49 protein-coding genes, 1 tRNA gene, 1 other RNA gene and 1 pseudogene (1 of these 52 running past the window's edge) are annotated in these 57,671 nt (G+C 59.3%); 16 read left to right on the forward strand and 36 right to left on the reverse strand.

Going from position 1 to position 57,671, the window contains the following annotated elements:
- The 4 genes and pseudogenes from AD930_RS05225 to hrcA all read right to left on the reverse strand — a co-directional run.
- Positions 1-376, reverse strand: a pseudogene (locus AD930_RS05225) (hypothetical protein); the annotation flags it as partial.
- Positions 377-662: 286 nt separating this feature from the next.
- Positions 663-1,794 (reverse strand): peptide chain release factor 2 gene (gene prfB, locus AD930_RS05230; RefSeq protein ID WP_156476867.1). Its coding sequence is split into 2 segments (ribosomal slippage): positions 663-1,724 and positions 1,726-1,794, totalling 1,131 coding nucleotides; the frame shifts between segments, so codons are not numbered across the junction.
- 51 nt (positions 1,795-1,845) lie between these two features.
- On the reverse strand, positions 1,846-4,614 hold the full coding sequence (locus AD930_RS05235) for a penicillin-binding protein 1A (RefSeq protein ID WP_061505390.1): 2,769 nt from the start codon (positions 4,612-4,614) through the stop codon (positions 1,846-1,848).
- A 79-nt stretch (positions 4,615-4,693) separates the two neighbouring features.
- Positions 4,694-5,767: a heat-inducible transcriptional repressor HrcA gene (gene hrcA, locus AD930_RS05240; RefSeq protein ID WP_043550431.1), complete on the reverse strand. Its 1,074-nt coding sequence runs from the start codon at positions 5,765-5,767 to the stop codon at positions 4,694-4,696.
- Positions 5,768-5,917: 150 nt separating this feature from the next.
- Here hrcA and rph point away from each other — a divergent pair, with 150 nt between their 5' ends.
- The 3 genes from rph to mtnK all read left to right on the forward strand — a co-directional run bounded on the left by rph (position 5,918) and on the right by mtnK (position 8,593).
- Entirely contained in the window at positions 5,918-6,646 is a 729-nt protein-coding gene (gene rph, locus AD930_RS05245) for a ribonuclease PH (protein WP_043550430.1), read from the forward strand.
- Position 6,647: 1 nt separating this feature from the next.
- Positions 6,648-7,247 (forward strand): RdgB/HAM1 family non-canonical purine NTP pyrophosphatase, encoded by a 600-nt coding sequence (gene rdgB / locus AD930_RS05250; protein ID WP_061491487.1) that lies wholly within the window; start codon positions 6,648-6,650, stop codon positions 7,245-7,247.
- A 104-nt stretch (positions 7,248-7,351) separates the two neighbouring features.
- Positions 7,352-8,593, forward strand: a complete 1,242-nt coding sequence (gene mtnK / locus AD930_RS05255) for an S-methyl-5-thioribose kinase (protein ID WP_061505391.1) — start codon at positions 7,352-7,354, stop codon at positions 8,591-8,593.
- 83 nt (positions 8,594-8,676) lie between these two features.
- On the opposite strand, the gene AD930_RS05260 is transcribed toward mtnK, so the two are convergent.
- The 4 genes from AD930_RS05260 to aroA all read right to left on the reverse strand — a co-directional run bounded on the left by AD930_RS05260 (position 8,677) and on the right by aroA (position 14,318).
- Complete coding sequence (locus AD930_RS05260; protein WP_061505448.1) at positions 8,677-9,939, reverse strand: L-dopachrome tautomerase-related protein; 1,263 nt, start codon at positions 9,937-9,939, stop codon at positions 8,677-8,679.
- Between the two features lie 380 nt (positions 9,940-10,319).
- Positions 10,320-12,032, reverse strand: coding sequence for a 30S ribosomal protein S1 (gene rpsA / locus AD930_RS05265; RefSeq protein ID WP_043550426.1), 1,713 nt, complete (start codon positions 12,030-12,032; stop codon positions 10,320-10,322).
- Positions 12,033-12,312: 280 nt separating this feature from the next.
- Positions 12,313-12,966 (reverse strand): (d)CMP kinase, encoded by a 654-nt coding sequence (gene cmk, locus AD930_RS05270; protein WP_061505392.1) that lies wholly within the window; start codon positions 12,964-12,966, stop codon positions 12,313-12,315.
- On the reverse strand, positions 12,963-14,318 hold the full coding sequence (gene aroA / locus AD930_RS05275; protein ID WP_208598575.1) for a 3-phosphoshikimate 1-carboxyvinyltransferase: 1,356 nt from the start codon (positions 14,316-14,318) through the stop codon (positions 12,963-12,965). The genes cmk and aroA overlap by 4 nt, the downstream gene beginning before the upstream one ends.
- A gap of 236 nt (positions 14,319-14,554) precedes the next feature.
- Between aroA and AD930_RS05280 the strand changes: the two genes are divergently transcribed.
- On the forward strand, positions 14,555-14,884 hold the full coding sequence (locus tag AD930_RS05280; RefSeq protein ID WP_043550423.1) for a TIGR02300 family protein: 330 nt from the start codon (positions 14,555-14,557) through the stop codon (positions 14,882-14,884).
- Between the two features lie 109 nt (positions 14,885-14,993).
- On the opposite strand, the gene folB is transcribed toward AD930_RS05280, so the two are convergent.
- The 6 genes from folB to ffs all read right to left on the reverse strand — a co-directional run bounded on the left by folB (position 14,994) and on the right by ffs (position 19,375).
- Positions 14,994-15,386 carry a dihydroneopterin aldolase gene (folB, locus tag AD930_RS05285; RefSeq protein WP_043550422.1) on the reverse strand — a complete coding sequence of 131 codons (393 nt, stop codon included), beginning with the start codon at positions 15,384-15,386 and terminating at the stop codon, positions 14,994-14,996.
- A 5-nt stretch (positions 15,387-15,391) separates the two neighbouring features.
- Positions 15,392-16,192, reverse strand: a complete 801-nt coding sequence (locus AD930_RS05290) for an SDR family oxidoreductase (RefSeq protein ID WP_082781721.1) — start codon at positions 16,190-16,192, stop codon at positions 15,392-15,394.
- Between the two features lie 23 nt (positions 16,193-16,215).
- Positions 16,216-16,812: a recombination mediator RecR gene (gene recR / locus AD930_RS05295; RefSeq protein WP_043550421.1), complete on the reverse strand. Its 597-nt coding sequence runs from the start codon at positions 16,810-16,812 to the stop codon at positions 16,216-16,218.
- Positions 16,813-16,828: 16 nt separating this feature from the next.
- The gene (locus AD930_RS05300) at positions 16,829-17,152 is read right to left on the reverse strand and encodes a YbaB/EbfC family nucleoid-associated protein (RefSeq protein WP_043550420.1); all 324 of its coding nucleotides are present in this window, start codon (positions 17,150-17,152) and stop codon (positions 16,829-16,831) included.
- A 46-nt stretch (positions 17,153-17,198) separates the two neighbouring features.
- Complete coding sequence (locus tag AD930_RS05305) at positions 17,199-19,220, reverse strand: DNA polymerase III subunit gamma/tau (protein ID WP_061505394.1); 2,022 nt, start codon at positions 19,218-19,220, stop codon at positions 17,199-17,201.
- 57 nt (positions 19,221-19,277) lie between these two features.
- Positions 19,278-19,375, reverse strand: an RNA gene (gene ffs, locus AD930_RS05310) — signal recognition particle sRNA small type.
- Positions 19,376-19,503: 128 nt separating this feature from the next.
- Here ffs and AD930_RS05315 point away from each other — a divergent pair.
- From AD930_RS05315 to AD930_RS05335, 4 genes are all read left to right on the forward strand, one after another.
- Positions 19,504-19,944: a hypothetical protein gene (locus tag AD930_RS05315; RefSeq protein WP_244150501.1), complete on the forward strand. Its 441-nt coding sequence runs from the start codon at positions 19,504-19,506 to the stop codon at positions 19,942-19,944.
- Between the two features lie 110 nt (positions 19,945-20,054).
- Positions 20,055-21,029 (forward strand): BadF/BadG/BcrA/BcrD ATPase family protein, encoded by a 975-nt coding sequence (locus AD930_RS05320; RefSeq protein WP_061505396.1) that lies wholly within the window; start codon positions 20,055-20,057, stop codon positions 21,027-21,029.
- A gap of 343 nt (positions 21,030-21,372) precedes the next feature.
- Positions 21,373-22,434, forward strand: a complete 1,062-nt coding sequence (gene nagA, locus AD930_RS05330) for an N-acetylglucosamine-6-phosphate deacetylase (protein WP_373320448.1) — start codon at positions 21,373-21,375, stop codon at positions 22,432-22,434.
- Between the two features lie 138 nt (positions 22,435-22,572).
- Positions 22,573-23,526, forward strand: coding sequence for an aldo/keto reductase (locus tag AD930_RS05335; protein WP_061505399.1), 954 nt, complete (start codon positions 22,573-22,575; stop codon positions 23,524-23,526).
- Positions 23,527-23,640: 114 nt separating this feature from the next.
- On the opposite strand, the gene mdoH is transcribed toward AD930_RS05335, so the two are convergent.
- From mdoH to AD930_RS05350, 3 genes are all read right to left on the reverse strand, one after another.
- Positions 23,641-25,806, reverse strand: a complete 2,166-nt coding sequence (mdoH, locus tag AD930_RS05340; protein ID WP_061505400.1) for a glucans biosynthesis glucosyltransferase MdoH — start codon at positions 25,804-25,806, stop codon at positions 23,641-23,643.
- Positions 25,782-27,329 (reverse strand): glucan biosynthesis protein, encoded by a 1,548-nt coding sequence (locus AD930_RS05345; protein WP_197056210.1) that lies wholly within the window; start codon positions 27,327-27,329, stop codon positions 25,782-25,784. The genes mdoH and AD930_RS05345 overlap by 25 nt, the downstream gene beginning before the upstream one ends.
- Positions 27,330-27,414: 85 nt before the next feature.
- Positions 27,415-27,765, reverse strand: coding sequence for a winged helix-turn-helix domain-containing protein (locus AD930_RS05350; RefSeq protein ID WP_043550411.1), 351 nt, complete (start codon positions 27,763-27,765; stop codon positions 27,415-27,417).
- A gap of 92 nt (positions 27,766-27,857) precedes the next feature.
- Here AD930_RS05350 and AD930_RS05355 point away from each other — a divergent pair, with 92 nt between their 5' ends.
- On the forward strand, positions 27,858-28,382 hold the full coding sequence (locus AD930_RS05355; protein ID WP_061505450.1) for a GNAT family N-acetyltransferase: 525 nt from the start codon (positions 27,858-27,860) through the stop codon (positions 28,380-28,382).
- Positions 28,383-28,385: 3 nt separating this feature from the next.
- On the opposite strand, the gene recA is transcribed toward AD930_RS05355, so the two are convergent.
- The gene (gene recA, locus AD930_RS05360; RefSeq protein ID WP_231558193.1) at positions 28,386-29,411 is read right to left on the reverse strand and encodes a recombinase RecA; all 1,026 of its coding nucleotides are present in this window, start codon (positions 29,409-29,411) and stop codon (positions 28,386-28,388) included.
- Positions 29,412-29,639: 228 nt separating this feature from the next.
- Complete coding sequence (locus tag AD930_RS05365; RefSeq protein WP_244150502.1) at positions 29,640-31,019, reverse strand: gamma-glutamyltransferase; 1,380 nt, start codon at positions 31,017-31,019, stop codon at positions 29,640-29,642.
- Between the two features lie 206 nt (positions 31,020-31,225).
- On the opposite strand from AD930_RS05365, the gene AD930_RS05370 reads away from it, so the two are divergent.
- Positions 31,226-32,002, forward strand: coding sequence for a DsbA family protein (locus AD930_RS05370; protein WP_082781718.1), 777 nt, complete (start codon positions 31,226-31,228; stop codon positions 32,000-32,002).
- Between the two features lie 57 nt (positions 32,003-32,059).
- On the opposite strand, the gene hemA is transcribed toward AD930_RS05370, so the two are convergent.
- Together hemA and AD930_RS05380 are read right to left on the reverse strand one after the other, a co-directional pair.
- Positions 32,060-33,322, reverse strand: coding sequence for a 5-aminolevulinate synthase (gene hemA, locus AD930_RS05375; RefSeq protein ID WP_043550407.1), 1,263 nt, complete (start codon positions 33,320-33,322; stop codon positions 32,060-32,062).
- Positions 33,323-33,413: 91 nt separating this feature from the next.
- Entirely contained in the window at positions 33,414-33,890 is a 477-nt protein-coding gene (locus tag AD930_RS05380; RefSeq protein ID WP_061491875.1) for a hypothetical protein, read from the reverse strand.
- A gap of 193 nt (positions 33,891-34,083) precedes the next feature.
- Here AD930_RS05380 and AD930_RS05385 point away from each other — a divergent pair, with 193 nt between their 5' ends.
- The 3 genes from AD930_RS05385 to AD930_RS05395 are packed head-to-tail and all read left to right on the forward strand — an operon-like array spanning position 34,084 to position 38,332.
- Entirely contained in the window at positions 34,084-36,063 is a 1,980-nt protein-coding gene (locus AD930_RS05385) for a transketolase-like TK C-terminal-containing protein (RefSeq protein WP_061505452.1), read from the forward strand.
- Positions 36,064-36,089: 26 nt separating this feature from the next.
- On the forward strand, positions 36,090-37,109 hold the full coding sequence (gene gap / locus AD930_RS05390) for a type I glyceraldehyde-3-phosphate dehydrogenase (protein WP_043550404.1): 1,020 nt from the start codon (positions 36,090-36,092) through the stop codon (positions 37,107-37,109).
- A complete protein-coding gene (locus AD930_RS05395) occupies positions 37,109-38,332 on the forward strand; it encodes a phosphoglycerate kinase (protein ID WP_061501362.1) in 1,224 nt (407 codons plus the stop codon). The genes gap and AD930_RS05395 overlap by 1 nt, the downstream gene beginning before the upstream one ends.
- Before the next feature lie 54 nt (positions 38,333-38,386).
- On the opposite strand, the gene AD930_RS05400 is transcribed toward AD930_RS05395, so the two are convergent.
- The 9 genes from AD930_RS05400 to AD930_RS05440 form a co-directional block, all read right to left on the reverse strand.
- Positions 38,387-39,334: a DMT family transporter gene (locus AD930_RS05400; protein ID WP_061505402.1), complete on the reverse strand. Its 948-nt coding sequence runs from the start codon at positions 39,332-39,334 to the stop codon at positions 38,387-38,389.
- A gap of 7 nt (positions 39,335-39,341) precedes the next feature.
- Positions 39,342-40,004, reverse strand: coding sequence for a fused DSP-PTPase phosphatase/NAD kinase-like protein (locus tag AD930_RS05405; protein ID WP_043550401.1), 663 nt, complete (start codon positions 40,002-40,004; stop codon positions 39,342-39,344).
- An 81-nt stretch (positions 40,005-40,085) separates the two neighbouring features.
- Positions 40,086-40,598, reverse strand: a complete 513-nt coding sequence (locus AD930_RS05410; protein ID WP_306308819.1) for a GNAT family N-acetyltransferase — start codon at positions 40,596-40,598, stop codon at positions 40,086-40,088.
- Between the two features lie 51 nt (positions 40,599-40,649).
- Positions 40,650-42,071 (reverse strand): hypothetical protein, encoded by a 1,422-nt coding sequence (locus AD930_RS05415; protein WP_156476868.1) that lies wholly within the window; start codon positions 42,069-42,071, stop codon positions 40,650-40,652.
- Between the two features lie 330 nt (positions 42,072-42,401).
- Positions 42,402-43,184, reverse strand: a complete 783-nt coding sequence (locus tag AD930_RS05420) for a succinate dehydrogenase iron-sulfur subunit (RefSeq protein ID WP_043550400.1) — start codon at positions 43,182-43,184, stop codon at positions 42,402-42,404.
- Positions 43,185-43,220: 36 nt separating this feature from the next.
- Positions 43,221-45,032 carry a succinate dehydrogenase flavoprotein subunit gene (gene sdhA, locus AD930_RS05425; RefSeq protein WP_043550399.1) on the reverse strand — a complete coding sequence of 604 codons (1,812 nt, stop codon included), beginning with the start codon at positions 45,030-45,032 and terminating at the stop codon, positions 43,221-43,223.
- A gap of 98 nt (positions 45,033-45,130) precedes the next feature.
- Complete coding sequence (sdhD, locus tag AD930_RS05430; protein WP_043550398.1) at positions 45,131-45,544, reverse strand: succinate dehydrogenase, hydrophobic membrane anchor protein; 414 nt, start codon at positions 45,542-45,544, stop codon at positions 45,131-45,133.
- Position 45,545: 1 nt separating this feature from the next.
- Positions 45,546-46,019 (reverse strand): succinate dehydrogenase, cytochrome b556 subunit, encoded by a 474-nt coding sequence (sdhC, locus tag AD930_RS05435; RefSeq protein ID WP_061501373.1) that lies wholly within the window; start codon positions 46,017-46,019, stop codon positions 45,546-45,548.
- Between the two features lie 140 nt (positions 46,020-46,159).
- On the reverse strand, positions 46,160-47,182 hold the full coding sequence (locus AD930_RS05440; RefSeq protein WP_043550396.1) for an aspartate-semialdehyde dehydrogenase: 1,023 nt from the start codon (positions 47,180-47,182) through the stop codon (positions 46,160-46,162).
- Positions 47,183-47,296: 114 nt separating this feature from the next.
- Here AD930_RS05440 and zwf point away from each other — a divergent pair, with 114 nt between their 5' ends.
- The 3 genes from zwf (at position 47,297) to AD930_RS05455 (ending at position 51,518) form a co-directional block, all read left to right on the forward strand.
- A complete protein-coding gene (gene zwf / locus AD930_RS05445) occupies positions 47,297-48,850 on the forward strand; it encodes a glucose-6-phosphate dehydrogenase (protein ID WP_061505405.1) in 1,554 nt (517 codons plus the stop codon).
- 215 nt (positions 48,851-49,065) lie between these two features.
- Entirely contained in the window at positions 49,066-50,094 is a 1,029-nt protein-coding gene (gene adhP / locus AD930_RS05450; protein WP_061505406.1) for an alcohol dehydrogenase AdhP, read from the forward strand.
- 32 nt (positions 50,095-50,126) lie between these two features.
- Entirely contained in the window at positions 50,127-51,518 is a 1,392-nt protein-coding gene (locus tag AD930_RS05455; RefSeq protein WP_061505407.1) for an NAD-dependent succinate-semialdehyde dehydrogenase, read from the forward strand.
- Positions 51,519-51,619: 101 nt separating this feature from the next.
- Here AD930_RS05455 and AD930_RS05460 read toward each other — a convergent pair whose 3' ends face one another.
- From AD930_RS05460 to xseA, 6 genes are all read right to left on the reverse strand, one after another.
- Entirely contained in the window at positions 51,620-52,450 is an 831-nt protein-coding gene (locus tag AD930_RS05460; protein ID WP_061505408.1) for a creatininase family protein, read from the reverse strand.
- Between the two features lie 9 nt (positions 52,451-52,459).
- A complete protein-coding gene (locus tag AD930_RS05465; protein WP_061505453.1) occupies positions 52,460-54,424 on the reverse strand; it encodes a CocE/NonD family hydrolase in 1,965 nt (654 codons plus the stop codon).
- A gap of 258 nt (positions 54,425-54,682) precedes the next feature.
- Positions 54,683-55,870: a phosphoserine transaminase gene (locus AD930_RS05470; protein WP_061505409.1), complete on the reverse strand. Its 1,188-nt coding sequence runs from the start codon at positions 55,868-55,870 to the stop codon at positions 54,683-54,685.
- Between the two features lie 35 nt (positions 55,871-55,905).
- Positions 55,906-55,990: transfer RNA gene (locus AD930_RS05475), tRNA-Leu, on the reverse strand.
- Positions 55,991-56,041: 51 nt separating this feature from the next.
- Positions 56,042-56,389 carry a hypothetical protein gene (locus tag AD930_RS05480; RefSeq protein ID WP_043550389.1) on the reverse strand — a complete coding sequence of 116 codons (348 nt, stop codon included), beginning with the start codon at positions 56,387-56,389 and terminating at the stop codon, positions 56,042-56,044.
- Positions 56,390-56,509: 120 nt separating this feature from the next.
- A protein-coding gene (gene xseA, locus AD930_RS05485; RefSeq protein ID WP_061505410.1) for an exodeoxyribonuclease VII large subunit crosses the window boundary here: on the reverse strand, positions 56,510-57,671 show its 3' portion. It continues 299 nt past the right edge of the window; 1,162 of the gene's 1,461 nt are visible here — the last part of the coding sequence; its start codon lies beyond the right edge, outside the window — the gene reads right to left on this strand; its stop codon occupies positions 56,510-56,512.

Consider the following 57,671-nt stretch of genomic DNA (forward strand, 5'->3'; position numbering starts at 1 on the left):
GTGGTGGTGGCGGTGGTGGCAGAATTCTGGTCTTGATCGGCGGATGCGAAACCGGAACGCTCGCAGACGTCCCCATACCGAACATCAGTCCCATAACCGCCAAGAGATGCAGCAGAATTACAACCAGCAGAGCAACAACACCGACAACAGCTCCTGTTCCGATGACAAAGCGCACCGGACTCTGTTGCTGTTGCGCGTGGTCCTTCATATTTCTACATCCTCCTTCTTCCACGCCAGCCAAAGAAACACTGGCCAGCGCCATCACCTGATCTATGGCATCAAAAACTGATGGCCCTGCACCAACATTTCGTGCCTCAGCACTGGAATAGACTGACAGAGCTGCATGGCTGCCATCTTCCTGACCCTGATTGGGCAATTTGACAGCAAATATGTCAAGAATGTTCTTGATCGAAAATGAACGCTGCCTTGTTTGGTAGCAGAAGGCTCATAAAACAGGCAGTGCGCACAAATCGGCAGAAAAAAGCCACTTTCTGTGAGGATGCCTCGAAAACAGACGCCTCTCTGCCTGTTTTGAGCCCAGTCTTATTTAAAAAAAAATTCTTTGTAACGTTCATGAATCTGTCGTGGTTCCCCATATCCACGCAATATAAAAAAACGGGCCCCGAAGAGGCCCGTTTTTTAACACTTCATAAACGTGCAGTTTATTGCGCGTTGGCACTCGCCTCAGAGCGGGTTGCGCCCACCCGAGCCGCAAGAGCGGCTGCCATAAACGCATCCAGATCCCCATCCAGCACCGCGCTGGGGTTCCCTGTTTCCACGTTGGTGCGCAGATCCTTCACCATCTGGTACGGGGCCAGAACGTAAGAGCGGATCTGGTGCCCCCAGCCAATGTCTGTCTTGGCGGCTTCTGTTGCCGCTGCTGCTGCCTCACGCTTTTGCAGTTCCGCCTCATACATACGCGCCCGCAGCATCTGCATAGCCGTTGCACGGTTACGGTGCTGAGAGCGGTCCGTCTGACACGCCACCACAATCCCGGTAGGAATATGGGTAATACGAATGGCCGAATCGGTCTTGTTGACGTGCTGACCACCCGCACCAGAGGCGCGGAACGTATCCACCTTAAGATCGGAATCGTTCACTTCGATTTCAATCGAATCGTCAATCACCGGATAGACCCAGACGGACGCAAAGGACGTCTGGCGGCGGGCCGCAGCATCAAACGGGGAAATACGCACCAGACGATGCACCCCGGCCTCGGTTTTCATCCAGCCATAGGCATTCGGACCGGAAACCAGAATGGTGGCGGACTTCAGCCCGGCCTGTTCGCCTTCCGAGCTTTCCATCAGCGTGACTTTGTACCCATGAGCTTCCGCCCAGCGGGTGTACATGCGCAGCATCATTTCTGCCCAGTCCTGCGCTTCCGTCCCGCCGGCACCGGCGTTGACTTCCAGATAGCAGTCATTGCTATCCGCTTCACCAGACAACAGGCTTTCAGTTTCACGGCGTTTGGCTTCTTCCGCCAGCGCCTTCAGGGTTGCTGTGGCTTCCGCCACAATGTCCGCATCCCCTTCTGCTTCCGCCAGTTCCACCAGTTCACAGGCATCCTGCACGCTGGTTTCCAGCTTCTGCACGCCTTCCACCTGCCCGGCCAGCAGGGTGCGTTCCCGCATCAGCTTCTGGGCAGCGTCGGAATCATTCCACAAATCCGGGTCTTCTGCCCGGTTATTCAGTTCGGCAAGTCGGGCCTGGGCGACATCCCAGTTAAAGATGCCTCCTCAGCAGTGCCACCGACTGCTTGATCTGGTCATTAAGGGCTTCTGTCTCAGCCGACATCGGGCCGTCTCTCCATCAGGTCTTTATTAAAATTCTTACGTATGAACGGCCTCAATAAAGGCCACCCATGCCAATGTCACCCCCGGACGCAGCAGGGGGTGCTTTTGCTGCACCCGGTGTTGCAGCCTGACCGGGGCTGACTGCCCCTGCGCCAGACTGACCGGCACCGGCCGCCATATCACTTTCCGAATCCGGCATGTTTTCCGCACCCGTATCCGCCGCCGTCAGCTCGTGCGAGGCGCCGTTATCCGCCAGACTGACGCTCACACCCGGGATCTGGCCCGGTTTAAAGGCATCAATCGCCACACCACGGCCCGTATCATATCGCACCAGCGTGACACCCTCCGGCGCTGCGAAGTCCAGCTTCGGGCGTCCTTCAAGTGCTGTTTTCATCACCTTGTTCCAGATCGGCCCGGCAATGGCCCCACCGGTTTCGTTCTTACCCAGTGATGTCGGCGTATCAAACCCGATCCACACTACCGTCACCAGATCAGGCGAATAGCCCGCAAACCATGCGTCGTTAAAATTCTGGCTGGTGCCGGTTTTGCCGGCCACGGGGTTCTCAATCCCCTTCCCGGCCTGCACGCCGGTGCCACGCCGGATGACGTCCTGCAGCATGGTTGTGATCTGGAACGCGCTCTGCTCTGAGGCGACGCGCGGGCGATTATCCTGCACTTCCGGAATTTCATCCTGCCCCGGCATGATGATCTTAACGGCATTATCCTGCACAGGCGCTGCTGCCGGTGCGGAAACCTTGCCTGCGTCCTGCCCTTTGGGCGCATCGGGGAAGATGGCATCAGCATCCGCAGGCTGGCCCGGCGCGGGCGGCGCAGCCTTAGCATCTCCAGCCTGCGCAGAGGCGGACACCAGAGAGATCCCCTCTGGCCGCCAGATCACATGGCCTTCACGGTCCTGCACATCATCAATCAGGGTCGGGGTGACTTTCCGGCCACCCGCCGCCAGCGAGGCATAGGCTCCGGCTTCTTTCAGCACCGTGGTTTCCACCGCCCCCAGCGCTGCGGGCAGCACATGCGGCATGGAATCCACCAGCCCGATTCGGGTCGCCAGATCCGCCACGTTCTTGATGCCGATATGGGCTGCCAGACGGATGGTCACCAGATTGCGGGATTCCCGCAGAGCGTCATGCAGAGAGGTGGGGCCCCAGAAATCCTTCTCGTAGTTGTTCGGGTGCCATGTGCCATAGGACACCGGCGAATCGTCAAACGACTGCGAGGGCGAAATGCCCTGTTCCATAGCCTGCAAATAGACAAACGGCTTGAAGGACGAACCCGGCTGACGCAGCGCCTGCGTAGCACGGTCAAACTGTGACGTCTGGAACGACCAGCCGCCTACCAGCGCCATAACACGCCCGGTGCGGGCATTCAGTGTGACGACGGCACCTTCCACATGCGGCACCTGCATCAAGGCTACGCGGCTGCTTCCGGCCTGCGGTTCGATCATCACCAGATCGCCCGCTTTCAGCAGTCTGAAACGGCGGGTCCAGGCCAGATCACGATCCTGAATTTCGCCCGTCTGCGGTGTGCCGCCCTGCATAGCCGCCCCACGGCGCACAACAGCACCTTCCAGCCAGCCAACACGACCATGTGCCGGGTCCAGCACCACCGCCAGACGCCACTGGTCCAACATGCCCAGCGGCACAGCTTCCGCATTCAGCGCAGCAACCCATTCTTCCTGAGACGAAGAAGCACTGACGGTTTGCAGATGCTTCACCGGGCCGCGCCAGCCACCATGTGCGCGGTCATACGCCATCAGCCCCTGCCGCAGCACGGTCTGCGCTGTCAGCTGAAGGGCGGGGTCCAGACTGGTGTGCACATCCAGCCCGCCCTGCATGGTCATATCCTGACCGTATTTTTCCAGAAGCTGGCGGCGCACTTCCTCAGCAAACCACTCGGAGCCGGGAGCCGGACCGGGGCGCACAAACGTATGCGGGATCAACGGCTCAGCCTCGGCAGCACGCGCTGCTTCATGCGTCAGCGCGCCGGTTTCCGCCATGCGTTCCAGCACCCAGTTCCGGCGGCCACGCGCGGCCTCGGGGAAGCGAACCGGATTGTAATTAGTGGGCGATTTGGGCAGCGCGCCGAGGAAGGCCGCTTCCGCATCATCAAGCTGATCCAGCGGTTTATTGAAGTAGGTCTGCGCAGCAGCCCCAATCCCATAGGCTCCGCTGCCCAGATAAATTTCATTCAGGTAGATTTCGAGAATCTTTTCCTTGGGCAGAACCTGCTCAATCCGCATGGCGAGGAAGGCTTCCTTGGCCTTTCGCTTCATGGAAACAGCATTACTGCCCAGCAGCATGACACGCGCGACCTGCTGCGTGATGGTGGACGCGCCAATCGGCCTGCGTCCCTTGCCGCGCGTCAGATCCGTCAGACCCGCACGGGCAATGGCCATGGGGTCCACGCCCTTGTGGGTCCAGAACTTCTGGTCTTCCGCCGCAATAAAGGCGTTCTTCACGCGGTCCGGGATGGCGCTGGAGGGCACAAACACCCGGCGCTCATCCGCCAGTTCGGCAATCAGCCGGTCATCCGACGCATAAAGGCGGCTCATCACCGGCGGCTGATAGGTGCGCAGCCCTTCAACCGTTGGCAGATCAGCCACAATCCCTTCGTACTGGGTCCAGATGAGGACAACCGCCCCCGTGGTGCCCACCAACGCCAGAGCCGCGACGGTACCAAGCAGCCCCCGCCACTGGCGGAAACGCGGCCTGCGCCATGCGGGCCCATGTTGGGGAGATGAATCTCTTCCCTCATTTTTATTGGAAGAAGACCCGGGTTCACCAGAAGACGGAGTTCTTGTCATGCTGGTCCTTTACCATTCTCATGCGCTGCCGTCTTCAGTCTCGTCGCCCTTCCTGACCAGATGATGGCGAATTTTGCTCTTAACCGAGCATTTCACCTAAAAAACGCGCCGTATAATCCACAACCGGGACAATCCGCCCGTAATTGATGCGTGTGGGGCCAATCACGCCAATCGCGCCGACAATCCTGTTGGCCTCATTCCGGGCCGGGGCCACGACCATGGACATGCCGGTGCCCCCAAACAGCCCGCTTTCCGCACCAATGAAGATACGCACACCCTCTGAATGTTCCGCTAATTCCAGCAGACGCAGCATGGTTTCCTGCCGCTCCAGCCGGTCAAACAACGCCTGAATGGCCAGCAGTCGCTCCTGCCCGTCCACATCCGACAGCAATTTGCCCTGCCCGCGGATAATCAGAGTGCCACCGCGTTCATCTCCGCCGCCACCCCAGATGGCCAGACCGCTTTCCACCACGTCGGCCGTCAGTTGATCCAGCGCACTCCGGTTTTCAGCAATATCCGCCCCCACCCGCTCCCGCAGGTCCGGCAGGGTTGCCCCAATCGTGTGAGCATTCAGATAGTTTGCGGCCTCCACCAGTGCAGAGGGTGGCATGCCGATGGGCGTTTCAATCACCCGGTTTTCCACATGCCCATCCGTGCCGACCAGCACCACCAGCGCCCGGTTTCCGCCCAGCGCCACAAATTCAATATGTTTGACGCCACCCTCACCTTTTGGCGCAATCACCAGCCCGGCTGCATCAGACATGCCCGACAGCAGGGAGGACGCTTCCGTCAGCGTATCCTGCAAGGACCGACCCCGCGCTTCCAGCGACTGCCCAATAGCGCGGCATTCCTCTTCCGAGAGGCTGCCAAACTGCAACAGACCATCCACAAACAGGCGCAGCCCGGCCTCCGTCGGCAGGCGCCCGGCTGAAGTGTGAGGGGAGAACAGCAAGCCTGCTTCGGTCAGAGATGCCATGACATTACGGATGGTGGCCGGAGACAACGGCAACCCAAGCCGACGGGACAGCGTGCGGGAGCCCACAGGCTCCCCACTGGCCACATATTCCTCCACAATTTCACGCAGAATGGTGGCGGACCGGGAATCCAGCCCCGGTGGCAGAACGGGTTTTGCAGGTCGCAGACCACGTTTCATGAGGGTCAGGCTCCTCCTTCACAACAGGACTCTTCTGCTTCTGCGCATCTCCGCCCTGCATGACAAGAAAAACAATGAAACGGCTGCACGGTTTCGCTCCCGCCAAAAGCACTTTATGTGCAGAGAATAATCTTTCTTAAGGAGCTTCCCATGCGCCCCTCCGGCCGCCAGCCCAACCAGATGCGCCCCGTCACCATTGAAACCGGCTTTGCCCGCCACGCGGAAGGCTCGGCGCTGATCCGCGTCGGGGGGACGGAAGTTCTCTGCGTCGCCAGTGTTGAAAACCGGGTTCCGCCCTTCCTGCGCGGCAAAGGCACCGGCTGGGTGACGGCGGAATACGGCATGCTGCCCCGCGCCACCCACACCCGTGGCAACCGTGAAGCCGCCAAGGGCAAGCAGTCCGGCCGCACACAGGAAATCCAGCGCCTTATTGGCCGCTCCCTGCGTTCTGTGGTGGATCTGGCTGCGCTGGGTGAAATGAGCATCACGCTGGACTGTGACGTTCTGAACGCCGATGGCGGCACCCGTTGCGCCTCCATTACCGGCGCATGGGTCGCCCTGCGTCTGGCCCTTGGCCAGCTGGTGGCCAAAAACGTGCTGAGCCACATGCCGCTGCGCGGGCAGGTTGCCGCCGTGTCCTGCGGTCTGACCAAAGCCGGCCCGGTGCTGGATCTGGATTATGAAGAAGATAGCGCCGCCGCTGCCGACACCAACTTTGTGCTGACAGCCGACCGCCGCATTGTGGAAATTCAGGGCACGGCAGAAGACGCGCCTTTCACGGAAGATGCGTTCAACGAGCTGTTTGCTCTGGCCCGCACCGGCGTATCCGTTCTGTTTGACGCTCAGACACTGGCCGTTGAAACGGCGGAGAACCGCTAACATGACGCACGGCAAACTGGAGGCTGGCAGCAAACTGGTTCTGGCCAGCCATAATGCAGGCAAGCTGGCAGAGTTTTCCACGCTACTGGCGGATTTTGGCGTCACGGTGCTTTCTGCCGGGGACCTCAATCTGCCGGAACCGGAAGAAACCGCCACCACGTTTGCCGGCAATGCGGCGCTAAAGGCTCTGGCTGCGGCCAAAGCCACCGGCCTGCCCGCGCTGGCGGATGATTCCGGCCTGTGCGTGAGCGCACTCGGCGGCGCTCCGGGCATTTACTCCGCCCGCTGGGCTGGCCCGAACAAGGACTTCCCTGCCGCCATGGCCCGCATTGAAGACGGCATTGGCTCGGATGAGCGCGATGCGTGGTTTATCTGCGTGCTGTGCCTTGCCTACCCCGACGGCACCACCCGCAGCTTTGAAGGCCGCGTGGATGGCAGCATTACCTGGCCGCCGCGCGGTGAAAAAGGCCATGGCTATGACCCGATTTTTACCCCCACGGGTGAGAACCGGACCTTTGCCGAAATGGAAGAGGCCGAGAAAAACGCCATCAGCCACCGTGCTCATGCGTTTAAGGCTTTCAAAGAAGCCTGTCTGGATTAAGCTGCTTTTCAGATGGGGCCATGTGCCCTGTCTGACCGTTTCCTTTGCTGTGTGGACAACCTTCACCCACACAGCATGACACAGTCCGGAAAAACAGAGTCCTCATGACGACGCATTCTTCCCCCTATTCGACTCTGGACCTTGAAGGTGTCCGGACATTTCTGACCTCCCTTCCCGCCATTGCCGCACGCCTTGGCGGCACACCAGACGAATGGCGCGTCTGGGAAGTCAGTGACGGCAACCTCAATATGGTGTTTGTGGCGGAAGGCCCGGAGGGCGGCGTCTGTCTGAAACAGGCTTTGCCGCATGTGCGCGTTGACCCGGCCTGGAAAATGCCGCTGGACCGCACGTTTTTTGAGGCCGCCTATCTGCGCGCCGTCTTTCCGCATGTGCCGGACCTGACAACTGAATGCCTGCATTTTGACCCTGAGCAGTTCATTCTGATTGTCCCCAGCCTGTCCGGCCACACGGTGATGCGCACCGCCATGATGGCCGGACACTATCACCCGGCTGTTGCTGCTCAGGTCGGTGATTTTGTCGCCCGCAGCACGTTCGCGACATCCCTGCTGGCCGAACCGTTTGAGCGGGTTATGGACCGGCGGATCTGTTTTGCCCGCAACCAGACCCTCACCCGCATTACGGTCGATCTGGTTCTGACGGACCCGTACCATGACCACCCGCGCAACCACTGGGCAGACCCGCAACTCACCCCGATTGTTGCCGCCCTGCGCACCAGCCCGGCGGTGCAGGCGCGTATTGATAGTCTGCGTCTGCGCTTTTTATGCACACCGCAAGCTCTTCTGCATGGAGACCTGCATACAGGCTCCATCATGACGACAGGCACTGATACCCGGATTATTGACGGGGAATTTGCCACCTACGGGCCTATCGGGTTTGATGCCGGGCTGTTTATCGGCAACCTCATCCTCAATCTTTTCGCCACACCAGATCGCGCTGGTCAGGCGGTCCATCTGGATATGATCCAGACATTCTGGACAAGTTTCAAAACCCGCTTCCTTGCCTTGTGGCAGGAAAGAGAATGGGCAGAGGATCGTTCAACCCTCTATTACGCGACTACAGATAAATCGACACAGAATTTTGAAAAGTCTCTTTTTATCCAAAATGTTTTTCAGGATATAGCAGGATTCTGTGCCGCAGAAATCATCCGGCGCAGCATTGGCTACGCGCATGTTGCAGATTTCTCTGTGCTGACAGACCAGTCAACCCGCACAACCCGCCAGAAGGCAGCGCTCCTTTTTGCAAAAGACTGCCTTGAACAGAAAAAACCCCTGAAATCTCTGGCTGATTTCCTGGAACTCCTCTACCTGCATATGTCCGCGCTTTAAGACGCAGAACACAACGGCACGAGAATAGGTTTCTGAAACCCAGAACCACTAAAACTATAAACTGATAAACTTCTCAGAAGATATCAGATTTTCTGTTCCGCATTATACGCCAGAAGCGGCTCAATCGGGAAACGGATCAGGTGGTAGGGCGGCTTTCTTTTGTCCTGCCCACCGTTAAAGCTGGCCAGACGGTTCCACTGCCCCAAGGTGCAATAGATATGCGTTTTGGTGCAGAAAATTCCATCAGGCGAGAGAATACGCGGGTCATGCACCATCAAGTCAAATGAGCCATCCGTATTACGCCGCAAAATACAGTCCTGCTCAAAATTGGTTGTGTAAATCCGCCCCTGTGTGTCGGTCGCCAGTCCGTCGGCTGTGCCTTTTTCCCCTTCATCCTTGACGGCTGCCGCCAGCGCGACCTCGCTCACAGTCGGATCGGCCAACAAAGCGGTGGGCAGGCTATAAAGGCGACGGCTGGTCAAAGGCGCATAAAACAGGCGGTCACTGTTCGGGCTCAGGGTAACGCCATCCGCCCCACCCACCACAAAGCGAGGGGGCTTGCCCGGCGTGTAAACCAGCGGCACCCCTTCCACCACAGCCATGAAGCCCGGCTCAGCCCGAGTGGAGGGATGGGTGGCCAGCACACGGCGCTGACGCCCTGAGGCAATATCCACCACCACCAGCGCAGGACTGTGCCCAAAGGAACTATCGGTCACATAGGCCGTGCCCGCCTTTCCGTGCGTCAGGTCCACGCGCAAATCATTCATATGACTGTCTGGCAGCAGAGCAGGGGTGGTAAGCACAATTTTATGCATCAGCCGGTTGGTTTGCGGATCAAAGCAGACCAGTTTCGCCGCTCCCGGCTGCAAGGGCTGGCCTGCCAGTTTACCATCATCAATCGCCCAGACCCGGCCTTGCGTATCCATCGTCATGCCATGAATGGACATCAACCGGTCGGCCGGGGCAGCCGCTGAGGGGAGACTGAATTCAGCGCTTGGCCAGGGCACAACACGCCCTTGCACCAGTTCCCCCAACGTTGCCCCTTTATGGTTCACCGCATGGCGGGGAAAGCCCACAAAAATACGCCCGGTGTCCGTCACCACCACGCCGGACGGGCCCGGCCCATAAAAATCCGCGACAATTTCAAAGGACCCGGCGGATTCATAACCCTGATCACCATTCACGCCCGTTGTGGGTGTACCGCCCCCATGCTCTCCCTCCTGCGCGGCACGCGCCGCAGATGGTCGGAGCAGGCCTGCCGCAACAGGGAGGGCGCAGCCACCCAGCATCACAGACTGTAAAAGCCGCCTGCGTCTGAGAGTGCGTTCCTTACTCTGTCCCGCCATTTCAGAATCTTCTGCCCGCTCCAACCCCGCGCTCCTTCCACGGCTTTGCCCTCCTCCCACAGCGCTTTGTGCGTCACGCATCACGCTACGGATCGAAGGCACCGAAGGAGAAGAGGAAAGCGAAGGGCCAGAAAACGGGCGAGACGTCATGGAAGCATCACTCCTGCTTGAAGGGTGGTCCACGCTCTCACGCACGCCCCAGCCAGACAACCCCGCCTTCGGCCCACACTCATCACAAACCCGAGGACGAGCACTCCCCGGCAACAGAACACAAAAAAGGCGGCGCCGTTTCCGACACCGCCTTTTTCGAGGCTTGCTTTAACACTTTTCCATCAGGCGAGGCGGTCCAGAAGGCCGCCCCGTCTTCAGGTCCAGAGGTCTTAGCTATCCGTGTTACGACGACGAATTGCCGCACCCAGAATATCACCGAGAGACGCACCGCTGTCGGATGAGCCGTATTCGTTGATAGCCTGCTTGTCTTCTTCAACTTCGCGACCTTTGATGGTCAGCGCGAGCTTACGAGCGGCACGGTCAACAGAGACCACCTTCGCATCAACGCGTTCACCAACCGCAAAGCGTTCCGGACGCTGCTCAGCCTTATCACGGGCCAGTTCAGCACGGCGGATGAAGCCGGTCAGAACGTCGTCAACCTTCACTTCAATCCCGTTGGACTGAACTGCGGTGACGGTGCAGGTCACGATGGCACCTTTCTGAACGCTCGTCAGAACGTCAGCTGCCGGGTCTTCCTGAAGCTGCTTGATACCGAGAGAGATACGCTCTTTCTCGACATCCACGTCCAGAACCTTGGCTTTGACAACCTGGCCCTTTTCGTAGTGCTTCATGGCTTCTTCGCCGGTTTCGTCCCAGGACAGGTCGGACATGTGAACCATGCCGTCGATGTCTGCAGACAGACCAACAAACAGACCGAACTCGGTGATGTTGCGGATTTCGCCTTCTACGGTGGAGCCAATCTTGTGCTCTTCCGCAAACTGCTCCCACGGGTTGCGCTGAACCTGCTTGAGGCCCAGGGAGATGCGGCGCTTCGCGCTGTCCACATCCAGAACCATCACGTCGACTTCCTGAGAAGTAGCAACGATCTTGCCCGGATGGACGTTTTTCTTCGTCCAGGACATTTCGGAAACGTGCACCAGACCTTCAACGCCCGGCTCCAGCTCAACAAATGCGCCGTAATCGGTGATGTTGGTCACGCGGCCCGTGTAACGTGCACCCGGCGGGTACTTCAGGGCAACATTTTCCCACGGATCAGCTTCAAGCTGCTTCATGCCCAGGGAGATGCGCTGCGTATCCGGGTTGAAGCGGATAACCTGCACGCGTACCGGCTGGCCGATCTGCAGAGCTTCGGACGGGTGGTTGATGCGCTTCCATGCGATGTCGGTCACATGCAGCAGGCCGTCAACGCCGCCGAGGTCAACGAACGCACCGTAATCGGTGATGTTCTTCACAACGCCGTCCAGGATCATGCCTTCAGTCAGGCCCTGGATCAGTTCGCTGCGCTGTTCTGCGCGGGTTTCTTCCAGAACGGCACGACGGGACACAACGATGTTGCCACGTGCACGGTCCATTTTCAGGATCTGGAACGGCTGCGGAACACCCATCAGCGGGCTGACGTCACGCACGGGGCGGATATCAACCTGGCTGCCGGGCAGGAACGCCATGGCGCCACCCAGATCAACCGTGAAGCCACCTTTAACGCGGCCATAGATGGTGCCGTTGACGCGCTGGTTTGCTTCGAACGCTTTTTCAAGGTTCGTCCAGGCTTCTTCACGGCGGGCTTTTTCACGAGAGAGCACGATGCTGCCGTCACGGTCTTCGTAACGCTCAACATACAGCTCAACAACGTCACCCGGTTTGACATCGGGTGTGACACCCTGAGGAGCAAATTCGCGCAGGGAAACGCGGCCTTCGCTCTTCAGACCAACATCGACAATCGCGAATTCGTCGGTCAGGCGGACAATGCGCCCACGCACAACGGACCCGTCAAAGCCGGTATCGCGGCCGAGGGTCTCGTCAAGAAGGGAAGCAAAATCTTCGCCACGGAAATGATCCGTGGCCGGGGTTGCGGCTGAAGCCATGTGTAACTGTAAATCCTGCATCGGCCCGAAAAAAGAAGCCGACACTTCCTGCGCACCGCCTGCCGGCAGCACGACTTGCCGCGGAAAAGGGAACGGACCCTCTGGCCCGTCTGGTTCCGGCGACCCTGACTGAAAAGGAAACCTGCTGTAAACAACAGGCATCTGAGGGCAGAGACACCCACCACCGGCGGCTTGTCAACACAATCCGGCGGATTTTGATGGGGGGTGACGGTAAAATTATTGATTTCGCGAGAACTTCTTTAACGCACCCCGCCAGAGCTCAGCTTGCGTGTGTGCCGAGTCGCTCCCGCACAACCCGCAGTGCTTCGGCCAGAACGGCATCCGCGCTGAGTGTGTCGGTCTCAATCACAACCGCATCTGCGGCCACCTGCATGGGGGCCGTCTCGCGCCCGGCGTCTGCGGCGTCCCGCGCCTGCAGGGCTGCTGTCATCTCGGCAAGACGCGCCGTAGCACCGTCTGCCTTTGGGTCTTCCCCCAACTGCACAAAGCGGCGGAGCGCCCGCGTGGCCGGAGAGGCCGTGATGAACAGTTTGACGTCCGCATCCGGGAAAATGGCCGTGCCAATATCCCGGCCATCCAGCACCCCGCCCCGGGCCTGCGCAAACCGCCGCTGCGTTTCCACCAGCGCGCTGCGCACTGCGGGCTGGGACGCGACCTGACTGGCGGCGCGGGCCACTTCCTGCGTGCGCAGATCTTTGCGCTGGGTATCTTCCACCTTCAGCGTGCGGGCAAACTTTTCCGCCGGAGCCGCCGGGTCCTGCCCGGCATCAAGCACCAGACGCCCCACAGCCCGGTAGAGCAGGCCTGTATCCAGATAAGGCAGGTTCAGTTCTGCTGCCAGACGCTTGGCCAGCGTGCCTTTGCCTGCCGCCGCCGGGCCATCAACAGCAAGAACCGGGCCGCCGCGCATCATGCTGAAAACCCTGCACCAAGGCTGTTCATCAGCGTGAAATAGCCGGGGAAGCTGGTATCAATAAACGCGGTATCATCAATATCCACCGGCTTTTCCGTCACCAGCCCCAGCACGGATGCGCTCATGGCCAGACGATGGTCCATATGGGTTTCCACCAGGCCGCCGCCGGGAATATGGCCGCCAGTGCCATGGATAATCAGGTCATCGCCATCAATGCGGGTGCGCACGCCGTTATTTTCCAGCAGCGCTACGGTAGAGGCCAGACGGTCGCTTTCCTTCACCCGCAATTCTTCCAGCCCACGCAGGCGGGAAATGCCTGTAGCATACGCCGCAGCCACGGCCAGAATGGGGTATTCATCAATCATGGACGGCGCACGGTCAGCCGGAACATCCACAGCCTGAAGTGATGAGGCCCGCACATGCAGGTCACCCACCGGCTCGCCACCCTCGGTGCGCTCATCCAGAATATCCAGACGCCCGCCCATTTCCCGCAGGGTGGTGAACAGGCCGGTGCGCAGCAGGTTCAGCCCCACATTGGAAATCACTACATCAGACCCCGGCACCAGCAGGGCCGCCACCAGCACAAACGCGGCAGAAGACGGGTCACCCGGCACCGTCACATCCCGCGCCACCAGACGCGGCTTGCCTTCCAGCCGGATAATCCGCCCACCGTCCGGCGTTTCGTCCACTGTGACGTGCGCGCCAAAGTGCCGCAGCATGTTTTCCGTATGGTCACGGGTCGGCACAGGCTCTTCCACCTGCGTCACGCCCTCGGCATTCAGGCCCGCCAGCAGAACAGCGGATTTCACCTGCGCAGATGCCACCGGCAAACGGTAGGACAGCGGAGCCGGCTGTGCGTTGCCCTGAATGGCCAGCGGCAAACGGCCGCCTTCCCGCGCAAGGAACGTGGCCCCTGTGCCTGCCAGCGGGTCCATGACGCGCTTCATCGGGCGGCGGCGCAGGCTGGCATCCCCGGTCATGACGGACATAATGCCGTGGCTAGCCAGCAGGCCGGACAGCAGACGCGCCGCCGTGCCGGAATTGCCCATATCCAGCACATCGGCTGGTTCCTGCAATTCACCCAGACCGCAGCCATGCACATGCCAGCGGCCATCATCTTCCCGGGAGATTTTTGCGCCCAGTGCCCGCATGGCGGCGGCCGTGCGCAGCACATCCTCACCTTCCAGCAGGCCCACAATGCGCGTCTCACCTTTGGCGAGTGCGGCAAACATCAGGGCGCGGTGGCTGATGGATTTGTCGCCCGGCACGGCAATTTTGCCGTTGAGGGACGAGGCCGGGCGGGAAACACGCAGAGCGCTGGAGGGGGAAGCAGAAGGCTGTGTCATGGTCATTTCATTCCGGCTTGTCCTGCCGTAAGTCAATCCGGCACGCGGGAAAACGGCGTCTTTTTTGCGTAAAAATATGCGTAACCGGTGCTTCAGGGTTTGACAGGACACCTGTGCAATGGCATGTGGCCTCGCCTTAATACGTCTGGATCGTTTTCCTTCCGCGCCGCGGTTTGAGGGGAATCGTCCTTTTCCGGGACACGCTTTGTCCCAATGTCTGACCAGGATCGACAGGTAGCAAGATGTCCCAGCCCGATCTCGGCACCAAACGCGTCTGCGTGTCCTGCGGTGCCCGCTTCTATGACCTGCACAGGTCTCCCGCCGTTTGCCCGAAATGTGGCACGGAACAGCCGGAACTCGTCTCCCGCCTGCGTCGCAGCTCGGATAGTCTGACACCGCATGCAGACACGCCGGCTCCGGCCAAGAAAGAAGATGAAGATATCGATATCGACTCAGATGCCGATACCGATACCGATGATGTGATGGAAGACACGTCCGATCTGGACGATGATGATGATGACATCAGCTCTGACATCGACGTCAGCACGGATTCGGACGAACACGATTCCTGATTGGCCTCAGGGCGCCGGGGAGTCCCCGGCCCCTGCTCAGCCAGACATCACGGTATCGTGATGTGCCTTTAAAAGCCCGCTTTTGCCGGGCTTTTTTTGTGCCCGGGTTTTACGCGCGGCGTTCTATTTCCACGCCAACTGCTTCAATTTCTTCAAACACATCCAGCTTTTCAATCAGCACACGCACCACGCGCACACGGGTATCCGCCAGTACGCCTGCGGCGATGCGCTCAGCCAGTGTTTCCACCAGCTGCACATGCCCTTCCTGCACAATACGACGCACCAGCAACACGACGTCTTCGTAAGAAACCGTGCGGCTCAGATCGTCCGCGCCAACTTCCAGATCATTCCTGTCCACCACACCGAAGGAGACGGACACGCGAATACGCTGCGTCACCCCCTGCTCGTGCGGGAACACGCCGATATGGGCATCGAGCACCATGTTTTTCAAAAACAGGTGGCGCAACGGCGGCTGGTCCGCCCAGGGAGCAAAAATTGTCATGTGTCCTATTCTTCCAGCACCGCACCGGGCGGGAGCGCGGGTGACCATTGCAGATGCTGCCCGCCGTCCAGCGCCAGCATCTGGCCGGTAACAGATGGCAGGGCCAGCAGGGCCAGCGTCGCGCGCGCCACTTCCTCCGGTGAGGTCCCATGCCCCAGCGGCACCGAGGCGCATTGCTTTGCAAACTGTTCTTCCGTCTGGCGCGGGCTCGGCAGCGCCGGGCCGGGCCCTACGGCATTCACCCGGATTTTTTTAGGCGCCAAGGCCAGCGCCATGGTCTGCGTCAGCGTCCACAAGGCGCTTTTGGAGACGGTATAGCTGATGAAGTGCGGTGTGAGAGACCACACACGCTCATCCAGCATGTTCAGAATCATCCCCTCCGCCTGAGCCGGAAGGGCTTTGGCAAAGGCCTGCATCAGCACGAACGGAGCGCGCAGGTTAGGCTTCATATGCCCCACCCAGCTCTCCCGCGTGGTATTGTCCCACTCATCGCGCTCAAAGGTGGAGGCGTTATTCACCAACACACCCAGCGGGCCGCCCAGAGCCTCCATGGCACCGGGGATCAGCGGGGTCACCTCTTCCTCCCGCGCCAGATCGCCCTGCAGCAGGCAGCCTTTGCGCCCAAGGGCCTCAACAGCTTTCAGCGTTTCTTCCGCCCCGTCCCGGTCTCCCCGGTAATGGATGGCGACATCAAACCCAGCCTCAGCCAGAGCCAGCACAATGGCCCGCCCCAGACGCGCCTTGCCGCCGGTCACCAAAGCGCGGCGCGGTATGTTGGGGGAAATAGGAAAAATGCTCAGCGGCACAGAGGCATTGGACTCAGGCACGTTCATGCAGGCCTCCGTGCGCCAAGGGCTGCGGCCAGAGTGCCGTCATCCAGCACGTCCAGCGCGCCGCCCACGGGCATACCCTGCGCTACGCGACTTACGGTCACGCCCTCGTAAAAAGCCAGTTTATCCATCAGCCAGTGCATGGTTGTCGCTCCCTCTACTGTCGCGCCAAGGGCGAGAATGACTTCCCGCACACTGCCCTGCTCCAGCCGCTCCAGCAGCGGGCTGATGTTCAGATCTTCCGGGCCTATCCCGGCCAGAGGGGAAAGCGTGCCCCCCAGCACCTGATACACGCCACGGTGCACCCCCGCGCGCTCCAGCGCCCAGAGGTCTCCCACCGTTTCCACCACGCACACCACGCTCGGGTCCCGCAAGGGATCAGTGCAGATATGGCAGGGATCAACCGTGTCCAGATTACCGCAGGTGGAACAGGTTTTTACGGCATCCCCCGCACGCTCCAGCGCACGGGCCAGCGGCACGAGGCGTGCCTGCGGGTCACGCAGCAGAAACAGGGCAATACGGCGGGCAGAGCGCGGGCCAAAGCCCGGCAACCGCCCCAAAAGCCTGATCAGCTGCTCTATTTCATGCCCGCCCATGCCGCGCTCCGTCTGGTCAGAACGGCAGTTTCATACCAGCCGGCAGGTTCAGGCCGCCGGTGACTTTCTGCATTTCTTCCGCAGCTGTTGCGTCCAGCTTGGTGCGGGCATCAGCGCAGGCTGCCATAATCAGGTCCTGCAGCATTTCCATTTCTGCCGGGTCAGCCAGCTTGGGGTCGATCTGGATGGAGCGCATGTCGCCCTTGCCGCTCAGCACAACCTTCACCATACCCGCACCTGCGGAGCCTTCAATGTTCATGGCTTCCAGCGAGCTCTGCATGGCTTCCATTTTGGCCTGCATCTGAGTGGCCTGCTTCATCAGTCCGGCAAGATTTTTCACAGCATCTCTCCTATCTGGCTGCACCAGTGCAGCCTGTTTGTTCGGTCTAGTCTATCGACAGCCCCGGGTCGGACGGTCGTTCATCCTCGTCCAGCAGCTCAGCGTCAAGCGGAGCGAAGACAAGTTCAGGGGGCTCTTCCGGCGGCAGACCATACTCATCCAGAGCATGATCCTGCACGTCTCCCAGTTCAGCATCCGGGAAGACGGCCAGAATGGCCTTTACCAGCGGATGCGCCTGTGCGGTGCGCCGCTGGAACTGGATAATTTCCGCGCCCTGCTCATCCAGCGTCGGCTCGCCTTCCTCCTGAGAAAGGCGAATACGCCAGGGCATCTCAGACGCACTTTCCAGCACTTTCTGAAACTGGCGCGGCAGATCCGCGGGCAGGCCGGGCTGCATCCGCATGGTGATCGCACCGGGCGCGAAGGACACCACATGCACGCCATTCCGCAAATTCCCGTGCAACAGGGCCTCGCGCCGATCCTTGACCAGAGCAACAGCCTCACGCCAGGTGCGCGGCACCACCGGCCCTTGCGGTTCCGGCGCGGCCACAACTTCCGGCGTGGGGGATGGCGCTGCGTCGGCCTCCGGCTCCTGCACCGCAACGGCAGACGCAACAGCGGGCGCGCTCGCCGCCACAGACGTTCCTGCGACCATCCGCAAGGGTGGCGGGCCTTCCTGTCCGCCCGATCTGCCGCCGTCAGACCGGGCCTCACTCAGAGCGGAGGGCGCATTCCCCTCCGGCCCGGCACCCCCGCCCTGTGCGCCAGAGGGCACCGGAGCGCCCCCCTGCCCGGACAGCCGCCGCACCAGATCTTCCGGTGAGGGCAGATCCGCCACGTAACACAACCGGATCAGCACCATATCCGCCGCAGCCCGGCGGTCTGGTGCCATTTCGACTTCCTTCAGGCCCTTCACCAGCATCTGCCAGGCACGCATCAGCACCGGCACGGGAAAAGCTTCGGCCATCTCGGTGCCGCGCACCCGCTCGGCTTCCGGCATTTCTGCCGAATCCCGCAGGGACGGCACGGCCCGCAAGCGGGAGATCGTGTGGATCAGGTCCAGCATATCGCCCAGAACCAGCCCCAGATCAGCCCCACGCGCATGCGCCGCATCGGCCAGCGCCAGAGCCTGATCGGGCTTGCCGGTCATGGCGGCGTCCAGCAGGTCAAACACCACCTGCCGGTCGGCCAGCCCCAGCATGTCACTGACGACGGAGGCGCCGATTTCGGCTTCATCCTCACCCTGTGCAATGGCCTGATCCAGCAGGGACAGACCATCACGCACGGAGCCATCCGCCGCACGGGCAATCAGCGCCAGCGCATCTTCGGACAGCCGGACATGTTCTTTTTCAGCAATACGGGCAAAGAGCGCGGCCAGATCGGCCTGCGGCACGCGGCGCAGATCAAACCGCTGGCAGCGGGACAGCACCGTAACCGGCACTTTGCGCAGTTCCGTAGTGGCAAAAATGAACGTGACCTGCGCCGGCGGCTCTTCCAGCGTCTTGAGCAACGCATTGAAGGCGTTGCGCGAGAGCATGTGCACTTCATCGATGATGAAGACTTTCATGCGGCCCTGCATGGGGCGGAACCGCGTGGCTTCAATAATCTCGCGCACATCATCCACGCCGGTGCGGGAGGCGGCGTCCATTTCCAGCACGTCAGGGTGCCGGTCATTCAGAATAGCCACGCAGTTAGCGCACACGCCGCAGGGGTCTGCCGTGGGGCCACCGTTGCCATCCGGGCCAATGCAATTGAGCGCACGGGCAATAATACGGGCGGTGGTGGTTTTCCCGACGCCACGTACGCCTGTCAGCATGAAGGCATGCGCCACGCGCCCAAGCGCGAAGGCGTTCCGCAAGGTGCGGACCATGGCTTCCTGACCAATCAGGTCATCAAACGTCGTGGGGCGATATTTGCGCGCCAGAACACGGTAGGGGGATGTGTTTTGAGGCGCGGGGACCGGGGCGGGGACGGCTGGAGCGGCGTCGCCAAACAGACCGGGGCCTTCCATCACAGGATCGGGCAGCCCGTCATCCCGGGAGTGGTGCGCATCGGTCTTATCGGTCATGACAGTTCCGAGGAAAAAAACTCACGCTCCTGTGGCCTGAGGCTCTGAGCGGAAAAAGGTGGAAAGCCGAACAATGACCCGCTCGAAACTCACTAGGGCTGCTTCCTTCCGGACCTGACCAGGTTAGCAAGGCGCTCGTCCACTGCCGACTTTCCGAGGAGAGAGATAGCACCAAACCGCCACGCCTGCCAACCCTGCCCTTTTCCCTCTTTGCCTTGCGGCAAGGGCCGGGCTAGGAGGTATAAGGTCTGAGCCATTCCTTGCCCCTTCAGAGAGTCTGAGCGTGTCCAAATTCAGCCTGTTCCCCCATGCCGCCATGGTCCTGCTGGCTTCCGCCCTGACCGCTGCCCCCCTGCCTGCCCATGCTGACGATGATGAAAACAAATCGTCCGTGCGCAGCACGGTGCCAAATGCGCAGCTCCAGAAGGAACTCGCCGTTCTGCAATACAAGCCCGAGGCTGCCAGCCCCGCCTGTATCGACTCCCTGAAGGAACTGCACAAAACACAGGCCCAGCTGCAGGAAGAACAGACCCGCACGAATGACCAGGATCTGGCCATTGCGCAGGACGTGCTGGAGTCCGATTTTGAAAATTCTATTGAAATCTGCTCACCAGACGTCCGCCAGCTTTGTGAAACACCCAACCCGGAAAAAGCTCTGGCACTGGCCTGTGAACGGCTGGGCAGCATTCCGGATGATGCTCAGACCACCTCCGCAGCAGACTGACACCCTACAAAGTTTTGCCCGTAGCGCACGTTTTGAAAACGATATAATCTTTACGCTCTGCAACCCACTTCCTTTTGCAAAGAGCGTCCTTTTGACCAAAGCCCGTGCCCATGCCTGAGCCTTTTGTGCCCCCTCACCTGCCGCATGGTCCGGCCATTCTGGCTGTGGATGGTGGCGGCACAAAAACACTGGCCGTGCGCGTTGGCCCGGATGCCACCGTTCAGGCGGTGCAGATTACCAAAGGCTGCAATCCGTTTGATCAGCCCGATTGGCAAAATATTCTCACAAACCTCGTCACACCTCTTGCGTCTGGGCTACAGGCCGCCGCCTTTGGGATTGCAGGCTATGGTGAAAACCGGGAGACGGGCCGCCTGCTCCGTGCCCACGTCCACCAGCTCTGCCCGGCCACCCCGCTCAGCCTGACTAATGACGTTGATATGGCCTGCATCGGTGCCTTTGCAGGCGAGGCTGGAGTTCTCCTTCTCTCCGGCACAGGCTCCATGGCCTGGGCGTCTGACGGCGCAGACCAGACAGCCCGCGTCGGTGGATGGGGGCCGGTTTTTGGTGACGAAGGCAGTGCCTACTGGATTGGCCGCAAAGCCCTGCAACGTGTGTGTCAGGCCATGGACGGGCGCGCGCCGGAAGCAAAAGACTTTGCCCAGAAAATTTGCGCCACCATGCACTGGCCTGATGAAAATCCGGCAGCCCTCGATGCCCTGCTTGGCTGGTACAATCAGCAGGAACGCCCCCGTCCTGCTGTGGCCCACTGTGCCCGCCTGATTGATGAGATGGCGGAAGCCGGCTGCCCGGAGGCCCGCGCCCTCATCACGCAGGCTGCGCAGCATCTTGCTACGCTGGTCCAGACAGCGCGGGCACGCTTTTCTGAACACACTTTGCCCTGGAGCTACGCGGGCAGCGTCTTCAAAAGTCGTCTGCTGCGCGACACTTTGACGGACTTATGTGGCACGCCTCAGCCCCCGCGCCTGCCGCCTGTTGGCGGAGGAATTGTGCAGGCCGCCAGACTTGCCGGGTGGCCAATTGACGCTGCATGGATTGCACGCCTTGCCCATGCGCTAGATGCTTAATACCTCCAGAAAAATCCTGAATGTTTCGCACATCAATACAGAAGTAGCCACACAGAGGGGAAACGAACCATCCATAGAACTTGCTTTAGCTCATAAAAATTCAATGGTTTTTCAAAATGTGTGGCAATACAAAAATCACCCCAAAAATACACCCTACCTTGAAAGAGAAATTCTTTCATCTGGTGAAATTTCTTTATAAATTTTGTGATTTTTAAAAAACACCCAACCAAACGACCAACCTCTTCCCGTATCGTTTTTGACCCTGCCCCGTATAAAGTCTTTGCAAACAGGAGCCTCACCCATGTCAGCCCTTGACGGACATCTTGTCCTTCCTGACCGTATCATGCCCGGACGCCTCTCTTTCTCCGAACAGATTGAGAGTACTGAAGCCCGGAACGCGGTGCCAGACCGCTATATTCTGCCGGGCTTTATTGATGGCCATGTGCATGGCGGCAACGGGGCAGATACCATGGATGGTGTAGAGGCCATTCACACCCTCTCCCGCTTTCATGCGCAGCATGGCACCACCACTATTCTGCCCACCACCATCACGCGCCCCTGGGCGGATGTGATGGACGCGCTGCATGCCGTAGCAGAAGTGGTACGCACACAGATCCCCGGCGGCCCGGTTGTGCATGGGGCGCATCTGGAAGGCCCGTTTGTCAGCCCGCATAAGCTGGGTGCGCAACCGCCTTACGCCATTCCACCGACAGCCGACCGCGTGGCCGAAGCGCTGGGCACAGACTGTGTGCGTGTGGTGACGCTTGCCCCGGAACTCCCCCACGCCAAGACCGCAATCAAGCAGTTTGCAGATGCCGGAGTGCGCGTCAGCCTTGGCCATACCGTTGCGGAATATGAAGAGGCCAATGCCGCTATTTGCCATATCTGTGCATCCGGTGGCGTTGCTGGGGCCACGCATCTGTTCAATGCCATGGCGCCTATTACCAGCCGCAAGCCCGGCCCCGTCACGGCCCTGATGTGCAGTGATGCTTATGCAGAAATGATTTTTGACACCCACCACGTGCACCCCGCCACCTTCCGGCTGGCGCATCGCGTGATGGGAGGCAGACTGGTTTTTGTTACAGACGCCATGCGCGCCACAGGCCTGCCTGAAGGCCCCAGCCAACTGGGTGGGCAGGAAGTGATGGTGAAAGACGGCACGGCCCGCCTGCCCGATGGCAGTCTGGCTGGCAGCGTGCTGACACTGGATCAGGCCCTGCGCAACGCTCTTCAGGCTGGCACGCCTTTGCTGGAAGTTGCTGCTCTGCTCAGCACCAATCCGGCCCGGTATCTTGGCCTGACAGACCGGGGCGCACTGGAGGCCGGTAAACGCGCTGATTTTGTCGTGCTGGATTCTGCCTTTATGGTTCAGGAAGTCTGGGTTGGCGGGGAACGCATTCACTAAAGCCTGCACTTTCCTCCAAATTGCCTCACTCAGCTGCGCCATAAGGCCTGCACAGGCCGGCGCTCAGGGAACAGGCGACGTGCGCCTTACGTTATGCAGGCAGCCAAACACATGAAACAAACAAAGAGAGACTGAATCATGGATCTTCGCCCCCTCGGCACCACCGGCTTCCAGATTGCCCCCATTGTTTTTGGTGGCAATGTGTTTGGCTGGACCCTTGATGAAAAAACCAGCTTCAGCATTCTGGATGCGTTTGTTGACCATGGATTTAACGCCATCGACACGGCCGACGTGTATTCCGTCTGGGCACCGGGGAATGAGGGCGGCGAGTCTGAAACCATTATTGGCAACTGGCTCAAGGCCAATCCGGGCAAGCGGGATCAGGTTTTCATTTTCACAAAAGTAGGCTGGGACCTAGAAAAGCCGGGCGAAAAAGGGCTTTCCGAACGCTGGATTATGGAAGCGGCGGAACGCTCACTCAAACGTCTGGGCGTTGAGCGGATTGATCTCTACTTCTCTCATCGGGCTGACCCGGAAACACCCTATGAAGAAACCCTCGGCGCTTTTGATAAGCTTTTGAAAGCCGGAAAAATCCGCGCCATCGGCGCATCCAATCTGGACGCCAGCCAACTCAGCTCAGCACTGGATGTGGCCAAAACCCACAACCTGCCGCGCTATGAGGTGATTCAGCCCGAATATAACCTGTATGACCGCAGTTCCTATGATGGCGCGCTGCGGGATCTGTGCATCAAAGAGAAACTGGGGGTTGTGCCCTATTACAGCCTTGCCTCAGGCTTCCTGTCTGGAAAATACCGCACGCAGGATGATCTTTCCCAGAGTGCACGCGGTGCTGGTGTTGGCAAATACCTCAACCCGCGTGGCCTGAAAATTCTGGCAGCTCTTGATGCTGTTGCCGCGCGGCATGATGCCAAACAGGCCGAAGTAGCTCTGGCCTGGCTGATTGGGCGGGAAGGGGTCACAGCCCCCATCGCCAGCGCAACCCGGCGTGAACATATCGAGAGTTTTGCAAAAGCTGTCCAGCTAGAGCTGTCCGCAGAAGACCGCGCAGAACTGGACGCCGCCAACGCCTGACGCGACTGCGGCCAGCACAACAAAAAAGGGAAGAAGGCCGGGATATCCGATCTTCTTCCCTTTTTTTATAAACAGCACATTTTCAGGGATTTTTCAAAAACCCTTTGAAAATACTCAGGCTGGCAGGCGGCTTATCGCAGCCACACCTTCTGCACAGCCCAGAACAGCAGCTTTTTCCTTGGTTGTGAGCTGCCCTTCCAGAACCGAGAGGCTCGGTGCTTCCGAGACTTTCAGCAGCCCCACCAGCTGATCCGGGTTAATCGGATCACCCGGCTTGCGGGCTGCCGGGAGCATGGCGGCATGGGCCTGCAACAGGCCAGCATCTGCCCGCAGAGCGCGCAAGGCGTCATGAGGCAGGGAAGGACCGTGATCCTCCTCCACAGCCCGCTCGGTCTTTAGCAGAACATCCGGCGGATGCGTTTCTTCCGGCACCAGAAGCAGACCAGCTTTTTTAAAGCTTTGCCCTACATCCCGGCTGCTGGTCATCACGACCAGCGGAATGGAAAAGACCAGCCCGAGCAGCACAGGCGTCATCCAGAAGAACAGGGATGGTGAGACAACCCACGCCCCGGCCCCCAGCAGCAAACCAAAAATGGTAAACTTGGCGTATTGTCTGACAACAACGCCAAAAGGCACACCACCATCATCACGCTTCTGCGTGTTCCAGCCGGAATCATGCCCGGACAGGATGGACAGCACACCAGACGTCTGGATCAGCATAGCGATCGGGGCAATCAGGCCACCAATCAGCGTTTCCACCAGCACGGAGCCAGCAGCACGGATTGCACCACCGCAGCCTTTGCAGGTTGCGCGGTCAAACATCAGGGCAATGTAGGCTAGCAGCTTGGGGGCCAGCAGAATGGCCATGGTGCCGATAAACACGTATTTTGCCTGCACCGGGTCCACATGCGGCCAGTGCGGGTAAAGCAGTTTTGTATCCCCGAAATATTCGGGATGTTCAAAATGCGCCTGCAGAGAGATCAAAATCCCCGTCAGCAGGAAGACCAGCCAGAGCGGGGAGGTGACGTAGGCCCCAATACCCACCACCATATGCATCCGGCTGATCCAGTGCAGTTTTTTGGTGGGCAGCACTTTGACATGCTGCAAGTTGCCCTGACACCAGCGCCGGTCACGAATAGCCACATCCGTCAGAGACGGTGGGCTTTCTTCGTACGATCCATCAAGCCCCGGCACCATGTGAATGGCCCAGCCACCGCGACGCATGAGGGCCGCTTCCACAAAGTCATGGCTCAGAATATGGCCGCCAAACGGCTTGCGCCCCGGCACATGCGGCAGGCCAGCCTGTCCGGCAAAAGCCTCGGTGCGGATAATGGCGTTATGGCCCCAGTAATTGCCTTCAGACCCGTGCCACCAGGCAATGCCATGCGCAATCACCGGCCCATAGACACGGCCAGCAAACTGCTGCAGGCGGGCAAACAGGGTGGTGCCGCCAACAATCACCGGCAGGGTCTGGATCAGCCCCACGCCCGGGTTACGCTCCATGGCGCCGGCCATCCGCACCAGTGTCTCGCCGGACATCACGGAGTCCGCATCCAGCGTCACCATCTGGTCATAGGCGCCGCCAAAGCGACGCACCCATTCCCCGACATTCCCAGCCTTGCGTTCCACATTGTTATGGCGACGGCGATAGAAGATCCGGTTTTCGCCACCCGTCTGCGCACGCAGGGCAAGAAAAGCCGCTTCCTCCTCCACCCACACATCCGGGTTGGTTGTGTCGGAGAGAATGAACACATCAAACGCATCGACCTGCCCTGTTTCACACAGGCTGGTATAAATGGCTTTCAGCCCCGCCATCACGCGGTGCGGGGGTTCATTGTACGTGGGCAGCAGAAGCGCTGTGCGCGAGTGCAGGGTAGGGAGCGGGCCTGACCGCGTAATCCCCAGACCCAGACCACCCCGTGTAATCAGCGAGACAAACCCGGCCAGTGACGAAGTGAAGGCCAGTGCAATCCACAGGAACAGGGCGACAAACAGCACCAGCATCACCACCCCGAGGATGGAGGTGCCGTTAGCATCCAGCACTTTATGCGTACGCCATGCGCCAAAAGCGGTCAGCGCCAGCGCGGAGCCGAGAACCAGAAACCGCCGCAGCCCGATGGTTGCCGGAGAAGTTGAGGGCGTTCTGCCCCGTCCCTCCATATCCGGCGCGGCATGCAGGTCCTGCACGGGCATGGCCAGAGGGGCTTCTGGCGGAAGAGCCTGAAACGGCAGAGTGTTTTGTTCAGGCTGCGTCATTACGGCGTCCAACGGTATACCCATTCTTCTGAGACCGGGCCGCTATCCGCTGCCAGAACACACCGGAGTTCCACGACCTTTTCATCACCTGGGACGAATTCAAAGGTTGTGCGCCAGCCATTGATATTCGGGTTCGGCTCGACCACCACATTCCGGATCTTACCGCCAGAAGACTGCGGTTCCAGATGGAACTTCGTGTCCTTCGGCAGCCGTTCAAACGGCACACCCATGAAATCGATAGCAAAGAAGCGGGCGTTTTTATCATCCACCACGGAGCCAACACGGGTGGCCCCTACGCGCGCCAACGGCGTGGGGAAGGGGGCATCCCACCCCCAGTACATCCGGTAGGTAAAGCTGTATTCCTTCCCGGCCTCGAGCGGGGTCTTGGGCCGCCAGAAGGAAACGATGTTGTCATTCACTTCATTCGGGGTCGGGATTTCCACCAGATCCACCCAGCCCTGACCCCAGTCCCCAATGGGTTCGATCCACAGGGACGGACGTTTTTCATAATTCAGCGCCAGATCTTCAAAATCATGGAAGTTCCGGCGGCGCTGCATCAGGCCGAAACCACGCGGGGAATCATCTGAAAACGCCGAGAACTGCAAATCGAGCGGGTTACGCAGCGGGCGGAACAGTTCCTGCCCGGCCCCCGTCCACATCTGCAGGGCTTCACTATCATGAGCCGCCGGACGCCAGTCATCCACATGGGTGCGGTCATTGGCGTCAAAATAGAACATGCCCGTCAACGGCGCGATACCGGACTGTTCAATTTTGGTGCGCGGGTAAATGGTGGACTGCACGTCAAACACCGTCGCATCACCCGGGCGGATGGTAAAGCGGAAGGCCCCGGCTACGGAGGGGCTGTCCAGCAGGGCATGCACCACAACGGCCTTCACACCCGGCTGCGGTTTTTCCAGCCAGAAGGCGCGGAAGAGTGCGAATTCCTCGCCCTTCGGGTCCCCTGTGCCGTCCGCAAAGCCGCGGGCGGAGAGGCCATAGCTCTGCCCTTTGGCGACTGCGCGGAAATAGGATGCGCCCAGAAAGACGCAGAATTCTTCCATCACGCCCGGCGTGTTGATGGGCGTGCGCAACCGCAGCCCGGCAAAGCCGAGGTTATCATCCACCCTCAGAGAGGGGTCACCATAGGTGAACAGATCCGGAGAATAGGGAACGGCTTCAGACTTACCGTCCTTAATTTCAAAAATATCAATCCGGGGGCGGTAGAGGAACCCGCGCGGGAAAAACGCGACATCAAAAGCCAGACTGTCGTCATGCCACAGGGTTTTATCTTCCCGGTAGGCAATACTGCGGAACTGGTCAAAATTGAGATTATCCAGCGCCTTGGGCAAGGTCTGCGACGGACCATGATACGGGGCACTGGCCAGACGGCGGGCAATTTGCCGGACCGTCATATCGTCAAATGTCCCCGTTGCCCCTTCAAGCCCTTCTGCTCTGGCCTGACGGGCAACAACGCCCCCGGCCAGAGTAGCGAGTGTCGCCCCCGCGCCAATCCGCATTAAGTCTCGTCGCTGTACAGATGAAGACACTCCAGACTCCCGAATTCCCTATAAGTTAAGGGCTAAAAATTTCTTTAATGACAAAATTGCCGTGCGATACGGCTTTTTAAGGGCATTACCCGACTTGTGGTGTTAAGAGTTTTTCAAGTTCTGCCAGTTGCTCCGCCGCAGCCTGCGCTGCCTCTTTTTCGATCTCCCGATAGCAGCGCACCACGGCCTCGCCTTCGGCCGTCAGAAAAGCACCACCGCCGCCGCCGGGACGCGTAACGACCAGAGGCTCCCGGAACAACTGATTCAGGCTATCCACCAGCAGCCATGTCCGGCGGTAGGACATCCCCATGGCGCGTCCTGCTGCAGAAATGGACCCTGTTTCTGCCAGTTGCTCAAGCAGGCGAATTTTCCCATGCCCGAGGGCAGGCTTGTTATCTGCATCCACCCGCAAGGTCAGTCTTAGCCGCTCTGTCATTCGCCTGCCCGCGTTCGCGTTGTCATTTTATGCGTGATATCATGAAACATCATGTCTCTTCTTACCAAGGGCCACGCCCCGGCGATGTTCTCATGACATACTCCAACGCAGATACCATCTGGCGATCCATGAGGCCAGACGATCTTGCTGCCACTATTGCACTGGCGGCACGCATTCATCCCGATTATCCGGAAGATGACGACATTTTCAGAGAACGGCTGGCCTTAGCACCCGAGGGCTGCTTTGTGCTGACCAATGCGCGTGGGATTCATGGCTATCTGATCAGCCATCCGTGGGCGGGGCATCTTTCCCCACGCCTGAACTGCCTTCTGGGCAGGCTGCCTGCCCGGCCGGACAGCTGGTATCTGCATGATCTTGCGCTGGATGAAACGGTAAGAGGGCAAGGGAGGGCCAAAGACGCCATTGCGTTGGCCGAGAAGGCCGCCCGCGCTGCCTGTTTGCCTGTACTGAGCCTGACGGCAACCGGCCCGGCCCGCGCCTTCTGGCTGCGGCAGGGCTTTAAGCCGGAAAAAATTTCAGAGGCTGAAAAAGCGGTGCTGGCTTCGTACGATCCCGAAGCCAGCTTTCTCTCCCGCCCCGTATCAGGCCGGGAGTAAGTCTTAGTCTTCTGTGTGGTGTTCGGGAGCCAGCATCATGGCTTCCGCCACAATACCGGAATGCTCACGCACCTTGCGTTCAATCTCGGCCGCCATTTCCGGGTGGTCACGCAGGAACTGCTTGGAGTTTTCACGCCCCTGACCAATCCGCTGGCTGTCGTATGAGAACCACGCGCCGGATTTCTCCACCACACCGGCCTTCACACCCAGATCGATCAGTTCCCCGACCTTACTGATGCCTTCGCCATACATGATGTCGAACTCAACCTGACGGAACGGCGGGGCCATCTTGTTCTTGACCACCTTCACACGCGTCTGGTTGCCCACCACCTCATCCTTGTCCTTGATGGACCCGATGCGGCGGATATCCAGACGGACAGAGGCATAGAACTTCAGCGCGTTGCCGCCCGTCGTGGTTTCCGGATTACCGAACATCACGCCGATCTTCAGACGGATCTGGTTAAGGAAGATCATCATGGTGTTGGAGCGCGCAACGGAGCCGGTCAGCTTACGCAGCGCCTGGCTCATCAGACGGGCATGCAGGCCGACATGGCTATCACCCATATCGCCTTCCAGTTCCGCACGCGGCACCAGCGCGGCCACACTATCCACCACCAACACATCAATCGCGCCAGAGCGCACCAGTGTGTCGGCAATTTCCAGAGCCTGCTCACCCGCATCGGGCTGGCTAATCAGCAGATTATCAATATCCACGCCCAGCTTCTTGGCGTAACCGGGGTCCAGAGCATGCTCGGCGTCAATAAACGCACAGGTGCCGCCCCGCTTCTGGGCTTCTGCAATGGCGTGCAGGGCCAGCGTGGTTTTACCGGAGCTTTCAGGCCCGTAAATTTCAACCACACGGCCACGCGGCAGGCCGCCAATCCCCAGAGCAATATCCAGCCCAAGAGACCCGGAAGGAACGACATCTGCCTGTTCCTTCGGGCGCTGCCCCAGCCGCATGACAGAACCTTTCCCAAAAGCCCGTTCAATCTGCCCGAGCGCGCCTTCAAGAGCTTTTGCCTTATCCATCATTCACCTTTCCTGTGGCCCTCGACTGAGGCCGGGAGTGCTGCACTGTTTCAAGACGTGCCATAAAAGCCGCGCGCCGGGCAATGACTGGCATCAAGCCCCAGAGTCCGCTCAGGCACCTTAAAAATTTGATTTCTGCTTGTTCTTATAGAAACAAAACGAGAACATTTCAAGCCGGAAACAGGCGGCCCGAAGCCGCCTTGCCTCCTGCCGCCAACGCGACAGACCTTATTTGGTATGGCCGGACGAGACCGCAAGACCAGACCCGCGCGGATCGGTCCAGCCGAAGCATTTTCCGGAATCTCCCGGTAGTCCCCCCGGGCAGGAGACGAAGTTGGCGCGCCCCACACCCTGTGTAACCGTCGGGCGCTGGCCAGCAACAGCCGCCCGCAGTGCAACAGCAGCCGTATCCGCCGCCACATTCTGGCCGGAAGCCGTCGCTGCGGCCCGGAACTGCGTGGTGCCCTGATGCGCAATAGCCGCCGTCAGCAAGGGCAGGGGACGCCGAACGGGAGACGCCGCCAGCACAATGCCGGTGGAACCCGCCACACGGCCGGTGCCGAACAGGTTGTTCATGGTCAGACCACAGCTCACCGTCTCACCCGTGCGGTCCGTCACCACAAAGGAGGTGGAGGCGGGCAGGGGCGGCAGAGCAGACCCGGACGGGAGATGCCCGCTCTTCAGCAGAGCCTCCGCATCCGCAACGCTCACGGCAGCGCCCTTGCCGGACTGCCGGTTACGCCAGCCAGAAACAACCGCCTCCCCGCGTGCGCTGGCATGACCATGGTCATCCATGGAGAGATAGGCTGCAGCCGTGCCCAGACCACCATCCGCCGGCGGCGGCAGGAAGCTGATATCCAGCCCACTCGAACGCACCGTCAGCGGCTGTTCCGCCACAGCCAGACTGCCGCGCATGTCTGCCGTTGTCAGGCCAGCACCCGCAGCCTGAGACGCCTGCGTAAAGCTCTGCGCCAGTGAACCATTATAAAGATCGCCCACACCGGCAATACGCAAACGCTCCAGCGCACCCGCCAGACGGGGCTGCACCATCAGGTCATTCGCAGCCAGCACGGTGCCATTACTATTGGCAAAAATGGCACGGGTTTTTTCGTCCGCCAGCAGGGGAGCCTGCACGGCGGCCAGATCGGACGCCAGAAGGCCACCAACCGGAACGCCATCGGTCGCCAGATTGCGGGCCGGGACAATGATGTCCGCAAAATCGACACGGCCATAACGCATCTGCATCAGATACAGGCCACGGGCCAGCATGGGCACGGCGGCAGGGCGGTCAGACTGCGCATCGGTCTGCCCGGCATGCGGCAGGAAGAGGAAGGCCTGCCCCTGCGCATCACCCGGACGCCAGGCCAGACAGGCCCCGCCAGACCCAAGAGACGCACGGGACGGCAGGGTGACGGAGAGTGCCAGCCCCAGAGCCGCCGCGGCATCTGCCGCGTTACCGCCCTGCGCCAGCACATCACGCGCGACCAGCGCAGCCTGCGGTTCGTCCGCCACAACCTCACCCACAAACCCTGTTACAGCAGGCTGGGCAGGGCGACCCTGCTCGCTGCCACAGGCAGTCAGTGAACAGGCCATCAGCAGAGCTGCCATCCGGGCAGGACCTGAAAATAACGGCGCAAGCCGGGCTGAACAGGTCTTCATGAAATGCTCGGGCACGCCTTGATGTCTCCATTTCGCTGGTCTGCCCGCATACCGGGCGTCTGAATATCTACTCTGAATTACCGCTCTTCCGGGCAGGCAGCAACACGCGCGCGCCATTTCCATCCCAACGGTTCTGCTTTAGACATAAAGGCACGATGAAAAAGCTGATAACCTTTTCTTTCAGGCGCGCCGCTCTGGCCGGAGCCGCAAGCCTCCTCCTGCTCTGCGGCGGGGCGGTCTCCGCCCATGCTGCGGACGGCAGTTTCAGCCCCGCACAACGGGCGGAAATTGTTGAAATCGTGCGCAATGCGCTGAAGACAGACCCTACCATTCTGTCTGACGCCATCTCCTCCCTGCAGGCGCAGGCGTCCGCCAGAAAAGCGTCCTCCGCGCTGGAGACGGTGCGCCGCAACAAGGCGCAGTATGGACAAAGCACGACGGACGTTGTGCTGGGCAATAAAAACGGCAAGCTGGAAGTGGTCGAGTTTTATGACCCCCGTTGCCAATATTGCCGCAAGGTGCTGGGCGATGTGGACCACCTGATTGGCTCAGAACCCGACCTCCGGCTGGTTGAAAAGGTCATCCCGGTTCTGGGGCCGAACAGCGTGATTGATGCTGAAGCCATTATGGCGGCTGGCCTTCAGGGCAAATATATCCCGTTCCAGAAAGCGCTGATGACCGATTCCTCAGCGCCGTCTCTGGATCGCATTCGTCGTCTTGCACAAAATGTCGGGCTGGATGCGGACCGGCTGCTGAAAGACATGAAGAGCCCGGCTGTCACAGCCGCACTGAGCAAGAATCTTGAGCTGGCAAAGGCCATTGATCTGGAAGGGACGCCGACCTTCATTATTGGCGAACGTGAAATTATTCCCGGTGCTGCGTCAGAGAGTGACCTGAAAGCGGCCCTCGACCGACTGCGCAAAGCGCACTGACCCCTCCGGCCCCTCCCCGGTTGCCTGAACCGGGGAGGGGCTGAGAGATCCGTTTTTTCAGGCCGCGTCTTCGGTCTGGCGGGCAGGCATCACGCCTTCTTCCCGCAGCAGATGCGCCAGAGCGCGCACCATTTCATCCATCATCTCATCCGTATGGAACGGCCCCGGCGTCAGCCGCAGGCGCTCCGTGCCCTGCGGCACGGTGGGATAATTGATGGGCGTGGCATACTGCCCATATTCTACCAGCAGGCGGCGGCTGATGCGCTTGCAGCGTTCCGCATCCCCAACCGGAATGGGCACAATGTGGCTGGGCGTCATGGTAAACGGTACCCCGGCAGCCCGCAGGCGGGCGCGGAAGGTATTCACCCGCTCGAACATTTTCTCACGACGCCAGTTTTCAGCCCGCACCTTGCGCACACTGGTCAGCGCAGCGCCCACAACCGGCGGCGGCAGAGCCGTGGTGAAGATGAAGCCGGACGCCGTGGAGCGCAGGAAATCAACAATCTCGGCTGTAGCCGTGATGTAGCCGCCATGCACGCCAAAGCCTTTGGCAAGTGTGCCTTCAATAATATCGACCTGATCGGCCACGCCATCACGCTGGGAGATCCCGCCGCCTTCCTCACCATACAGGCCGACCGCATGCACCTCATCCAGATAGGTCAGGGCATTATATTTACGGGCGAGGGCGCAGATCCCGGCAATGTCGGAAATATCGCCGTCCATGGAATAGACGCTCTCAAACGCAATCAGCTTGGGCGCATCAACCGGGGCCGCGGCCAGTTTGGCCTCAAGGTCCGCCAGATCATTATGCTCGAAAATAACCGTCTGGGAGCCACGTGCGCCCTTGATGCCCGCAATCATGGAGGCATGGTTCAGGCGGTCTGAAAAGCAGATCCAGCCGGGCATGGAGGTCAGAATGGTCTGCAGGCTGGCCTGATTGGACACATATCCAGAGACGAACAGAAGCCCGGCTTCCTTACCGTGCAGCGCAGCGACTTCAGCTTCCAGTGCTGTATGCAGCGGGCTGGTTCCGGCAATATTGCGGGTGCCACCGGCCCCAGCACCATGCTCACGGATGGCGGCAATCGCGGCTTCCTGCACTTCCGGTACAACACCCATGCCCAGATAGTCATTGGTGGACCAGACAATCACTTCCCGGCCTTCCGGCAGGGCAGGCAGTTCTTCCTCATACAGAGGGAAACGGTCTGCAAGACGTGCCAGCGGGGTAAATGTGCGGTAACGCCCCTGCTGTCTGATATCATTCAACGCCGTGTGACAGTGCTCATAAAACGGATGCCGGGCGTTTTTGATTGATCCCACGCTTCTACTCTCCTCGCGTCGTCAGAAACGGTCGGGGCTCGGCACAGGGCCCGTCGGCCGTCTGGCCGGTCTTCACATAAACTTGTTAGAGTTACTTCACATACACTCTGATGACTGAGTTCGTCACGGTCGAATCCGGCATAGCGGCCATTTCCACCTGTGCCGGGGAGGCTCCATCCTTGATGATAGCCTGCGTCACGGCCTGTCCATCCCCCTGTACCAGCTGCACCAGAGCCTGCTGATCTGTCTCGGAATCCGTACCCGGCGGCACCAGACACTGCACCACAAACAGAATATCCGGCTTGCTGGCCAGCGCCTTGTGCACAATCTGCGCAACCGGCCCGCTCCATTCAGCCGGGGAGGTGCCCGCCACAAGCTCAATCAACGGCGGCACTGGCGGCGGGCCGGGCGGCGGCGGCGGAATATAAGGCACGGGCGGTTTGCCTGCCCGGGCATTGAAGGTTTTCTGGTCAACCAGCTTGCAGCCACTCAGGCACAGCGCAACACTGGCCACAAACGCCACCCGGAAAAACGGCCCCTTTTCTATAAAGCGGGAAACAGACAGCATAACGGGCAGATCTCCGGGTCAAACAGGATGAGGCGACTCTTGCCATCCTCTTTCGCGCTCCTTTACGGCAGACGCAAGGTTAAGCGCTTCGTAAGGCCCTCAAAACTTGCTCTCACCTCCACCCGCCTTTATTGAGCAGGGCACGAGGATGAAGACCTGCCGCAAGGGCAGGCCCATCACGGAAGGCAGGCGAATGGCAGCAGTCCCTTCGACAGACCCGACCGAACTGCGGGAAGAGGCCACCCTCTCCGCCCAGCAAAGTGCCGTGGCCAGAATGAGCCGCGCCGCACGTCTGCTGCTGAATGACGAGCCCCTCCCACCGCACGCCCGCACACTGCTAAACAGAATGTGCCTGCCGGTGACAGCACTCTGGTGCCGTGTGCTGCGGTTTGACCCCAGCGCCCCCAACTGGCCAGACCGGGACCGGTTTGTGGTGCCCTCCACCACCATGCTGCCCCTGCTGCGCGCCATGCTGCGCCTGACAGGCTCCCCCACAGCGAATAACATTCCCCTGGAATATGGCCGTCACCCTGCGGTGGAAGTTGCTCCGGGTCTGGCCGGGCAGGGCGTTGCCGCAGCCGTGGGCATGGCCTTTGCAGAACAGACGCTTGCCCGCCGCTTTGGCCGCTCACTGGTTAACCACCGCACATGGGTGCTGGCGCAGGATACGGACCTTGCAACCGGCGTGGCCATGGAGGCCGCGCAACTGGCCGGGCGCTTTGGGCTGGACAGGCTGGCCGTTCTTGTCTCCCCGCCCGCAGGCCCGGATAACGGGGACTTTGCCGATTCGCTCGCCCGCTTCAGCGCCTCTGGCTGGACGGTGCGCCGGGTGGACGCAGGCAGTGCTGCGGCCATCAGCTCCGCTCTTGCGGCCACGCTCCGGGCCCGCAAACCAACCCTGATTGCCTGCCTGCCCTCCAGTGCGCCTGAGGTTCTGCCCGGCCCCCAACTCCCGCCGGAAGAAGAGCTGACCGGCCCATGGAGTCCCACCGCCCGACGCGGGGCGACTACCCGGCGCTCCTGGTTGCGCCGCTTTGCCCGCCACCGCCTGCGCAATGCCTTTGAGCGGGAGATACAGGGCCAGCGCCCCGCCCTGTTTGATGAGGATTGGCAGCGCGCCTGCCGCTGGCAAATGGGCGCCGCAACGGGGCACGCCACGCAGGATGCAGGTTTTGCCGGACTCCGCGCCCTGTCCGAAATTCTGCCTGAACTGGTCTGCCTGACGGCGTCATCCGCCTATCGGCTGGATCTGGCAGCACCGGTCGCTCTGCCTGCCACATTCAGGGCCCGCACGCGCCTGCTGCCGGCGGAGCAGTCCTGCGGCATTCAGGATCATGGCATGGCTGGTATGCTCAACGGTATTGCCTTGCACGGCGGCCTGCTTCCCATCTGTGCCGCGAGCATGATGACGGTGGATCGCATGCGTTCCGCCTTGCGCATGGCGGCCCTCATGCGCCGCAAAGTGCTGTATCTGCTGACGGGTGACGGGCTGGCGCTGGGTGATGGCGGCGGGGGCTGGCAGCCAGTGGAACAGCTGGCCAGCCTGCGCGCCATGCCGCATCTGGCTGTTTTCCGCCCGTGTGATGCGTGTGAGACCACAGCCTGCTGGGAGGCCGCTCTCAACTGGCAGGAAGGACCGGCCATGTTGCTACTCTGCCCGTATGAAAACCAGTACGGCCCACTCCCTCCGCCAGCATTCGGCACCCCCTCCCGCGGGGGGTATGTGGTGAAGCAGGAAGACAACCGGCAGGTGACGCTGATTGCCTCTGGCCCAGAGGTTGCCATCGCGCTGAAAGCGTCGCACCATCTGGCCCGACAGGATATTGGGGCCACCGTAGTCTCTATCCCCTGCTGGGAACTGTTTGCCGAACAGCCCGCCAGCTACCGCAAGACCGTGCTCGGCACGTCCGGGCTGCGCGTGGGGGTTGAGGCCGCTTCCAGCTTTGGCTGGGAACGCTGGCTTGGTGAAGAAGGAGTTTTTGTTGGCATGGATGATTTCGGCACGTCCGCCCCGGCCAACGCATTGTATGAGCGCTTCGGCATTACTGTTGAAGCGATCTGCGAGAAGGTGCGCACGCGCCTTCTGACCTCAGGCCGTGAACAGGGGTCTTCCCTACGCACGCCGGACCAGTCCCGGACCCGCGTTCGGGGACCGTTAACGACAAGACCATAGAATAAAAAAACGGAGCTTAAAAAACCATGGCAGTCAAAATTGCAATCAACGGATTCGGGCGTATTGGCCGGCTTGTGCTGCGCGGTATTATTGAAAGCGGACGCACGGACGTTGTGCCGGTGGCCATTAACGATCTGGGTAGCGTTGCGGATAACGCCCACCTGCTGAGCTATGACAGTGTGCATGGCCGCCTGCCGGCTGATGTGAAAGTTGATGGCAACAAGCTGATCATCACCGCGCATGGCCGCACATGGGACCCGATTACCGTTTCTGCCGAACGTGACCCCTCCAAGGTACCGTTCCAAGGCGTGGATGTGGCCATGGAATGCACAGGCCTGTTCACCTCCAAGGAAAAAGCTGGCCAGCTTCTGGCCGCCGGTGCCCGCAAGGTGATTATTTCCGCTCCGGGCACGGATGCTGATGCCACCATCGTTTACGGTGTGAACCAGGATGTGCTGACGCCGGACATGACGGTGATCTCCAACGCCTCCTGCACCACCAACTGTCTGGCTCCGGTCGCCAAGGTGCTGGAAGATACGTTTGGTATTGAACGTGGCTACATGGTCACCATCCATTCCTACACGGGTGACCAGCGGACAGTGGACACCCTGCATAAAGACCTGCGCCGCGCCCGCGCTGCTGGCCTGAACATGATCCCGACCTCCACGGGTGCTGCCCGCGCCGTTGGTCTGGTTCTGCCGCACCTTAAAGGCAAGCTGGATGGCACGGCCATTCGTGTGCCGACGGCCAACGTCTCCCTCGTCTCGCTCGACTTCGTGCCGAAAAAGGTGCCGGGCTCCGTGGAAGAGGTGAACGCTGCCATCAAGGCCGCGTCCGAAGGCGCACTGAAAGGCGTTCTGGCGTATTCCGATGCCCCGCTGGTCAGCTCCGACTTCAACCATGTTCTGGCATCCTCCACCTTTGACGCCACGCAGACCTCTCTGGTCGATGGCGGCAAGCTGGTGCGCATCTGCGCCTGGTATGACAATGAGTGGGGCTTCTCCAACCGCATGTCCGACACTGCGGCGCTGTTCGGCTCACTCTGATGGCCATTCTTCCCTTCAATACGCTGGATAAGCTTGACCCGAAGGGCAAGCGTATCCTGCTGAGAGCCGATCTGAACGTCCCCATGCAGGACGGAAAGATTTCGGACATGACGCGCATTGAGCGCATTGTGCCCACCATCCGGGAACTGGCGGACAAAGGCGGGCGCGTGATTGTGCTCAGCCATTTTGACCGCCCCAAGGGCAAGGTTGTGCCCGGCCTGTCTCTGGAGCCCATGGCCAAGGCTCTGGCCACGGCACTGGGTAAGCCGGTCAGCTTCATGCATGACTGTATCGGCCCGCAGGCAGAAACCGCAGCCCGCTCCCTGCAGGACGGGGAAGTGCTGCTGCTGGAAAACACCCGCTTCTACCCGGGTGAGGAAGCCAACGCACCGGATCTGGCCGCCGAACTGGCCAGACTGGGCGATGTGTATGTGAACGACGCGTTCTCCGCAGCGCACCGGGCTCATGCCTCTACCGCTGGTGTGGCCGAACATCTGCCGTCCTACGCCGGGCGCCTGATGGAAGCGGAACTTTCCGCGCTGGATGCCGCTCTTGAAAACCCTGAGCATCCGGTTGGCGCGATTGTGGGCGGGGCGAAAGTCTCCACCAAACTCGCCTTGCTGGAAAACATGCTGGAGCGCGTAGATGTTCTGGTTGTGGGGGGGGCCATGGCCAACACCTTCCTTGCGGCCAAAGGGCTGAGCGTCGGCAAGTCGCTCAAGGAAGAGGATATGCTGGACACCGCCCGGCAGATCATCGCCAAGGCGCAGGAAAAGAACTGCGATCTGGTTCTGCCGGTGGATGTTGTTCTCTCTGAGGACTTCATGGCCGGTGCGCCCACGCTGGTCGCCCCCGTGACGGAAATTCCCGACGGCTGGATGGCGCTGGATGTGGGGCCGGAAACGGTTGCGCTGCTGAAGGCGAAACTGGCTGGCCTGAAAACACTGGTGTGGAACGGCCCTCTGGGTGTGTTCGAACTCCCGCCGTTTGATGAAGGCACCAATGCCGTCGCACAGGAAGCTGCTCGCCTGACCAAGGCTGGCAGCCTGAAAACCATTGCCGGAGGGGGGGACACTGTTTCCGCCCTGCGTCACGCCGGTGTGCTGCATGACATGACATATGTCTCCACCGCAGGCGGCGCTTTTCTGGAATGGCTGGAAGGCAAGGTTCTGCCGGGCCTGACAGCACTCAGCTCTACGCTGGAACGGACCATTCCCATCTGAAAAATACTCTGATTTCAGAGAGTTTTTCAGAGAAGACAGAACGCGCCGGAGGTCTCAGACCTCCGGCGTTTTTTGTGGGACTACCGGAGGTCTTACACGCCCCAGCGTATTCATCAGCCCGACACCGGCCAGAATAATGGCTCCCCCCACCAGCATACGCAGGCTAGGCACTTCGGCGGTGATCAAAAACGCCAGCAGCAAAGTCGCGGGGGAAAGCAGGTAGATAAAGCCGGAAGAGCGCGCAACGCCAATCCTGCCCACAACATGCGCCCATGCCGCATAGCCCAGAATGGCCGGAAACACCGCAAGCTGCACCACCAGAATCCAGCCGGTAACAGGAGCAGTCTGCAAGCTCTGCACCGCCTGCGGCAGCCAGGGGATGAGCAACACAGCGCCAATAATCAGCACGTAGGCGGTTGTCGCCAAAGCCCCATACACCGCCACAAGTTTTTTCTGCACAGCGTTATAGACTGCGGCAGAAAAGGCGGCCCCCAGCACATCTGCCGCGCCGGAGCCAAACGTCAGCCCACCCGGTTGCCCCTGCGCCACCAGCACAACACCACAGAAGCTGACCAGTGAGCCAACCCAGCCCCAGACGGACAGCCGCTCTCCCATCACGCTAACAGCAAGAAGGGCCGCGATCAGCGGAGAAAAACTGATCAACAGGCTGGCCGCCCCGGCGGAAACCGTCTGCTCCCCCAGATTGAACAGGATATTATAAAGGGAAATGCCAATCGCCCCGCACACCACAAAGCGCGGCAGGTCCTGCACACGCGGCAACCGGGGGCGCGTCCAGCCAACCCAGACCAACGCAATAACCGCCGCTAACGCATAGCGCACGGCTGCCAGCGGGATAGGGGGGAGAACCTGCAACGCCAGACGCACCACAGGATAGGCGCTGGCCCACGATAAAATGGCCAGAGCCGCTGCAAAAACAGGCACAGGCGGATGGGATGCAGGCAACGAATGAACCGGAGCGGCCGGAGCAGGCTGTGCATCCATGGGGCTGTTACTCTCTGCGTAAAACCTGATCTGTCATGAAAGAGGCAATTTTTCCGGCCACAAAGTCCCGCTTCAGCGCCGCTTCATCATACTCATCGCGCACCCAGTCCAGAAACGGAATGCGCCCTTCGGCCTCAGCCTGATATCGCAGGAAAAACGCATCCAGAATGCCAGTGCGGGACTGGCGAAAATGCCCATACCGCCAGGACAGTTCCTTGAGCGCCCGCTCTGCCGTGCCGCCTTCAAACAGGATCACCAGCCCGGATGCCAGACCAGCCCGGTCCGCCCCGGATTTGCAATGCATCAGCATCGGGAAGGCAATCTGCTGATACAAACCGGCAAAACGCAAAATACGGTCCCGATGCGGTGCGCCCCGGCTTTCAAACGCCATATCCACATGCGCCAGCCCAAGCCGGGCGGCAGCGTTGCGGGAGAGCGCATCGGACCCGCATTTCCGGTGCCCACGCAAATTGACCAGCGTGCGCAGGTTAAAACGCCGCATGGCCCATTTCAGCCGCGCCGGGGTTGGATGGTTGCAGCGGTAAACCTTGCCCGGTACTACGGCGTGAAAATTGGTCCAGACCAGCCGGAAAATGGCGTGGTCCACAAACAAACTGTCTGTCCATGCCCGCGTACGACCGGCAACGGAGGAAAGATGGCCGTCAAACACGAACTGCTCCCGTTCTCATAGAAAGGACTGGTGTCTCACCCTGCTTCCTCAGCGTCAATCTTTTCAACAGATGCCGCAGCGTCAGGGTCGGGGTCGGGTATCCAGCTTCAGGCAGAAAAATGTCAGATCCAGCCAGCGCCCAAATTTGCAGCCAACCTCTTTCATCACGCCTGTGGCTTCAAACCCAAGCTGCTGATGCAGCGCAACAGATCCAGCATTGTCCGCATCAATCCCGGCCACCATCACATGCTTTCCGTGCGTGCGGGCCTGCTCGATCAGCGCTTTCATCAAGGTCAGCCCCACGCCCTGCCGCTGAGCGTCAGGATGCACATAAACGGAATGTTCCACCGTATGCCGGTAGCCATCCCACGCCCGCCAGGGCCCAAAGGTGGCGTACCCCGCCACCGCTCCGTCCGGCGAGACAGCCACCAGCACCGGATACCCGGCCTGCTGGCGCTCGCGCAGCCACGCCCGACGGTTGGCCTCATCAACGACCGTCTCGTTCCAGATCGCCGTCGTATGCAACACGGCATGGTTATAAATGCTGGTAATCCGGGGGATATCTTCCGGGCAGGCGTCACGAAGCATCATCATCCGTCTTTTATGCGGGATGCTTCGTGCGCAAGGCAAACCGAAACGGTTATTTTACAGGCCAGACTGAGTTACTGATTCAGTCGGCTGCCGAAGCTTGTAGAGCGATAAAGAGAATTTATTCGGTTTGTTTTTATGACTATGCCGGACATTCACCGCATACGTCAGGGTGTAATGGTCCTGCAGCCACTGGCAAACAGGGACTTCCACCTCATGTCTTTCGCAGCCCATATAAGGAGCCACCACATATGAGGGATGCTGCTGGAGGTCCTGCATATAACGCTTCCAGGCGTTCTGCCGGAAGAAAATGTCGATGTGATCACTGAACAGATACACATCAAACGGCTTTAAATCAGACAAATAGAAAACAGCGTGAAAGGTTCTGATATCCAGAACTTTGGCATGCCCAACCTGCCGGGCAATTTGCGCATAATCCACGCGCGACGTGTAGAGGGCGACACTGACATTCCTCTTCACCTCTGTCCCCATGAAAAACACAGAAGAGACCCAAAGAGGCATAAGAGCAAGACGAGGAGGCAATGCACCTTCCCGGAACAAAATTACCAGCATGAGTGTGGCGGGCGCAAAACAGAGAATGAAATAGTGCTGGTATGGATGGCCGGATAGCAAAGTTGCCGGAAACGATGAGGCAAACCACACAGGCAAAATCATGCTGCGGCGTGAGGCTTCATCCGCCAGATTGACCGGAAAACGCCTGATCCATCCAAGCAGAATGGGCAGCATCAACCCGAGATAAACCATCATCCAGAAGACGCACTGCAAGCGGTCTGATAGCGCGCCACTATACTGGTGCAGAAAACTTCTCTGCATGGAAAAATAAGTCTGCAACGCGCCATGTCCGACAATCAGATAGGGCGAAAACAGAACGACCAGACCGACGATAACTCCCAGAAAAACCATCACACACCGGGAAAGACGGAACCAGCCGGGAGAAAGCAGGAGCAGAGCCTCAGGCCCCAGAAGGCACACGCCTGCCAGATAATTCACATTGACGGCCAGAGCAGAAAGACAGCCTGCCAGAAAAAACAGGCTCCCTTTGGCTGTCTCTATTCCTTTGAGCATCAACGCCAGAATCAGCGCTTCGCTTACCGCCAGAACAAGCTCCGTATTGCCGGACAGGACATCAAAAATCGCGCCGCATACAATCAGAATGACAAAAGCAAGACCGCGATTAAAAGCCCCGAACACCCGCCCGATGGTGACAAAAGCCCCACTTAACAGCACCGCCAGAAGCGTAAATTTCCCCGGGACAAAAGGCGCAAGCCTGTCCCAAAGTCCATAGAACAGATAAACGCCGAAGGGTTTGTGATCAAACGCATAGTTGTAAGGCAGAATATGGTCTCGGAGCAGACCACGGCCAATCAGCACGTAATAAGCAGGATCGCCATCCGAAAAGGGGATGACGCAATAACTCAACACATACACCACAACAAGGCTGATCAGGAGGTATTTCAATCCTGCTGCAAGCCTTGGAGAAACTGTTTTGGGCATAATCTCTGAGAAAAACAGACTGCTCCTGCTATCTCTCTCTTGCACACTGACTTCCTTATGTTTTGAGACTATTGTTTAAATATAATCTCAACGATCAATTTTTATGCATTTTTAAATGCGAATGTCTGAAGTAACCTATTTTCAGAACCAGTCATAACAGTTCTTTTTTAAAGGCATTTTTAACTTTAAAACGAAAAAACCCGGTGCGCCTGCATGACGCACCGGGTTTCTCTCGTCTTTACACACCCTTTACGGGCCAGAAAACCAAGGACTACTCAGACTAAAGAGTGGTTCTCAGGCTTTCCGTTCAATCTGCAGCTCTTTAATCCGGCCAATCGCCTTGGCAGGGTTCAGGCCTTTGGGGCAGGTCTGCGTGCAGTTCATAATGGTACGGCAGGCATAGAGCTTGAAGGTATCTTCCAGCCCATCCAGCCGGTCACCCGTATGCTCATCACGGCTGTCCGCAATCCAGCGATACGCTGCCAGCAGCACAGCTGGCCCCAGATACTTATCACCGTTCCACCAGTAAGACGGGCAGGAGGTTGTGCAGCAGAAGCACAGAATGCACTCCCACATGCCATCCAGCTTGGCGCGTTCTTCAATGCTCTGCTTACGCTCGGCATCCGGCGGCGGCGCACTGTCTGACTGCAACCACGGGTTAATCGCCCGCAGCTGCGCATAGGCACCATCCAGGTTCGAGACCAGATCCTTGACAATCGGCATGTGCGGCAGCGGATAGATGCGCACATCGCCCTTGATGTCTTTAATCGGCTTAAGACACGCCAGCGTGTTTTCACCGTCAATGTTCATCGCGCAGGAGCCGCAAATCCCTTCACGGCAAGACCTGCGGAATGTCAGCGTCGGGTCCACATCATTCTTGATATGGATAATGGCGTCTAGCACCATCGGCCCGATAGCATCCAGATCCACTTCATAGGAATCCACTACCGGATTTCTGTCATCATCCGGCGTCCAGCGATAAACCCTGAACGTCCTGACGTTTTTAGCCCCGGCTGGCGCGGGATAGGTTTTGCCTTTCCCGATCTCGCTGTTGCGCGGCAGTCTGAGTTCGACCATGTTCGCCTCCCTTTTTCGCCCGTTCTTCCCGTCGGCTCAGTAAACGCGCTCTTTGGGTGGGAAGACCTGAACGTCATCCGTCAGGGTCTTCAAATGCACCGGACGATAGGTCAGCTTGATGCCGCCCTTTTCATCCAGCCAGGAAACGGAGTGCTTCATCCACTCCTTGTCATCGCGTTTGGGGAAATCATCCCGGGCATGCGCGCCGCGGCTTTCATGCCGGGCAAGCCCGCTTTCCAGCGTAGCCGTTGCATTGGCCAGAAGGTTTTCAAATTCCAGCGCTTCCATCAGGTCACTGTTCCAGATCAGTGACGAGTCAGAGACGGAAATATCCCCGAGGTCGTCCCAGATCTGGTGAATTTTATCAACACCTTCCTGCAGGCTTTCCTGTGTGCGGAAAACGGCTGCATGCGTCTGCATGTCGCGCTGCAAACGGTCCCGCATGGCGGAGACTTTCGTGCCGCCCTTGGCGTAACGCAGCTTGTCCAGACGATCGAGCGCTGCATCCCCGGCACCCGGCGGCAGCGGTCTGATGAAGTCGCTCGGTTTAACAATTTCCGCAGCCCGTTTGGACGCAGCGCGACCAAACACAATCAAATCCAGCAGGGAGTTCGTGCCCAGACGGTTCGCACCATGCACGGACACACACGCAGCCTCACCCACAGCCATCAGGCCGGGGACAACGGCATCCGGGTTCTCCGGCGTCGGGCGAATGACTTCACCATGAATATTGGTCGGAATCCCGCCCATATTATAATGCACCGTCGGCAGAACCGGCACCGGCTCCTTGGTGACATCCACGCCGGCAAAAATACGCGCTGTTTCCAGAATACCCGGCAAACGCTGGTGCAGAAGGTCAGACCCCAGATGCTCAAGATGCATCATGATATGGTCTTTCTTCGGACCGCAGCCACGGCCTTCCTTGATCTCGATCGTCATGGCGCGGGAGACCACGTCACGCGAGGCAAGATCCTTCGCCGTCGGCGCATAACGCTCCATAAAGCGCTCGCCTTCAGAATTGGTCAGATACCCGCCTTCACCACGGCAGCCTTCCGTCAGCAGGCAGCCAGCCGGATAAATACCTGTCGGGTGGAACTGCACAAATTCCATATCCTGCGTCGGCAGACCGGCGCGCATGGCCATGGCATTGCCATCACCCGTGCAGGTATGGGCCGAGGTGCAGGACTGATAGGCACGGCCATAACCACCAGTTGCCAGCACGACCATCTTCGCATTGAAGCGATGGATCGTGCCGTCATCCTGACACCAGGCCATAACGCCACGACATTCGCCTTTATCGTCCATAATCAGGTCAATGGCGAAGTATTCGACAAAGAATTCGACGTTATGCTTCAGGCACTGCTGATACAGCGTGTGCAGAATGGCATGGCCTGTCCGGTCAGCCGCAGCGCAGGCACGGGGCACAGGGGCCTTGCCGTATTCGCTCATATGGCCGCCAAAGGGGCGCTGATAGATCTTGCCATCTTCCGTGCGGGAGAACGGCACACCGAAATGTTCCAGTTCCTGCACGGCGGGCACGGCCTCGCGGCACATGAATTCAATGGCGTCCTGATCACCCAGCCAGTCTGACCCTTTTACGGTGTCATACATATGCCAGCGCCAGTTATCCTCGGCCATGTTCCCCAAAGAGGCCCCGATACCGCCCTGAGCGGCCACCGTGTGGCTTCGTGTGGGGAAAACCTTGGTCACGCAGGCAGTTTTGAGGCCTGCAGCCCCCATGCCCAGCGTGGCGCGCAGGCCGGAACCGCCTGCTCCAACAACCACGACATCATAAGCGTGGTCGACAATCCGGTAAGCTCCCCGGGACGGAGAGGTATTGGCATTCATCGTGACGGCGCTCCCATGTGCGTTCGGCCTGTCATGTCTTCAGATTTCGTGCCGCCGCGACATGTGGCGCAAACAGGCGGCACAGCGTTCAGGTCTGGTCAGGACCGCCGGCTACCGGCAGCCACAAGCTTGATTACGGCAAACACGCCCAGAAGCCCCAGCAGGGAGGTGACGAGCTTGACCAGAATACGGGTCGGCAGATGCGCCTTGCCGTGAACGTAGTCATCCACAATCACCTGCAGGCCGAGCTGCGCGTGGTAGAAAGTCGTGATGATCAGCGCGGTCAGCATGGTGGCGTTCACCGGCTTGCCGCCCCACTTCACAACCTCTGCATGGTCTGTGCCGCCAAGGCGGAACATCTGGACAATAAACCATGTTGAAAGCGGCAGAAGAGACGCCGCCGTCACGCGCTCGGCCCACCAGTGCGCCGTGCCGGAGCCACCGGCCCCAAGTCCACGGGCACGGCTCAGCTGTGAGCGCATGACCTCAATATGAGGAGCGGAATCAGTCATATCAGGATGCCTTTCCTGCTTTGGCCAGAGCGCGCGCCCGTTTGGCGGCAACGCCCAGAAGGCCCGCGGCCAGCACAGTGCTGACACCAGCGGTCACACCCACGGCAACCGGGCCATCCTTGTTCAGCTCTTCCTTGTCATAGCGCTTGCCGCTATCCCAGATCAGATGCCGGATGCCGCCCACCGTGTGATACACAACGGACGCCAGCCACCCCACCAGCAGCAATTGCCCTGCGGGGTTGCCTGTCACCTTGCGCGCTGTAGCAAACGCTTTCGGTCCCTTGGCTGCAGCAGCCAGCCAGAACACGCCCAGAGCAGCGCCGCCGGTTGCGGCAACGCCCGTCAGGCGGTTCGAAATTGAAAGAACCATGGACAGGCGATAGCGGTAAATTTGCAGATGCGGCGACATAGGCCGCTGAATGAGTCTGCCGTCACTTCGGGTCCCTACGTAGAGGGCCTTGCGGATATCCTGCATTGTCAGCCTCGTATCCTGTCCGTCTATCCCTTACACCGGCTCAGACCGGCGTTTCTGCATCGAAATTTGTCCTACGCCCCAACCCGCAGACCGGTCAATTCAGCCAGCCAACACGAGCCCGCGAGGCGGGGCAACCTCACTCAGCCGTGTCTGGGCAGGAGGTCCAGGGCAATCATCGTCTCGGCAATCTGCACTGCGTTCAAAGCCGCACCTTTCCGCAGATTATCGGACACGCACCAGAAGGCGAGGCCGTTGGGAACCGTCGGATCGACACGAAGGCGTGAGACGTAGGTTGCATCTTCACCCACGCACTCAATCGGAGTCACATAGCCGCCATCTTCGCGCTCATCGCGCAGAATCACGCCTTCTGCTTCACGCAGAACTTCACGCGCACGGGCCAGATCCACAGGCTCTGCAAATTCCGCCACAACGGCTTCAGAATGGCCAATAAACACCGGCACGCGGACGCAGGTGGCAATCACGGACACGTCGGGGTCGAGAATTTTTCTCGTCTCCACGGCCATTTTCCATTCTTCCTTGGTCGCGCCATCATCCATGAAGCGATCAATCTGCGGAATGCAGTTAAAGGCAATCTGCTTCTGGAACTGTTCGATCTTCGGCGGGTCAGTCACAAAGCTGCCGCGCGTCTGGGAAAACAGCTCGTCCATCCCGTCTTTGCCCGCACCGGACACCGCCTGATAGGTGGAGACCACAACGCGCTTGAGCGTAAACAGGTCATGCAGCGGCTTGAGAGCCACAACCATCTGAATGGTCGAGCAGTTCGGGTTGGCAATAATGTTGCGCTTCATGCGCTTGAGCGCATCCGGGTTTACTTCCGGCACCACCAGCGGCACGTCCGGGTCCATGCGGAAGTGGGAGGTGTTATCAATCACCACACAGCCCGCTTTGGCGGCAATGGGAGCATATTTGGCCGAGACCTCACCACCCGGGGAGAACAGACCAATATCCCAGCCTTTGAAATCAAAGGTTTCAAGATTCCGGACCTTGAGCGTACGGTCCCCAAACGAGATTTCACGCCCGGCAGATCGTGGTGACGCCAGCGCAACAATATCGTCAACGGGGAACTCCCGCTCGGCCAGTGTCTTTAAAATTTCACGCCCTACTGCTCCGGTGGCGCCTACAACTGCAACCCGATACCCCATAACTCTTCCCTTACTCATTCCTGCCAAAGCCTGACCGGGCAGGAAACCTAGACCAAACCGGGTAAAAATGGAATTGCGGAGCATGCCCTTCCGTCGTGCAAGGATAAATGAAAAATGACTTCAGCCCCCGCATCTCCCGGCATTCCCACCCCGGTTGTAGCCCCTGCGGCCACTCATCCGGCCCCGGCCGGGACACTGGTGATCCTCGGTGCGGCGGGAGACCTGACCCATCGGCTGCTGGTACCCGCACTGTATGACCTGACGTGCAATGGCTTCCTGCCGGATGATTTCCGGATTATCGGCGCTAGTCTTGAAAAAGAGACGACGGAAAGCTGGGTCGACTCCCTGCGCGCCAAGATGGAAAGCTTCACGCAGGACAGACATGCTGAATTTTATACCGCCAGCATCAATGAGGACGCGTGGTCCTGGCTTGCCAGCCGGATGACCTATCGCGCGCTGGACTTCACATCTGTTGATGCGCTGGGCGGTCTGGCCCCGGATATCGGTAAGGGCAACGCCGTCTTCTACCTCGCCACACCGCCGCGCTTTTTTGGCACGGCAGCGGAAAGTCTGGCCCGCGCCGGACTGATGGAGGAAGCCCCGAACCGCTTCCGGCGGCTGGTGGTGGAAAAACCGTTCGGCACAGATCTGCAGTCCGCACAGGCGTTGAATGCGCATCTGCTGTCTTTCCTGAAGGAAACGCAGATTTACCGGGTGGACCATTTTCTGGGGAAGGAGACCGTGCAGAACCTGCTGGCACTCCGCTTCAGCAATCTGCTGTTCGACCCGCTCTGGCGGCGTGACTATATCGACCACATTCAGATTACCGCCGCAGAAACACTCTCCGTTGAAGGGCGCGGTGTGTTTTACGATGCCACAGGCGCGCTGCGGGACATGGTGCCCAACCATCTGTTCCAGTTGCTCGCACTGGTCGCTATGGAACCGCCTTCCTCCTTAAAAGCTGAAGCCATCCGTAATGCCAAGCAGCAGGTGTTTGACGCCATTCGTCCCATCACGCCGGAAAACGCCGTACGCGGACAATATACCGCAGGAACAGTAGCGGGACGCGACATTGACGCTTATCGCGCCAGCCCCGGCGTGAGCCCAACCAGCACGACGGAAACCTACGCGGCCCTGAAAATTGAAATTGATACCTGGCGCTGGGCCGGGGTGCCCTTCTATCTGCGCACCGGCAAAGCCCTGAGTTCCAACGTGACGGAAATTGTGGTGCAGTTCAAACAGACACCGCACCCGCTGTTCCGCACGGCAGAGGGTGCACCGCAAGCGCCTAATCGGTTTGTTTATAATATCCGGCCGGAAAAAGGGGCGGACCTGCACTTCAACGCCAAGCACCCCGGCCCGGAAACAGTGGTGGAAGAAGTGGTGTCCGAGTTCCGCTACCAAAACGCCTTCGGGGCGATCCCCAATGTGGGGTATGAAACCCTGCTGTATGACTGCCTGCAGGGCAACGCCACGCTTTTCCAGCGTGCCGATAATATCGAAGCTGGCTGGCGGGCCGTGGACCCGGTTCTGCAAGCCTGGAGCAAAGCCACCACCGCGCCGGAATTTTATGAAGCCGGCAGCACCGGCCCCTCTGGAGCAGATGCTCTTCTGGCGCGTGATGGCCGCTGCTGGGCACCCTTTGGCCAGCTTAAAAAAGACGCCTGATTTCAGGACGTTCTTTGAAAAACCCTGTGCACACATCCTGTCATGAAAACCCTGCCATGACAGGATTTTTTTGATGCAGGTCAATGCAGTTTTTCATCATACTCTGCCTAGTGAGAAGAGGAAATTCCTGATAACAGGGCCACGCCACGCAAACAAAAAAGACGGGGTTCTCTGGAATTTATTTCCAGCAACGAAAACAAAAAGGGACTGAGACAATGTCAGGAAAAATGAAAGCCGCAGTGGTGCGCGAATTCGGCAAACCTCTGAGCATTGAAGAACTGGATATTCCTGATATCCGCCCGAATGAAATTTTGGTCAAAATGATTGCCTGCGGTGTCTGCCATACAGACCTGCATGCTGCTGAAGGTGACTGGCCCAAAAAACCCAGCCTCCCGTTCATTCCCGGCCATGAAGGTGTTGGCACGGTTGTGAAAGCGGGCAGTGCTGTCACGCATGTGAAGGTAGGGGATGAAGTCGGCGTGCCCTGGCTGTATTCCGCCTGTGGCCATTGTGAACATTGCCTTGGCGGTTGGGAAACTTTGTGCGCCAAACAGGAAGATACCGGCTATTCCGTCAATGGATGCTTTGCAGAATATGTGGTGGCAGACCCCAATTACGTTGCCCTCCTCCCCAAAGGCATAGACCCGGTGCAGGTCGCCCCCGTGCTGTGCGCTGGCCTGACAGTCTATAAGGGTCTGAAAATGACCGATACCAAGGCAGGGAACTGGGTTGCCATTTCCGGCGTTGGCGGGCTGGGGCAGATGGCAGTGCAATATGGCGTCGCCATGGGCCTGAATGTTGTCGCAGTTGATATTGACGATGAAAAACTTGCCACCGCCCGGAAACTCGGCGCGGCTCTGACCGTTAATGCCAGAGAGACAGACCCGGCGGCTTTCATGCAAAAGGAAGTTGGTGGTGTTCATGGCGGCCTGATTACGGCTGTTTCCACCAAGGCTTTTTCGCAGGCCATGGGGTATGTCCGGGCTGGGGGAACACTTGTTCTGAATGGCCTGCCACCGGGCGATTTTCCTATCTCGATCTTCGATATGGTGATGAATGGCACCACCATCCGCGGATCCATTGTCGGGACACGCCTTGATATGATTGAGGCCCTGTCCTTCTGTGCGGATGGGAAAGTGAAATCGGTAACGCAGACAGACCGGCTGGAGAATATAAACTCTATTTTTGAACGCCTCGAGGAAGGTAAGGTGGAAGGCCGGATCGTAATCGACTTTCGGGCCTGATACTTCCGAGGCATTCGGAAAGGCTCACGAATATGGCTTACAAGACTGTCAATCCGTACACCAACGAGACGATCGCCACTTTTCCTGACCTGAAAGATGCCGAACTGGATTCTCTGCTGTCACAGGCAGAGAAGACCTACAAAAGCTGGCGCAATACGTCCTTTGCTGACCGCGCCAGCATCCTGCACAAAGCCGCCAGCCTGCTACGCGAGCAAAGTGATGAGTATGCAAAACTGCTCACGCTGGAAATGGGCAAACTCAAGCGTGAAGCATTAGGGGAAGTTGCCCTTTCTGCAGACATCCTTGACTATTATGCCGACAATGCTGAAAAATTTCTGGCCCCGCAGAAAATCCCTGGCGGCAGTGAGCGCGGTGATGACGCCATGCTCGTCAGCCAGCCGCTTGGCATCCTGCTGGCCATTGAGCCATGGAACTTCCCTTACTACCAACTGGCCCGCGTGGCCGGGCCGCATCTGATGGCAGGGAACGTGGTTGTGGTGAAACACGCCTCCATTGTTCCGCAATGCGCCGCAGCTTTTGAAAAACTCTTCCACGATGCCGGCGCTCCCGCAGGGCTCTACACAAACCTGTTCGCCACACGTCAGCAATTGGAAAAACTGATTGATGACCCACGCATTCAGGGCATTGCTCTGACGGGCAGCGAAGGGGCAGGGGCCTCCGTTGCAGCACAGGCCGGTAAAAACCTGAAAAAAACCACCATGGAACTGGGCGGCAGTGATGCCTTCATTGTTCTGGATGATGCTGACCTTGAAAAGTCCGTTAAATGGGCTGTCTGGGGCCGCATGAATAATGGTGGGCAGTGCTGTGTGGCCTCCAAGCGCATTATTGTGCAGGAGAGTCTCGCAGACCAGTTTTTCAAACGCTTCAGTGAAGAACTGGCTAAACTTGCACCGGGAGATCCGTCTGATGACGCAACCGGGGTGCCCCCCATGTCCTCTCAGTCTGCTGCGGACCAGTTGAACCAGCAGGTTGAAGACGCGGTGAAAAATGGGGCCAAAGCGCACCGGGTCGGCCCGACGCCGCCCAACAAGGGCGCTTTTGTTCAGACTACCATCCTCACCGACCTGACGCGTGATAATCCTGCTTTTCATCAGGAGTTTTTTGGACCGGTCGCACTCTTCTTTACCGTCAAGGACGAGCAGGAAGCCATTGAACTGGCCAATGACACGCCTTATGGGTTGGGTGGCTCCGTGTTTACAGAAGATACCAAACGCGGTGTTGAAGTTGCCAAGCAGATTTACACCGGCATGGTGTATATCAACCACCCGACATGGACCCGGCCGGACCTACCCTTTGGCGGCGTCAAACGCTCCGGCTATGGGCGTGAACTCGCCATGCTGGGGATTGAAGAGTTCGTTAATAAGAAGCTTATCAATGTCGTGCCGATTGATGCTCCGGCCTGATCCAGCGTTTCCCTAAACACACAAAAAGGCGACAGAGTTCTCTCTGTCGCTTTTTTATAAGTCCTCACAAAAACGGAATCTTTTTTATCCGACAAAGAATTTCAATCTTCTTTGGGTGAGATTTTCTGACCATCCTGCTTCACTACATGCTCAACCAGTTTCACGCCGGTTTCCTCCAGCTTTTCTGTCAGAAGCGCACCGGTTTCTGCTGAGCAGAGACGCGGGTCTCCGCGCCCGACCCCATTTGATGCCGTGCAATCCCCCTCAAGCGGCACGGAAATCAGAGCACCATCCAGATCCAGCATGCCAAAATCTGAAACACTCAGACCCCATGCTGTTTTATCTGCATGCGCTTGAGGAATACTATCTTCCCGAACCAGATCAGGCAGCAGATGCATTCCAATGCTCGTCAGCGGGTTTGCACCATGCCCGCCGGACTGTGTTGCCTGCTCTGCACCAACAAGCTGGGGCAAGAAACTGGCAGCAACACGCCACAGATAAAAGCTTGGAACCACAACGTTATCACGCAGCCAGATGCTGCGCGTAACATCGTGAATCATGGTGCAGTTTCCACCATGCCCGTTCAGGATAATAAGCCGGGTAAGACCATGCCGAAGCAGACTGTCCAGCATATCCCGCAAAACGGCCTGCAGAGTGCTTTGGGAAAGTGCAATCCCGCCCGGCATGTATCCAAAAAAATCAGCGCCACCAAAAGGCAGAACGGGCGCAACATACACCTCATGCCCTGCAGCGGAGGCCTTTCTGGCAATTTTCTCCGCCATGGCATCTGCCAGAAGGTAGTCCCCCATCGGCATATGCGGCCCCTGATCTTCAAAACTGCCTAATGGCAAAAGAATAACAGGGGAGCGCGCAACAGCCTCCCGCATTTCAGATGCGGTTAAATGCGCCATCTGGAATTTGGTCTGCACCATACCGGCCTCTTACTGTTTCACAACCGGGAGCAGAATGGAGGTCGCCTCCTTGCCGCCGTGATGAATGCTCTGGGTTGCCACGGTATAATCTGCCGGTTTTGCACCAAAAATGTTCGGCACGAACTTCTGCGGGTTCCGGTCGTACAGCGGGAACCAGGACGACTGGATCTGCACCATAATGCGATGCCCTTTTGCAAACACATGGTTCACAGCAGGCAAAGTGAAGTGATAATGCAGCGTTGCATCAGGCTGAAGTGCTTCCGGCTTGGCAAAATCCTTCCGGTAGCGGCCCCGGAAAATATCCATGGACACAGGCAGCTCATACCCACCCATTTTAGGATCATCCGGCGTCATGGCAGGCTGTACGTCAATCAGCTTCACCACCCAGTCTGAATCCGTGCCACTGGTCGCCGCAAACAGGTCTGCTACCGGCACACCGCTTATGCGCACAGGTTCGTCCAGCACCTCCGTTTCATAGGTCACCACATCCGGGCGGGATTCTGCTTCCCGCTGGTCCTGCACCAGCCAGGGCTTCCACCGGCTGCTCTGCGCAAAGGCAAAGGGGCGGGAGATAAACGGAACCGGATGCGCCGGGTCAGACACATAGCTGTCAGCACCATCTGCTGCCGGGCGTGTAAAGCTCAGCCCGTGCCCGTCTGCCAGATAAAGCGGGGTGAGGCCGCCGGTGCAGTTGCTTTCACACACAGACGGCCAGGAACGGTAATAATCCCATTTCTGGTCGCCTGTATTGTAGATGATGGCGTCAGGCAGATGCACAGACGCGCTACCGGGCTTCAGATATTCATCAAAGAAGGGCCGGAAGACATCACGCCGATACTGGTGGGCTGTATCCCCTTCAAATTCCAGCGGACCAAGAGTGGAGCCATTATAATTCACTCCACTATGCCGCCAGGGGCCCATCACCAGCGTATTGGGGGCTTTAACGTCCGCATCCTTCAGCGCCTGCCAGGCATGAATAGCGCCCCACATATCTTCCTGATCCCACAAGCCCTGTTCCCACAGCATCGGAACCGTAGGCTTGCGCTGAGCCAGAAGTTTATCCAGCGCCTGCCCCTGCCAGAACGCATCATACGCCGGGTGGGCGTGCATACGCTGCCAGAACGGATACTGGTCCAGACCGGCCTGTGTCGCAAAACTCCCGGCGGATCCGGCTTTCAGAAAATTTGTGTAATCGTCAGCATCTCTGCGCGGAATGCTGTTGCCTTCCCCCCGCACAGTCATCTGGCTGATAAAGTAATCAAACGCGCCCTGACGGAAGGCGCCGTAATGGAACCAGTCATCTCCCATCCAGCCATCCACCATCGGGCTTTCCGGTGCGGCCACCTTCAGGGCAGGGTGCGGGTCCATCAGCGCCATGACGACGGTAAAGCCCTCATAGGACGAGCCGGTCATGCCCACGCGGCCATTGGACTCCGGCACATTATGCACCAGCCAGTCCACCGTATCCCACGCGTCGGTGGTTTCATCCGTTTTGGTGGGGTTTAGCGGGCCGTGCGGGGGGCGCGTCATCACATAATCGCCCTGAGAGCCATATTTCCCGCGAATATCCTGAAACACGCGGATATAGCCGCCCTCCACAAACACATCATCCCCCTGCGGCAGAACCTCCCGCATGGTCAACGCATTAGGCACACGGTTGGCCCGCCCTTTGGCGTTATAGGGGGTACGTGTCAAAAGGATTGGAGCATTACGGGCATTTTTGGGAATAACAATAACCGTATAGAGCTTCACGCCGTCCCGCATGGGGACCATGACCTCGCGCTTGATGTAATCCCGCTGCTGGTCGGTTGGCATATGCACACTGGCCGGAATATCGTTCCCGGTCTGCACGCTCAGCGGGTCATGCGCCTGAGCAGCCGACGCTGTAGGGGTTGCAGCGTGCGCCGCGGGAAGAGTTGCTGCCAGCAACACCCCGGACAGAGCAACACCCGCCCATAGGCTCTTTTTTTGCAAAACGGATTTCTGTTTTGAAAGGGTAATCTGTCCCACCATGATCCTGCACTTCTGTCTGATTTTTGCTTTTTAAGCTGGTGCTCAGACGATGCGTTGGATCAGGCGGTTCGTCCACCCTGTTTTTCTTAGAAAACGGTTCTCAGGCGATACAATCCGGACGGAATGACCCCTGTGAAAAGAACCGGGGAAAGGCTGCCCTCCCCCGGCTTCTCAGGCTTCGGCCCACATCACCGAAGCCTTCTTGAAAACGTAATGCACTCAGGCCGGGCAGGTTACCGGTGCAACCTGTGCAAATGCCCAGTCCAGCCAGGGCAAAAGCGCGCTGACGTCGGAAGCCTCCACCGTCGCACCACCCCAGATCCGCAGACCCGGCGGGGCATCACGATAGCTGGCAATATCAAACGCCACGCCTTCCTTATCCAGCAGAGCAACCATCTGTTTGACAGTCTTCATCTGCTCGGAGCGCTCCAGTGCTAAAAACCACGGGGCCACAATGCGCAGGCAGATTGCGGTAGAGGAACGCTCTGCCTCGTTACGAGCCAGAAACTCCACCCAGTCCGTTTTGGCTTCCCATGCAGCGACTTCCGCCAGATTAGCCTGACTGCGGGCCTTCAACCCGGCCAGACCACCAACGGACTCAGCCCATTTCAGGCTATCCAGTGCATCTTCCACACACAGCATGGAGGGTGTGTTGATGGTGTCACCCCGGAAGATGCCTTCAATCAGCTTACCTTTGCCCATCAGACGGAAAATCTTGGGCAGCGGACGGGGCGCTTCAAAACTTTCCAGCCGCTCCACAGCGCGTGGGGAAAGAGCCAGCATCCCGTGCGCAGCCTCACCCCCCAGTGCTTTCTGCCAGGACCACGTGACGACATCCAAGCGGTCCCACGGCAGGTCCATTGCAAAGGCGGCGGACGTCGCATCACAAATCACCAGCCCCTCATGCTTTGCCGGAATGGCGTCAGCGGACGGCAGGCGGACACCAGACGTGGTGCCGTTCCAGGCCAGAACCACATCATGTGTCCAGTCTACCTCAGCAAGGTCAGGTAGCTGACCGTAATCGGCTTTCAGAACCCGTGCATTGTCCAGCTTGAGCTGAGAGACAATGTCCTGCGCCCACAGAGAGGAGAAACTTTCAAACGCCAGCACATCCACAGGTCGGGCCCCCAGCAGGGACCACAGAGCCATTTCCACAGCGCCAGTATCGGACGCCGGGACAATTCCTACACGCCAGCCTTCGGGAACGCCCAGAATAGCTGCGGAGCGGTCAATCACCTCCGCCAGTCTGGCCCGCCCTTCCGCAGAACGGTGGGAGCGACCCGTCAGCGCATTGCTCAGTGCAGAAACATCCCACCCCGGGCGCTTGGCGCAGGGGCCGGAGGAAAAACACGGATTGGCAGGACGGCAAGCCGGACGGGAGGAATTTTCGGAATGTGTGGAGGTCATCACCCTGTCCGGTTTCAAGGAAGTGAGACAAATTATGGTGCGAGAGAGGGGACTCGAACCCCTATGCCTTGCGGCGGTCGATTTTGAGCCGACTACGTCTACCGATTCCGTCACTCTCGCGGCAGGGCCCTCACTACCAGCAAAAAGGCTGGCAGAAAAGGCCACTCAGGATTACCGGCAGACGCGGGCAGACCCATCTGCGGCAATATAGGTGCCCGTCTGGGTATTAAAGCAGGCATTCTGCACACAACTGTTCCCGCTGGTGAGCGGCTGCGGATAGTTCTGCGTCGCCATAGCCTGACTTTCCCGCGCGGCTGAGCCGCACAGCGGCGTGTTGGCCGGGGCGGACGGATCGTTTGTCAGATGGCTTTCATCCACAGGGTTCCCCTGCTGGATAGCCATGTTCGGCGGAAAGGTTTGGAGCGGAACCTTCTGCTGTGCTGCGGGCTGGGCGGCACAGCCGGCAAGCAGACCCAGAGCAAGGCAGCACCCAAGCGGGCGAAGAAAACGCGTAGACATGCGGACAGTCCCCTAAAAGCAGGTTGGGCCTCACAGCCCCCGTTTTTCTGTGTGCATTCTGCACTGCCTGACACCATAGACAGGATCAGAATTCAACCTCAACCGGGCTTCTATAGCCCCTTACAGTTCCAAAGTCGTCTGCTCAGCTTTCGCTGCCTTTTTACGGGCAATCACGGCGTCACGCTGGCCGTCACCAAAGGTCAGCACAACATCTTCCCCCACCTTCAGCTTGCGCGCAGAGGTTACGGGCTGGCCACCGGCCGTCACTAACGCATAACCCCGCGCCAGCACCGCCTGAGGGGACACTGCTTCCAGTTGCCCGCCAGCACCCACCAGTGCTGCGCGTCGCTCCCGCACCAGAGCCGCCAGCGGAGCCGGAGAAATCCGCAACCGCCCCAGCCGGGCTTCCCTGACTTGCAGGCCATGACGCAGACCCGTCTGCAAAGCACTCCCCAGCAAAGCCAGCCGGGTGCGGCGGCCCGAGAGCAGCGTGTCCACCGCAGGCATATGCCGCTCCACCGCCACCAGTGCGACCCGTCGCCCCTGCACAAAGCCGGGCAGGGCAACATCCAGCCTGCGGCCCCGGTCATCCAGCATCATCCGCGCGGTGCCCAGCAGGCCGGGCAGATCAGGCAGGGCCGCCGCAGCCCGGTCCAGCCGCAGCCGGGCCGTTTGCAATAGGCGGGACAACGCCCCGAGAGCGCGTGCGCCCCGATGCTCCAGTTCCGCCAGCATTTCTGTGCGCACCGGCACGGCCAGTTCCGCCGCGGCAGTCGGTGTTGGCGCACGCCGGTCCGAGGCAAAATCAATCAGCGTGGTATCAGTCTCATGCCCCACGGCAGAAATCAGCGGGATGCTGGACGCAGCGGCGGTACGCACCACGGCTTCATCATTAAACGCCATCAGGTCTTCCAGAGACCCACCACCACGCGCCACAATCAGCACATCCGGGCGCGGCACGTCGCCGCTGCCATCCAACGCAGAAAATCCGTTAATAGCGGCAGTAATCTGTGCGGCAGCACCTTCCCCCTGCACAGCTACCGGCCACACCAGCACAGGGCGCGGGAAGCGACGCAGGAGGGTCGTGCAGATATCGTGCAGCACCGCGCCCTGTGCCGAGGTCACCACCCCGATCACACGCGGCAGCAGGGGCAGGGGGCGTTTGCGCCCGGCATCAAACAGGCCTTCTTCCGCCAGTTTCAGCCGCAGGCGTTCAATGCGGGCCAGCAGGGCACCTTCCCCCGCATACTCCATCCGCTCCACCACAAGCTGATAGCTTGAG

The organism is Acetobacter malorum (genome assembly GCF_001580615.1).
GTDB classification, from domain to species: domain Bacteria; phylum Pseudomonadota; class Alphaproteobacteria; order Acetobacterales; family Acetobacteraceae; genus Acetobacter; species Acetobacter malorum.

Bases quoted from the DNA above. Each gene is read 5' to 3' on its own strand.
- aroA (WP_208598575.1), bottom strand. From the start codon at position 14,318: ATGACCATGACACAGCCTTCTGCTTCCCCCTCCAGCGCTCTGCGTGTT.
- AD930_RS05355 (WP_061505450.1), top strand. From the start codon at position 27,858: ATGACATACTCCAACGCAGATACCATCTGGCGATCCATGAGGCCAGAC.
- folB (WP_043550422.1), bottom strand. From the start codon at position 15,386: ATGACAATTTTTGCTCCCTGGGCGGACCAGCCGCCGTTGCGCCACCTG.
- AD930_RS05455 (WP_061505407.1), top strand. From the start codon at position 50,127: ATGGCTTACAAGACTGTCAATCCGTACACCAACGAGACGATCGCCACT.
- sdhD (WP_043550398.1), bottom strand. From the start codon at position 45,544: ATGACTGATTCCGCTCCTCATATTGAGGTCATGCGCTCACAGCTGAGC.
- hrcA (WP_043550431.1), bottom strand. From the start codon at position 5,767: ATGAAACGTGGTCTGCGACCTGCAAAACCCGTTCTGCCACCGGGGCTG.
- recR (WP_043550421.1), bottom strand. From the start codon at position 16,812: ATGGGCGGGCATGAAATAGAGCAGCTGATCAGGCTTTTGGGGCGGTTG.
- rdgB (WP_061491487.1), top strand. From the start codon at position 6,648: ATGACGCACGGCAAACTGGAGGCTGGCAGCAAACTGGTTCTGGCCAGC.
- gap (WP_043550404.1), top strand. From the start codon at position 36,090: ATGGCAGTCAAAATTGCAATCAACGGATTCGGGCGTATTGGCCGGCTT.
- adhP (WP_061505406.1), top strand. From the start codon at position 49,066: ATGTCAGGAAAAATGAAAGCCGCAGTGGTGCGCGAATTCGGCAAACCT.
- AD930_RS05280 (WP_043550423.1), top strand. From the start codon at position 14,555: ATGTCCCAGCCCGATCTCGGCACCAAACGCGTCTGCGTGTCCTGCGGT.
- AD930_RS05460 (WP_061505408.1), bottom strand. From the start codon at position 52,450: ATGGTGCAGACCAAATTCCAGATGGCGCATTTAACCGCATCTGAAATG.
- AD930_RS05235 (WP_061505390.1), bottom strand. From the start codon at position 4,614: ATGACAAGAACTCCGTCTTCTGGTGAACCCGGGTCTTCTTCCAATAAA.
- mdoH (WP_061505400.1), bottom strand. From the start codon at position 25,806: ATGGGTATACCGTTGGACGCCGTAATGACGCAGCCTGAACAAAACACT.
- AD930_RS05440 (WP_043550396.1), bottom strand. From the start codon at position 47,182: ATGGGGTATCGGGTTGCAGTTGTAGGCGCCACCGGAGCAGTAGGGCGT.
- AD930_RS05395 (WP_061501362.1), top strand. From the start codon at position 37,109: ATGGCCATTCTTCCCTTCAATACGCTGGATAAGCTTGACCCGAAGGGC.
- AD930_RS05480 (WP_043550389.1), bottom strand. From the start codon at position 56,389: ATGTCTACGCGTTTTCTTCGCCCGCTTGGGTGCTGCCTTGCTCTGGGT.
- cmk (WP_061505392.1), bottom strand. From the start codon at position 12,966: ATGATGCGCGGCGGCCCGGTTCTTGCTGTTGATGGCCCGGCGGCGGCA.
- AD930_RS05400 (WP_061505402.1), bottom strand. From the start codon at position 39,334: ATGGATGCACAGCCTGCTCCGGCCGCTCCGGTTCATTCGTTGCCTGCA.
- AD930_RS05380 (WP_061491875.1), bottom strand. From the start codon at position 33,890: ATGCTGTCTGTTTCCCGCTTTATAGAAAAGGGGCCGTTTTTCCGGGTG.
- AD930_RS05335 (WP_061505399.1), top strand. From the start codon at position 22,573: ATGGATCTTCGCCCCCTCGGCACCACCGGCTTCCAGATTGCCCCCATT.
- AD930_RS05420 (WP_043550400.1), bottom strand. From the start codon at position 43,184: ATGGTCGAACTCAGACTGCCGCGCAACAGCGAGATCGGGAAAGGCAAA.
- rph (WP_043550430.1), top strand. From the start codon at position 5,918: ATGCGCCCCTCCGGCCGCCAGCCCAACCAGATGCGCCCCGTCACCATT.
- AD930_RS05305 (WP_061505394.1), bottom strand. From the start codon at position 19,220: ATGACCGATAAGACCGATGCGCACCACTCCCGGGATGACGGGCTGCCC.
- nagA (WP_373320448.1), top strand. From the start codon at position 21,373: ATGCCCGGACGCCTCTCTTTCTCCGAACAGATTGAGAGTACTGAAGCC.
- rpsA (WP_043550426.1), bottom strand. From the start codon at position 12,032: ATGGCTTCAGCCGCAACCCCGGCCACGGATCATTTCCGTGGCGAAGAT.
- AD930_RS05260 (WP_061505448.1), bottom strand. From the start codon at position 9,939: ATGGCGGGACAGAGTAAGGAACGCACTCTCAGACGCAGGCGGCTTTTA.
- sdhC (WP_061501373.1), bottom strand. From the start codon at position 46,019: ATGCAGGATATCCGCAAGGCCCTCTACGTAGGGACCCGAAGTGACGGC.
- AD930_RS05320 (WP_061505396.1), top strand. From the start codon at position 20,055: ATGCCTGAGCCTTTTGTGCCCCCTCACCTGCCGCATGGTCCGGCCATT.
- sdhA (WP_043550399.1), bottom strand. From the start codon at position 45,032: ATGAATGCCAATACCTCTCCGTCCCGGGGAGCTTACCGGATTGTCGAC.
- zwf (WP_061505405.1), top strand. From the start codon at position 47,297: ATGACTTCAGCCCCCGCATCTCCCGGCATTCCCACCCCGGTTGTAGCC.
- mtnK (WP_061505391.1), top strand. From the start codon at position 7,352: ATGACGACGCATTCTTCCCCCTATTCGACTCTGGACCTTGAAGGTGTC.
- AD930_RS05350 (WP_043550411.1), bottom strand. From the start codon at position 27,765: ATGACAGAGCGGCTAAGACTGACCTTGCGGGTGGATGCAGATAACAAG.
- AD930_RS05470 (WP_061505409.1), bottom strand. From the start codon at position 55,870: ATGACCTCCACACATTCCGAAAATTCCTCCCGTCCGGCTTGCCGTCCT.
- recA (WP_231558193.1), bottom strand. From the start codon at position 29,411: ATGGATAAGGCAAAAGCTCTTGAAGGCGCGCTCGGGCAGATTGAACGG.
- AD930_RS05370 (WP_082781718.1), top strand. From the start codon at position 31,226: ATGAAAAAGCTGATAACCTTTTCTTTCAGGCGCGCCGCTCTGGCCGGA.
- AD930_RS05385 (WP_061505452.1), top strand. From the start codon at position 34,084: ATGGCAGCAGTCCCTTCGACAGACCCGACCGAACTGCGGGAAGAGGCC.
- AD930_RS05410 (WP_306308819.1), bottom strand. From the start codon at position 40,598: ATGATGATGCTTCGTGACGCCTGCCCGGAAGATATCCCCCGGATTACC.
- AD930_RS05365 (WP_244150502.1), bottom strand. From the start codon at position 31,019: ATGGCAGCTCTGCTGATGGCCTGTTCACTGACTGCCTGTGGCAGCGAG.